Here is a 57408-nt window from a genome sequence, read left to right as displayed (position 1 = left end):
TTCATGCCCTGGAAGCCGAGGAGCCGACAGAAGCCGCGGCTCCCGACGCTGCCCAGGCGGCACTGGCTACGGAGCTCAAGGCGCGGCTGATGTCGGAATATCGCCACCAGTTGGAGGTTTTCAACGACTCAGCCGAAGCCCAGGCGTTGGCGCAGCAGATGGACTTGCTGGAGCGCAAGTTGCGGCTCAAGGCCTTGCGGGCGCAGCGGTTGGAGTTGTACAGCTTGAGCCGCCATCACCAGATAGGTGATGACGTATTGAGGGAGGTGTTGGCGGATCTGGATATGAGTGAGGCGAACCTGGGCCATGTGAAATGACCCAGAAAGCGCTTAGCGTCGACGCTGGATGAACGCGCGAATCCGCTCTGCCGCTTCCACACACTCTGCCAACGGCGCAACCAGCGCCATGCGCACACGGCCGGCGCCGGGGTTGAAGCCTTGCACTTCGCGTGACAGATAGGAGCCCGGCACTACGGTCACATGTTCTTCGACGAACAAGTCACGGCAGAATGCAGCATCGTCGCCGTTCACGTTCGGCCACAGGTAAAAACCGCCATCCGGGCTTTGCACGTCCAGCACCGGCTTGAGAATCGCCAGCACGGCATCGAATTTTTCACGATACAGGTCGCGGTTGGCCTGCACATGGGCTTCATCCTGCCAGGCGGCAATGCTCGCCAGCTGGGTTTGTACCGGCATTGCGCAGCCGTGGTAGGTGCGGTACAGCAGGAAGGCCTTGAGAATGTCGGCGTCGCCGGCCACGAAACCGGAGCGCAGGCCCGGCAGGTTGGAGCGCTTGGACAGGCTGTGGAACACCACGCAGCGTTTGAAGTCTTGGCGGCCCAGCTCGACGCAGGCGCTCAGCAGGCCCGGCGGCGGGGTTTGTTCATCGAAGTACAGTTCGCTGTAGCACTCGTCTGCGGCGATGACGAAGTCGTATTCGTCGGCCAGGGCGATGAGTTTTTTCAGGGTTTCGACGGGGATCAACGCGCCAGTCGGGTTGCCGGGCGAGCACAGGAACAGGATCTGGCAGCGCTTCCAGATGTCCGGCGTCACGGCATCGAAGTCCGGATTGAAACCGTTGGCGTCCAGGCACGGCAGGTAGTGCGGTTTGGCACCGGCCAGGAACGCAGCGCCTTCGTAGATCTGGTAGAACGGGTTCGGGCTGACCACCAGGGCGTCGTCACCGCGGTTGACCACGGTTTGGGTGAAGGCGAACAGCGCTTCACGGGTACCGTTTACCGGCAGGATATTGCGCGCCGGGTCCAGCCAGCCCTTGGGCACGTTGAAGCGCCGCTCGCACCACGCGCCGATGGCCTCGCGCAGGGCCGGGATGCCCAGGGTGGTCGGGTAGACCGCCATCTGGTCGAGGTTGTCAGCCAGGGCCTTGGCCACGAATTCCGGGGACTTGTGCTTGGGCTCGCCGATGGACAACGCAATCGGGCGCTTGTCCGGGTTCGGCGTGACGCTGCCCAGCAAGGCGCGCAGTTTCTCGAACGGGTAGGGCTGCAACTGGTTCAGGGCGTTGTTCATGTAAGCCTCAATCACCGTAAACACCGACCTGTGGGATCGTGTTCACAAAGTTAAAAATTCAAAAGGTCAGGCGTGTCAGTTCGACACCAGGTTCCTGGGTCACGCTCAGTTGCTGCACGATGGCCTCCTGCAAGCGCAGGCACAGCTCGGGGTCGGACAGCGGGTGGTTGTCGGCATCGGTGATGAAGAACACGTCTTCCACGCGTTCGCCCAGGGTCGCAATCTTGGCGTTCTGCAGCGACAGGTCGAACTCCAGGAAAATCCCGCCGATACGTGCCAGCAGACCGGGACGGTCCGGCGCGCTGAGCTCCAGTACGGTGACCGGGCGCTGGGCGTCGTTGGAGATGGTGACCTGGGGCGCAAAGGCAAAGTGCTTGAGCTGGCGCGGTACCCGGCGCTGGATGATCGTCGGGTAGTCGGCAGGGTTGCGCAGGGCTTCGGTCAGGCCTTCGCGGATCTTTTTCACCCGCACCGGGTTATCGCCAATCGAGTCGCCATCGGTATCGAGCACGATATAGGTGTCGAGGGTGAACTGGCTGCTGGAGGTGATGACCCGGGCGTCATGGATGTTCAGGTTGAGCTGGTCCATGGCGGCCACCGTCACGGCGAAGAAGTCGTGTTGGTCCGGCGCATAGATGAAGATCTGCGTGCCGCCTTCGAATTCGCGCTGGGTGGTTTCCTTGATCAGCACCAGCGGGCCGCCATCGGCCGGCTGCTGCAGGATGGCGTCGGTGTGCCAGGCCACATCACCGGCGGTGTGGCGCAGGAAATAATCATCGCCCAGTTGCGACCAGAGCTGCTCGACGTCGTCGGGGTCGTTGCCACCGCGCACCAGGATGTCCAGGGCCGCGCTTTGGGTGCGGCGGATCTGTTCTTCGCGGTCCACCGGGTTTTCCAGGCCACGGCGCAGGGCGCGCTTGGTCTCGGTGTACAACTGGCGCAGCAGGCTGGCGCGCCACGAGTTCCACAGTGTGGGGTTGGTGGCATTGATGTCGGAGACGGTCAGCACATAGAGGTAGTCGAGGCGAGTTTCATCACCCACGATGCCGGCGAAGTCGTGGATCACCTGCGGGTCGGACAAGTCCTTGCGTTGGGCCGTGGTCGACATGACCAGGTGGTTCTGCACCAGCCAGACGATCAGGCGGCTGTCCCACAGCGGCAATTGGTGGCGCTGGCAAAAAGCCTCGGCATCCACCGCACCGATTTCCGAGTGATCGCCATGCCGGCCCTTGCCGATGTCGTGGTACAGGCCCGCCAGGTAGATCAACTCGGGCTTGGGCAGCTTGGCCATGAGCTTGCTGGCTAGCGGGAATTTCTCCGACACCTGGGTGTACTGCAGCTTACGCAGGTGCTTGATCAGGTTAAGGGTGTGGGCGTCTACCGTATATATGTGGAACAGGTCATGCTGCATCTGCCCGACGATAAAACCGAACTCCGGCAGATAGCGCCCGAGAATGCCGTAACGGTTCATCCGGCGCAGGTTGCGGTGGATGCCGATCTTGCACTTGAACAGTTCGATAAACAGGCTGGTGTTGCGGATGTCGTTGCGAAACTCGTCGTCGATCAGGTGACGGTTTTCTCGCAGCAGGCGAATAGTGTCGGCGCGTACGCCTTTGATTTCCGGCTGCTGGGCCATCAGTACGAAAATTTCCAGCATCGCGAACGGGGTACGACGGAACACGTAATCGTTGCGTGCCTCGATATAGCCATCGTGCAGCTGGAAGCGTGCATTGATCGGTTGCGGCGGCGCTTCGTCATCGGGAGCCAGGATCACTTCTTCGAAGTGCTGGATGATCAGGTCGCTGAGCTGGGCAATGCTCATGACGACGCGGTAGTACTGCTGCATGAAGCTTTCAATGCTGGTCTTCGCGTCTTCGCCTTCAAAGCCCAGCAGGGCGGCGATGGAGCGTTGATGATCGAACAGCAGGCGGTCTTCGGCGCGTCCGGCGAGCATGTGCAGGGCGTAACGGACTTTCCACAGGAATTCCTGGGAGGACGCCAACAGCGCGTTCTCACTCTCGACGAGGAAGCCTTCACCCGCCAGTGCCCGCAGGTTCAGGGTGCCGTACTGGCGGCGGGCGACCCACAGAATGGTCTGGATATCCCGCAAGCCGCCCGGTGAGCCTTTGACGTTGGGCTCCAGGTTGTATTCGGTGTCGTTGTACTTGTGGTGCCGGGCTTTCTGCTCGGCGCGCTTGGCCAGGAAGAAGTCCTTGCTTGGCCACATATGTGCAGTGCTGGTGACTTCCAGCATGCGCTGGCGTAGACGTTCGGGGCCGGCGATGGTGCGGCTTTCCATCAGGTTGGTGATTACCGTCAGGTCGGCGCGGGCCTCTTCGGCGCATTCGTCAACCGAGCGTACGCTCTGACCAACCTCCAGGCCGATGTCCCACAGCAAGGTCAAAAAGCGCTCGATGGAGTCGCGAAAGATCTCGTGGTCGGCGCCGTCCATCAGGATCAACAGATCGATGTCGGAGTAGGGGTGCAATTCGCCGCGCCCGTAGCCGCCAACGGCCACCAGGGCGATATCGGCGTCTTCACTCCAGCTGAACTGTTCCCAGGCTTTCTGCAGGATATTGTCGACGAACCAGGCGCGGTCCTCGATCAGCCGGCGGATGTCCCGGCCTTTGCGAAAGCGCTCATCGAGCACCTCGCGGGCCTGGCGGATAGCCTTCTTGAAGGCGGCGATGGGGCTTGCCTTCAGTGCCAGCTCCGCCTGGAACTGGCCACGGTCGAAGAGTTCGGGGTCCACCTGGGGCATCGATTGGCTTTCCTTTCTATCTATCAGTCAGTCACAACAGTGTTTGGGAAAACCAAACCAGGCCTTACGCCGAAAGGCGCGGGATCGTGTCGTCCGAGCGCAGGGTGAAGATCTCGTAGCCGGTTTCAGTGACCAGCAAGGTGTGTTCCCACTGGGCGGAAAGCTTGCGGTCCTTGGTGATTGCGGTCCAGCCGTCGCCCAGCACCTTGGTATCGGCCTTGCCCTGGTTGATCATCGGCTCGATGGTGAAGGTCATGCCTGCCTTGAGCTCCATGCCGGTGCCGGCGCGGCCGTAGTGCAATATCTGCGGCTCTTCGTGGAACACCTTGCCGATGCCGTGGCCGCAGAACTCGCGAACTACCGAGAAGCCGTTCTTTTCGGCGTGCTTCTGGATCACTTCGCCGATGTCGCCCAGGCGGCAACCGGGCTTGACGATCTCGATGGCCTTGTACATGCATTCCTGGGTGACCTGGGACAGGCGTTCGGCCCAGACCGGCACATTGCCGACGTGGAACATGCGGCTGGTGTCGCCGTGGTAGCCGTCTTTGATCACGGTGACGTCGATGTTCAGGGTGTCGCCGTCTTTCAACGGCTTGTCGCCTGGAATGCCATGGCAGACCACGTGGTTGATCGAGGTGCAGATCGACTTGGGGAAGCCCTTGTAATTCAGTGGGGCCGGGATCGCCTTCTGGACGTTGACGATATAGTCGTGGCAGATGCGGTCCAGCGCCTCGGTGGTAACGCCGGGCTTGACGTGTTCGGCGATCATTTCCAGCACGTCGGCAGCCAGTTTGCCGGCAACGCGCATGCCTGCGATGTCTTCGGCGGTTTTCAAGGTAACGGTCATACAGGCTCTCTCTAGCGCGATGCGCTGAAATCAATACGGTTCACGGTGTGCGGCAATAAAGGTTACAAAAAACGCACAAACCCCAAGAAACGCGATTCTAACAGACGATGGCGTCAAATCATGAGCCTCTGATGATCGCTTCTCTCTATAAGGTTGGGCCTTGCCGGCGCGATTCAAAGGCTCAGGTATAGGCGATAGGCGGTAAATGTCATTGCGGGTTTCGTTTTTTGACTGCGTGTGGTATAAAATGCGCCGCTTTCCGGGGATGCCCCGTGAAGCTTAAATCCACACACGTGTCGACACGATGACCTGGGTGCCGGAGGCCTTGATGCCGCTGGTTGGTCATTGGGATACGTGGAGGCCAAACCCGACTTATTAAGGAACTATCATGTCCCAAGTCAACATGCGCGATATGCTGAAGGCCGGTGTGCACTTCGGTCACCAGACCCGTTACTGGAACCCGAAAATGGGTAAGTACATTTTCGGCGCGCGTAACAAGATCCACATCATCAACCTTGAAAAAACCCTGCCAATGTTCAACGAAGCTCTGACTTTCGTAGAGCGTCTGGCTCAGGGCAAAAACAAGATCCTGTTCGTCGGCACCAAGCGTTCCGCTGGCAAGATCGTTGCTGAAGAAGCAGCACGTTGCGGTTCGCCGTACGTCGATCACCGCTGGTTGGGCGGCATGCTGACCAACTTCAAGACCATCCGTGCTTCCATCAAGCGTCTGCGTGACCTTGAAGTACAAGCCGAAGACGGTACTTTCGCCAAGCTGACCAAGAAAGAAGCGCTGATGCGCTCCCGTGACCTGGAAAAGCTCGATCGTTCCTTGGGTGGTATCAAGGATATGGGCGGTCTGCCTGACGCACTGTTCGTAATCGACGTTGATCACGAGCGCATCGCGATCACCGAAGCCAACAAGCTGGGCATCCCGGTTATCGGCGTAGTCGATACCAACAGCAGCCCGGAAGGCGTTGACTACATCATCCCAGGCAACGATGACGCAATCCGCGCTATCCAGCTGTACATGGGTTCGATGGCTGACGCTGTAATCCGTGGTCGCAACCACGTTGCTGGCGGTACCGAGCAGTTCGCTGAAGAAGCTCCGGTAGCTGCCGCTGAGTAATTGACGCCCTGGCGTTGACTCAGTAAGCAAAAAGGGGGCTTGGCCCCCTTTTTGCCACCTCGAAAACCATTTGTCGGCGCCCACTTGTGGCAGTGCAACATAGCGACTGTAACGTGCAGCGGCCTACAAGGGAGATTCGGGAAGAATTGAACGCCCGTTTGATCGGGTGGAATGGTTGAAAACCTATCCAAGAGGATTTTGAAATGGCAGAGATTACTGCAGCGTTGGTTAAAGAACTGCGTGAGCGTACTGGCGAAGGCATGATGGATTGCAAAAAGGCCTTGACCAAGGCTGGCGGCGACATCGAAAAAGCCATCGACGACATGCGTGCTTCCGGCGCCATCAAGGCTGCCAAGAAAGCAGGCAACGTGGCTGCTGAAGGCGCAATCGCGCTGAAAGAAGACGGTAAATCCGCAGTGCTGCTGGAAGTGAACTCGCAGACCGACTTCCTGGCTCTGCAAGACGACTTCAAGGCATTCGTTGCTGAAAGCGTTGAAAAAGCGTTTGCCGACAAGCTGACTACCGTTGAGCCTCTGATCGAAGCTCAAGAAGCAGCTCGCCTGGTACTGGTCGGCAAGGTTGGCGAAAACGTCAACATCCGTCGCCTGACCCGCGTAGAAGGTGATGTGGTTGGTGGCTACCTGCACGGCAACAAGATCGGCGTAGCCGTTGTTCTGAAGGGCGGCGACGTTGAGCTGGCCAAAGATATCGCTATGCACGTAGCGGCAACCAACCCTGAGTTCCTGCTGCCATCGGAAGTTTCCGCTGAAGCGATCGAACGTGAGAAGGGCGTGTTCCTGACCCTGAACGCCGACAAGATCGCCGGCAAGCCGGAAAACATTGTTGAGAACATGGTCAAAGGCCGTATCAGCAAGTTCCTGGCTGAAGCGAGCCTGGTTGAGCAGGCGTTCGTCAAGAACCCTGAAATCAAGGTTGGCGAACTGGCTAAGAAAGCCGGTGCTGAAATCGTTTCCTTCACTTACTTCAAAGTAGGTGAAGGCATCGAGAAGCCGGTCGACAACTTCGCTGAAGAAGTTGCTGCCCAGCTGGCTGCCGCCAAGCAATAAGACAGTTTTCAACTGTCGCCGAAAGAGGCTGCCCGCTCACGCGCGCAGCCTCTTTTCAAATGGGAAGGCCAATTTTATTTGGTTTCCTTTCGGAACTGGCTTACAAAGCCGTGTTCCGATGGCGCTGTGATAGCGTCCAGCTAGAGTGAACGCAAGCCGTAAACGGCTCGCCAAGAATTTTTTAAAAAATACGCCGCAGGAGAGATTCGCAATGGCTCAGCAGGGCAGTGGTTATCAGGCTCGCTATAAACGCATTCTACTCAAACTTAGCGGCGAGGCCCTGATGGGCTCGGAAGAGTTCGGGATCGATCCCAAGGTGCTCGATCGCATGGCGCTTGAAGTCGGCCAGTTGGTCGGTATCGGTGTTCAGGTTGGCCTGGTGATCGGTGGTGGTAACCTGTTCCGTGGTGCGGCGTTGAGTGCCGCCGGTATGGATCGGGTCACTGGCGACCACATGGGCATGCTGGCCACTGTGATGAACGCCTTGGCCATGCGTGACGCCCTGGAGCGTGCCAATATCTCGGCTATCGTGATGTCGGCTATTTCCATGGTCGGCGTGACCGATCACTATGATCGTCGTAAAGCCATGCGTCACCTGAACTCCAAGGAAGTGGTGATCTTCGCTGCCGGCACGGGCAACCCGTTCTTCACGACCGATTCGGCTGCGTGCCTGCGCGCTATCGAGATCGATGCCGATGTCGTGCTCAAGGCGACCAAGGTGGACGGTGTGTATACCGCAGACCCATTCAAAGACCCGCATGCCGAGAAGTTCGATCATCTGACCTACGATGAAGTGCTGGATCGCAAGCTGGGCGTGATGGACCTGACCGCTATTTGCCTGTGCCGCGACCACCAGATGCCGCTGCGCGTATTTAACATGAACAAGCCCGGCGCCCTGCTGAATATCGTACACGGCGGCGCAGAAGGGACTTTGATCGAGGAAGGCCAACAATGATCAACGAAATCAAGAAAGACGCCCAAGCGCGTATGCAGAAATCCCTGGAGTCTCTGAGCCACGCATTTGGCCAGATTCGTACCGGCAAGGCGCACCCGAGCATTCTGGGCAGCGTCATGGTGCCTTACTACGGCACTGACACTCCGCTGAGCGGCGTGGCCAACGTGACGGTCAAGGACTCGCGCACCCTGCAAGTCGTGGCGTTCGAGCGCAACATGCTCGCCGCCGTCGACAAGGCCATCCAGAGCGCCGGCTTGAACCTCAACCCGACCAACCTGGGTGAGTTGCTGTTGATCTCTATGCCGGCCCTGACTGAAGAAACCCGCAAGGGCTTCACCAAGCAGGCTCGCAGCGCAGCCGAAGATGCGCGTGTTGCCGTGCGCAATATCCGTCGCGATGCGCTGGGTGACCTGAAGAAGCTGGTCAAGGACAAGGAAATCAGCGAAGACGAAGAGCGTCGTGCCGTCGCCGATATCGACAAGTTGACCAAGGACGCCGAGGCGCAGATCACCAAGGCTACCGAGGAAAAAGAAAAGGACCTGATGGCCGTATAAGGGGTCAGGACGCCTTCATGGAAAAGACCAAGCAGACTGTGCCCTCCGTGGTACCGCGCCATGTCGCGATCATCATGGATGGGAATAATCGCTGGGCGAAAAAACGCTTTATGCCGGGTGTTGCCGGGCATAAAGCGGGTGTCGATGCGGTGCGCGCCGTGATTGAGGTGTGTGCCGAAGCCAAGGTTGAAGTGTTGACGCTGTTTGCCTTCTCCAGCGAGAACTGGCAGCGGCCCGCCGACGAAGTCAGTGCCTTGATGGACCTGTTCTTCAAGGCGCTGCGGCGTGAGGCCAAGCGCCTCAACGATAACAACATCAGTCTGCGCATCATTGGTGATCGCTCGCGGTTCCATCCGGAACTGCAAGCGGCCATGCGCGAAGCCGAGGCAATGACTGCTGGCGCCAACCGTTTTGTGCTGCAGATTGCAGCCAACTACGGTGGCCAGTGGGATATCGCCCAGGCTGCGCAACGGCTGGCCCGCGAAGTGCAGGCCGGGCATCTGCGGCCGGAAGACATTACGCCCGAACTGTTGCAAACCTGCCTGGTAACCGGCGACCTGCCGTTGCCTGACTTGTGCATCCGTACCGGTGGCGAGCACCGCATCAGCAATTTCCTGTTGTGGCAGTTGGCCTACACCGAGTTGTACTTCTCCGACCTGTTCTGGCCGGACTTCAAACACGATGCCATGCGTAATGCGCTGGCCGATTTCGCTTCCCGTCAGCGTCGCTTTGGTAAAACGAGCGAGCAGATCGAAGCTGGAGCCCGGGTTTAAATGCTTAAACAACGAATCATCACGGCACTGATCCTGCTGCCGATTGCCTTGTGCGGTTTTTTCCTGCTCGACGGTTCCGGCTTTGCGCTGTTTATCGGCCTTGTCGTAACACTTGGGGCCTGGGAATGGGCGCGCCTGGCGGGTTTCAATGCCCAGGCGCCACGTGTGGCGTACGCGGCATTCGTGGCGCTGTCGCTGTTCCTGATGCATACCCTGTCGAGCATCATCGTGCCTTGGGTGTTGGGGGCGGCGGTGCTGTGGTGGGCGCTGGCGACCTACCTGGTGCTCACCTACCCACGGACTAGTGGCCAGTGGTCCAGCGTGGCATGCAAGCTGGTGATCGGCTTGTTGATCCTGCTGCCCGCCTGGCAAGGTCTGGTGGAGATCAAGAATGCGTCCATGGGCAACTGGTTGATCATGGCGGTGATGGTATTGGTCTGGGGCGCGGATATCGGCGCCTATTTCTCCGGTCGGGCTTTCGGCAAGCGCAAGCTGGCGCCGGCGGTCAGTCCGGGCAAGAGCTGGGAAGGCGTGTACGGCGGCCTCGCATTGACGCTGGCGATCACGCTGGTGGTCGGCGTTGTGCGCGACTGGTCGGTGAAGGAAATCTTCCTGGCACTGTTGGGTACGGCCATTGTCGTGTTCATTTCGGTGGTGGGTGACCTCACCGAAAGCATGTTCAAGCGCCAGGCCGGCATCAAAGACAGCAGCAACCTGCTCCCGGGGCATGGCGGTGTATTGGACCGTATCGACAGTCTCACCGCGGCGATTCCGATCTTTGCCGTGTTGTTGTGGATGACTGCCTCGTGAGCCGTCTGCAGCAAGTCACCGTACTGGGGGCGACTGGTTCGGTAGGGCTGAGTACCCTGGATGTGATTGCGCGTCATCCTGATCGCTATCAAATATTTGCCCTGACCGGTTTTAGCCGCCTGAGCGAGTTGCTGGCCCTTTGCGTTCTCCACTCGCCACGCTTTGCTGTGGTGCCCGAGGCGGCGCTGGCGCGTGGTTTGCAGGATGACCTGCGCGCTGCCGGCCTCGCCACTCAGGTATTGGTGGGGGAGGCGGGGTTGTGCCAGGTGGCGGCCGATGCCGAAGTGGACACCGTCGTGGCTGCCATTGTCGGCGCAGCGGGTTTGCGTCCGACGCTGGCGGCGGTCGATGCAGGCAAGAAGATTCTGCTGGCCAATAAAGAAGCGCTGGTTATGTCCGGCGCGCTCTTTATGCAGGCGGTGCGCAAGAGTGGCGCGGTGTTGCTGCCTCTCGACAGCGAACATAACGCGATTTTCCAGTGCATGCCGGGTGATTTCTCCCGTGGCTTGAGCCAGGTTGGCGTGCGTCGGATTCTGTTGACCGCTTCCGGTGGGCCGTTCCGGCAGACGCCTCTGGCTGAGTTGGAACATGTGTCTCCTGATCAGGCCTGTGCACACCCCAACTGGTCCATGGGGCGCAAGATCTCCGTGGATTCGGCGAGCATGATGAACAAGGGCCTGGAGCTGATCGAGGCTTGCTGGCTGTTTGATGCCCGGCCGGATCAGGTCGAGGTGGTGGTTCACCCGCAAAGTGTGATTCATTCCCTGGTCGATTACGTGGATGGCTCGGTGCTGGCGCAGTTGGGCAACCCTGACATGCGTACGCCCATCGCCAACGCCCTGGCTTGGCCGGAGCGCATTGATTCCGGTGTGGCGCCGTTGGACCTGTTTGCAATTGCGCGCCTGGACTTCGAGGCGCCGGACGAGCAGCGTTTTCCTTGTCTGCGCCTGGCGCGCGAGGCGGTGGAGGCGGGTAACAGCGCGCCGGCGATGCTTAATGCGGCCAATGAGGTGGCGGTCGCGGCCTTTCTTGAGCGGCGCATCCGTTTTCCGCAGATCGCGAGTATTATCGAGGATGTCCTGGCTCGGGAGCCGGTAGTGGCTGTCAACGACCTGGGCGCCGTGTTTGAAGCGGATAGGAAGGCCCGCGGCCTGGCCGAGCAATGGTTGGAACGCAATGCGCGTTAGCCTGTAGGTGCGGTTGAGCCCACAGGCACTGGATTGAAAGGCGGAGAAATTAGATGAGTGCGCTTTATATGATTGTCGGCACCCTGGTTGCTCTGGGTGTGTTGGTGACCTTCCACGAATTCGGCCACTTTTGGGTGGCGCGTCGTTGCGGCGTCAAAGTACTGCGCTTTTCAGTCGGTTTCGGCATGCCCTTGTTGCGTTGGCATGACCGTCGTGGCACCGAGTTCGTGATTGCCGCCATACCATTGGGTGGCTACGTCAAGATGCTCGACGAGCGCGAAGGTGAAGTGCCGGCCGACCAGTTGGATCAGTCTTTCAATCGCAAGACCGTTCGTCAGCGTATCGCGATCGTCGCCGCCGGTCCGATCGCCAACTTCCTGTTGGCGATGGTGTTTTTCTGGGTGTTGGCCATGCTGGGCAGTCAGCAGGTGCGTCCGGTTATCGGTGCGGTCGACGCAGACAGCATGGCGGCCAAGGCTGGCCTGGCCGCGGGGCAGGAAATTGTTTCCATTGATGGCGAACCAACCACCGGTTGGGGAGCGGTCAATTTGCAGCTGGTGCGGCGTCTGGGCGAGAGCGGTACCGTCAGGGTTGTGGTTCGCGACCAGGACTCCACGCTTGAGACTGCGCGCGAACTGGCCCTGGATCACTGGCTCAAGGGCGCGGATGAGCCTGATCCGATCAAGTCCCTGGGGATTCGCCCGTGGCGACCGGCTTTGCCGCCAGTGCTGGCGGAGCTGGATCCGAAAGGTCCGGCCCAGGCCGCAGGTCTGAAAACCGGTGATCGCCTGTTGGCCCTGGATGGCCAGGTGCTCGGTGACTGGCAGCAAGTGGTCGATCTGGTACGTGTACGGCCCGATACCAAAATTGTGCTGAAAGTTGAGCGTGATGGTGCTCAAATCGACGTCCCCGTAACCTTGTCGGTTCGTGGGGAGGCCAAGGCCGCCGGGGGTTACCTGGGGGCGGGGGTCAAGGGTGTCGAGTGGCCGCCATCGATGGTGCGAGAGGTCAGCTTCGGGCCGCTGGCCGCGATTGGCGAGGGCGCGAAACGCACCTGGACCATGAGCGTGCTGACCCTCGAATCCCTCAAAAAAATGTTGTTCGGCGAGCTCTCGGTAAAAAACTTGAGTGGGCCGATAACCATTGCTAAAGTGGCGGGCGCTTCTGCCCAGTCGGGTGTTGCGGATTTCCTGAATTTCCTGGCTTATCTGAGTATCAGCCTTGGGGTTCTGAATTTGCTGCCTATTCCAGTACTGGATGGGGGGCATCTGCTGTTTTATCTGGTCGAGTGGGTGCGTGGTCGCCCCTTGTCGGATCGGGTGCAGGGTTGGGGGATACAGATCGGTATCAGTTTGGTGGTTGGAGTGATGTTGTTAGCTCTGGTCAACGATCTGGGACGTCTGTAACGCTTCGCTGAATTGCGAATCTGCCGCATTTTGCGGCAGTTTGTTTATTGCCAGTTGGAATAAGAAAGGACTTCATGAAACGTCTGCTGCTAACTGCGGTTCTCACCGTATTGATGATCGCCGAAGTTCACGCCGAGTCCTTCACTATCTCCGATATTCGCGTCAACGGCCTCCAGCGGGTTTCCGCAGGTAGCGTCTTTGGTGCCTTGCCGTTGAACGTCGGGGAACAGGCTGATGATCGTCGCCTGGTGGAATCCACTCGTGCGCTGTTCAAAACCGGGTTCTTTCAAGATATCCAGCTGGGTCGCGAAGGCAACGTCCTGGTTATCACGGTCGTTGAGCGGCCTTCCATCTCCAGTATCACGATCGAGGGCAACAAGGCGATCTCCACTGAAGACCTGATGAAGGGCCTCAAGCAATCCGGCCTGGCCGAGGGCGAGATCTTCCAGCGCGCTACCCTTGAGGGTGTGCGTAACGAACTGCAGCGCCAGTACGTTGCCCAGGGCCGCTACTCCGCGACCGTGGAAACCGAAGTTGTCCCCCAGCCGCGTAACCGTGTCGGCCTGAAGGTCAACATCAATGAAGGTACGGTAGCGGCCATTCAGCACATCAACGTGGTGGGCAACACCAAGTTCGCTGATGAAGACCTGATCGACCTGTTTGAACTCAAGACCACCAACTGGCTGTCGTTCTTCAAGAACGACGACAAGTACGCTCGTGAAAAACTGTCCGGTGACCTGGAGCGTCTGCGCTCCTACTACCTGGACCGCGGCTATATCAACATGGATATCGCTTCGACCCAGGTGTCCATCACCCCGGACAAGAAACACGTCTACATCACCGTCAACGTCAACGAAGGCGAAAAGTACAAGGTTCGTGACGTCAAGCTCAGCGGCGACCTGAAAGTACCTGAAGACCAGGTGAAGTCGCTGTTGCTGGTGCAGAAGGACCAGGTGTTCTCGCGCAAGCTGATGACCACCACGTCCGAGCTGATCACCCGTCGCCTGGGTAACGAAGGCTATACCTTCGCCAACGTCAACGGCGTACCGACCCCGCATGATGATGACCACACCGTGGACATTACCTTCGTGGTCGACCCGGGCAAGCGTGCCTACGTGAACCGCATCAACTTCCGTGGCAACACCAAGTCTGCGGACGAAGTGCTGCGCCGTGAAATGCGCCAGATGGAAGGTGGCTGGGCGTCGACCTACTTGATCGACCAGTCCAAGACCCGTCTTGAGCGCCTGGGCTTCTTCAAGGAAGTCAACGTCGAAACCCCGGCCGTTCCAGGTGTGGATGACCAGGTTGACGTGAACTACGCCGTTGAAGAGCAAGCCTCGGGTTCGATCACCGCCAGCGTCGGCTTCGCACAGAGCGCGGGCCTGATTCTGGGTGGCTCGATCACACAGAACAACTTCCTCGGTACGGGTAACCGTGTGTCTGTCGGCCTGACCCGAAGCGAATACCAGAGCCGTTATAACTTCAGTTATACCGACCCCTACTGGACTGCCGACGGTGTGAGCCTGGGCTACAACGCCTTCTATCGCACCACCGACTACAAAGACCTCGACGTCGACGTTGCAAGCTATGCAATCGACAGCATGGGTGTGGGGGCCAACATTGGTTACCCGATCAGCGAGACCTCGCGCCTGACCTTTGGTTTGACCGCGCAGCAGGACAAGATCAAGACCGGTATTTACACCGTGGATGAGATCTTTGATTTTACCCGTAAGGAAGGCGATCAGTTCCTGAACTTCAAGGCGTCTGCCGGCTGGTCCGAGTCGACCCTGAACAAAGGCGTGCTGGCGACCCGTGGTCATTCCCAGAGCTTGACGCTGGAAGCCACTACGCCGGGCAGCGACCTGTCGTTCTTCAAGCTCGACTACCGTGGCCAGTTGTTCCAGCCGCTGAGCGATAACTACACCATGCGCCTGCACACTGAGCTGGGTTATGGTGATGGCTATGGTTCCACCAGTGGTCTACCGTTCTACGAGAACTACTATGCAGGTGGTTTCAACTCGGTTCGTGGCTTCAAGGACAGTACCCTGGGTCCACGTGGTACGCCGAGCCGTGGTGTCCTCGAAACGGGTAACGTAGGGACTCAGAAAGACACTGACGATAAGCCATTGCCATTCGGTGGTAACGTACTGATCCAGGGTGGTGCGGAGATTCTGTTCCCGCTGCCGTTCGTCAAGGACCAGCGTTCCCTGCGTACTTCGGTTTTCTGGGATGTGGGTAACGTGTTCGACTCCAAGTGCGAGCAGGTGACCAACCCGAATGGTTCGAAGTCCAACACGCAGTGTAACGATGTGAGCTTCAGCAACCTGGCGAGCTCCGTGGGTGTTGGCGTGACATGGGTGACTGCATTGGGCCCGTTGAGCTTTGCTCTGGCCATGCCGGTCAAGAAACCGGATAACGCTGAAACCCAGATTTTCCAATTCTCCCTCGGCCAGACGTTCTAAGCGTCTGACCCAAGATAACGACAACGGATTCTGTAGGAGTGCATCGTGCGTAAGTTGACTCAATTGGTTCTGCTGGCAACTGTGCTGGTAACCACCCCGGCCTTCGCCGAAATGAAAATCGCCGTCCTGAACTATCAAATGGCTCTGCTGGAATCCGATGCGGCCAAGAAATACGCCGTGGATGCCGAGAAAAAATTCGGTCCGCAGCTGACCAAGCTCAAGACCCTGGAAAGCAGCGCCAAGGGCATCCAGGATCGCCTGGTAGCCGGTGGCGACAAGATGCAGCAGCCCGAGCGCGAGCGTCTGGAACTTGAATTCAAGCAAAAGGCCCGTGACTACCAGTTCCAGTCCAAGGAACTGAACGAAGCCAAGGCCGTTGCTGACCGTGAAATGCTCAAGCAGCTCAAGCCGAAGCTCGACAGCGCTGTGGAAGAAGTCATCAAGAAAGGTGCCTTTGACCTGGTGTTCGAGCGTGGCGCCGTGATCGACGTCAAGCCTCAATACGACATCACCCGCCAGGTGATCGAGCGCATGAACCAGCTGAAGTAACCCATGACCGCGACTATCAAACTCGGCGAGTTGGCCGAGTTCCTGGGGGCCGTCTTGCACGGCTCCCCGGAGAAGGAAATCACTGGGCTAGCCACCTTGCAGGAGGCTGGCCCAGCTCAGTTGAGCTTCCTCGCAAATCCTCAATACCGTAAGTACCTCGTCGGTTGCCAAGCCGCAGCCGTGTTGCTGAAGGCTGCTGATGCCGAGGGTTACGCCGGGGATGCGCTGGTGGTGGCCGACCCGTACCTGTCGTACGCGAAAGCGTCGCACCTGTTCGATCCAAAGCCCAAGGCCGCCGGGGGTATTCATCCCAGCGCGGTGATTGCCGATGATGCCCAGGTTGACCCCGCTGCCAACATTGGTGCGTTTGCCGTGATCGAAAGTGGCGCACGTATTGCCGCTGGCGTCACCGTGGGTGCCCATTGCTTTATCGGGGCGCGCTGTGAAATCGGCGCCGATGGCTGGTTGGCTCCGCGGGTCACCCTTTACCACGATGTGCGTATCGGTGAGCGCGTGGTTATTCAGTCGGGCGCAGTGATCGGCGGTGAAGGTTTCGGCTTTGCCAATTCCAAAGGCGTTTGGCACAAGATTGCCCAGGTTGGCGGTGTCTTGATTGGGGATGACGTGGAAATCGGCGTTAACACCGCTGTGGACCGTGGTGCCCTGGCCGACACCGTAATCGGTAACGGCGTGAAGCTCGACAACCAGATCCAGATCGCCCACAACGTGCAGATCGGCGACCACACAGCCATGGCGGCGTGTGTCGGTATCTCCGGCAGCACCAAAATCGGCAAGCATTGCATGCTCGCCGGTGGCGTAGGGCTGGTGGGGCATATCGATATTTGCGACAACGTTTTCATCACCGGCATGACCATGGTCACCCACTCGATCACCGAGCCAGGGGCCTACTCTTCCGGTACCGCCATGCAGCCGGCGGCTGAGTGGCGTAAAAGTGCAGCGCGCTTGAGACAGCTTGACGACATGGCCCGACGCCTCAAACAGCTTGAAAAGCGTGTTGGAGACGTGACCCCTGGCGGTAATGCTTCATCAGAAGGCTGATACCATTTCCATATCAAGTGTGCACAGCCGCTGGGCGGCTTCCTTGATTTGCTAGCGGGGCGTGCTTTTAGTTCGCCCGCCCCCAATCTTTATTACAGGCTTCCCCCCGAAATGATGGACATCAACGAGATTCGCGAATACCTGCCTCACCGTTACCCGTTCCTGCTGGTGGATCGCGTAGTGGACCTCAATGTCGAGGAAAAGCGCATTCGTGCCTACAAGAATGTCAGCATCAACGAACCGTTCTTCAACGGCCACTTTCCCGCGCATCCCATCATGCCAGGTGTGCTGATCATTGAAGCAATGGCCCAGGCTGCCGGTATCCTTGGTTTCAAAATGCTCGACCTCAAGCCTGCCGACGGCACGCTCTACTATTTCGTGGGCTCCGACAAACTGCGTTTCCGCAATCCGGTCACGCCGGGCGACCAGTTGATCCTGGAAGCCAAGTTCATCAGTTGCAAACGCCAGATCTGGAAGTTCGAATGCCAGGCCTCGGTGGATGGCAAGCCGGTGTGCTCGGCTGAGATCATCTGTGCGGAACGCAAACTATGAGTTTGATTGACCCTCGCGCAATCATCGATCCGTCGGCCGTACTGGCCGCCGACGTTGAGGTCGGCCCTTGGTCGATCGTCGGCGCAGGTGTTGAAATCGGCGAGGGGACTGTCATCGGGCCGCATGTGATCCTCAAAGGCCCGACGCGCATTGGTAAGCATAATCGTATCTACCAGTTTTCCTCGGTAGGCGAAGACACCCCCGACATGAAGTACAAGGGTGAAGAAACACGCCTGGTTATCGGTGACCACAACATCATCCGTGAAGGTGTGACCATTCATCGTGGCACCGTGCAGGATCGTGCCGAGACCACCTTGGGTGATCACAACCTGATCATGGCCTATGCGCATATCGGCCATGACAGCGTGATCGGCAACCACTGCATTCTGGTCAACAACACTGCATTGGCAGGCCATGTGCACGTTGACGACTGGGCAATTCTGTCTGGCTTCACCCTGGTCCATCAGTACTGCCATATCGGTGCCCACGCCTTTTCCGGCATGGGGACCGCAATCGGCAAGGATGTTCCGGCATTCGTCACGGTATTCGGCAACCCGGCCGAAGCCCGCAGCATGAACTTCGAAGGCATGCGCCGTCGTGGTTTCAGCGAAGACCAGATCCATGCCCTGCGTCGTGCCTACAAGGTGGTCTACCGCCAGGGGCTGACGGTTGAGCAGGCATTGACCGAACTGGCCGAGTCGGCTGCACAGTTTCCGGAAGTGGCCGTGTTCCGGGACTCGATCCAGGCGTCGACTCGCGGCATCACCCGTTAATCATGGCCAATCTGCGTATAGCGTTGGTGGCCGGGGAAGCTTCCGGCGATATTCTGGGGGCAGGCCTGATGCGTGCACTCAAGGCCCAGCATCCTGCCGTCGAGTTTATCGGGGTGGGTGGGCCGTTGATGCAGGCCGAGGGCCTCACGTCCTACTTTCCCATGGAACGCCTGTCCGTCATGGGGTTGGTGGAAGTGCTGGGGCGACTGCGAGAGCTGCTGGCTCGCCGCAAACTGCTGATCCAGACACTGATTGAAGAAAAGCCCGACGTCTTTATCGGAATCGACGCGCCGGACTTCACTCTTAACATCGAACTCAAATTGCGCCAGGCCGGGATCAAGACCGTGCATTACGTCAGCCCGTCCGTGTGGGCATGGCGGCAAAAGCGCGTGCTGAAGATCCGCGAAGGCTGCGACCTGATGCTGACCTTGCTGCCCTTCGAAGCCCGATTCTATGAAGAGAAGGGTGTACCGGTGCGCTTTGTGGGGCACACGTTGGCCGACACCATCCCTCTGCAGGCTGATCGCGCAGCGGCACGTGCCGAGCTGGGCTTGGCCGATGGCCCGCTGGTTGCACTGATGCCGGGCAGCCGCGGTGGTGAAGTCGGGCGGTTGGGCGCGCTGTTTTTTGATGCCGCCGAGCGCTTGATGGTCTTGAAACCGGGTGTGCGCTTCGTGCTGCCGTGTGCCAGCCCGCAACGTCGTACGCAGATCGAGGCCTTGCTTGACGGTCGCAACTTACCGCTGACACTGCTGGATGGTCAGTCGCACCTCGCGCTCGCGGCCTGTGATGCGGTGCTGATCGCTTCAGGCACTGCCACTCTCGAGGCGTTGTTGTACAAGCGTCCGATGGTAGTGGCCTATCGTCTTGCACCACTGACGTTCTGGATTCTCAAGCGCATGGTCAAAAGTCCCTACATCTCCTTGCCCAATCTGCTGGCCCAACGCCTGTTGGTGCCGGAGTTGCTACAGGACGACGCGACCCCTGAAGCCCTGGCGCAGACTGTACTTCCCTTGATAGAGGGTGGCGAAGAGCAGACCCGTGGCTTTGATGATATTCACCGCACGTTGCGCCGTGATGCGTCGAACCAGGCGGCGGATGCCGTGCTCACCTTGATCGGCCATCGACAGGAAACCCTATGAAGACGCAAATGGGCCTGGATTTCAGCCTGGTTGCCCACGCCGATGAGCTGGTGGCCGGCGTTGATGAAGTAGGGCGCGGGCCGCTGTGCGGCGCCGTCGTTACGGCGGCCGTCATTCTTGACCCGAACCGTCCGATCCTGGGTCTTGACGATTCGAAGAAACTCACCGAAGCGCGCCGCGAAAAGCTCTACGACGAGATCTGTGAGAAAGCCCTGAGCTGGCATATCGCCCGGGCCGAGGTCGAGGAAATCGATGAGCTGAACATCCTGCACGCCACCATGCTTGCCATGCAGCGTGCGGTGGAGGGCCTGCACATCACGCCAAAGATGGCGATGATCGATGGTAATCGCTGCCCGAAACTGGCGATGCCGTCGGAAGCGGTGGTGAAGGGTGATAGCAAGGTGCCTGCTATTGCGGCGGCTTCAATCCTGGCCAAGGTCAGCCGAGACCGTGAAATGGCGGCTTTCGAATTGATCTACCCCGGCTATGGCATCGGTGGTCACAAGGGTTACCCAACGCCCGTTCATCTGGAAGCCTTGGCCCGTCTGGGGCCTACGCCGATCCATCGTCGCTCGTTCGCCCCGGTGCGCCTGGCTTACGAGGCGCGGGAGAGCCTCAGCGAGGTGTAGTCGCGAGGCTGATGTTTTGCTCAAGGCCCGGTACAATCCGGGCCTTGTTGTTTCCACGTATCTAGACAGGATCACTATGCCGGCTTCATTCGTTCACCTACGCCTGCACACTGAATACTCCCTGGTCGATGGCCTGGTACGGATCAAACCGCTGGTCAAAACCCTGGTGGGCATGAACATGCCTGCGGTGGCGGTGACCGACCAGAACAACATGTGTTCCCTGGTCAAGTTCTACAAGAACGCCATGGGCGCCGGCATCAAGCCGATCTGCGGCGCCGACCTGTGGCTGTCCAACAAAGACCCGGATAACCCCCTGAGCCGCATCAGCCTGCTGGCGATGAACGGCGTGGGTTATCGCAACCTCACCGAACTGATTTCCCGTGGTTTTATCGACGGCCAGCGCAATGGCTCGATCATCATCGAGCGCGAGTGGGTGGCCGAGGCCAGCGAAGGGCTGATCATGCTGTCGGCCGCCAAGGAAGGCGAGATCGGCATTGCGCTGCTCGGTGGCAACCCCCAGGAAGCCGAAGTACTGGCCCGCGAGTGGATGCAGGTCTTCCCCGACCGTTTTTACCTGGAAGTCCAGCGTACCAATCGGCCTAACGATGAAGAACACCTGCACGCCGCAGTGGCGCTGGCCGACAAGTTGGGCGCACCGCTGGTGGCGACCAACGATGTGCGCTTCATCAAGCGAGAAGACTTCGAGGCCCACGAAACCCGCGTGTGCATCGGTGAAGGCCGGGCCCTGGATGACCCGCGCCGCTCGAAAAACTACAGCGAAGAGCAATATCTCAAAAGTGCCGAGGAGATGGCCGAGCTGTTCAGCGACCTGCCCGAGGCCCTGGAAAACTCCGTCGAGATCGCCAAGCGCTGCAACATTGAAGTGAAACTGGGCAAGCACTTCCTGCCCAACTTCCCGATTCCCGATGGCATGACCATCGATGAGTACTTCCGCAAGGTGTCGTTCGATGGCCTGGAAGAGCGGTTGGCCGTTCTGCTGCCCAAGGACACCACCGAAGATTACGAGGCCAAGCGCCAGGTCTACGTGGATCGGCTGAATTTCGAGCTGGATATCATTATCCAGATGGGATTCCCCGGTTACTTCCTGATCGTGATGGACTTTATCCAGTGGGCCAAGAACAACGGCGTGCCGGTTGGCCCGGGTCGAGGCTCAGGTGCCGGCTCGCTGGTGGCTTATGTACAGAAGATCACCGACCTTGACCCGCTGGAGTATGACCTGCTGTTCGAGCGGTTCCTGAACCCGGAACGGGTGTCCATGCCCGACTTCGACGTCGACTTCTGCATGGATGGCCGTGACCGCGTGATCGAGTACGTGGCTGAGAAATACGGCCGCAACGCTGTAAGCCAGATCATCACTTTCGGTTCCATGGCGGCGAAGGCGGTAATCCGTGACGTGGCGCGCGTACAGGGCAAGTCGTACGGCCTGGCGGACCGCCTGTCGAAGATGATCCCGTTCGAAGTCGGCATGACGCTGGAAAAAGCCTACGAGCAGGAAGAAATCCTGCGCGACTTTATCAAGGTTGATGAAGAGGCCGCCGAAATCTGGGACATGGCCCGCAAGCTCGAAGGTGTGGTGCGTAACGTGGGTAAACATGCCGGTGGCGTGGTTATCGCACCGACCAAACTCACCGACTTTTCGCCGATCTACTGCGATGAAGAAGGCGACGGCCTGGTTACCCAGTTCGACAAGGACGACGTGGAAGCCGCCGGCCTGGTGAAGTTCGACTTCCTGGGCCTGCGGACCCTGACGATCATCGATTGGGCGCTCAAGACGATCAACCGCGACCGCGCCAAGGCCGGCGAGGAGCCGCTGGATATCGCGTTCATCCCGCTGGATGACAAGCCGACCTATTCGTTGCTGCAAAAAGCCGAAACCACGGCAGTATTCCAGCTTGAATCCCGAGGCATGAAGGAGCTGATCAAAAAGCTCAAGCCCGACTGCCTGGAAGACTTGATCGCACTGGTGGCCCTGTTCCGTCCGGGGCCGCTGCAATCGGGCATGGTGGATGACTTCATCAACCGTAAGCACGGGCGTGCCGAGCTGGCATATCCGCACTCCGATTATCAGTACGAGGGCCTCAAGCCAGTACTGGCACCGACCTACGGCATCATCCTGTATCAGGAACAGGTGATGCAGATTGCCCAGGTGATGGCGGGCTACACCCTGGGTGGTGCGGACATGCTGCGTCGCGCCATGGGTAAGAAAAAACCCGAGGAAATGGCCAAGCAGCGCGGTGGTTTCATTGAGGGGTGTGCCACCAATAATATTGACGCCGACCTGGCCGGTAACATTTTCGACCTGGTGGAAAAATTCGCCGGTTATGGCTTCAACAAATCCCACTCCGCCGCGTACGGCCTGGTGTCGTACCAGACCGCCTGGCTGAAAGCCCACTACCCGGCGCCCTTCATGGCTGCGGTACTTTCGGCGGACATGCACAACACCGACAAGGTCGTGACCTTGATCGAGGAAGTGCGCACCATGAAGCTGCGCCTCGACGCGCCGGACGTGAACGCCTCGGAGTTCAAGTTCACGGTGAACGACGAAGGCCGCATCATCTATGGCCTGGGCGCGATCAAGGGGGTCGGCGAAGGCCCGGTGGAAGCGATCACCGAAGCGCGGCAGGACGGGCCGTTCAAGGATCTGTTCGACTTCTGTGCGCGGGTTGACCTCAAGCGCATCAACAAACGTACCCTCGATGGCCTGATCCGCAGTGGCGCACTTGACCGTCTCGGCCCCTATTTCCATGATGAGCCGAAGGCTTACCAGGCCAATATCGACCGCAACCGGGCGGTACTGCTGGCCGCCATGGAAGAGGCGATCAAGGCCGCCGAACAGACTGCCCGCACCCACGACAGTGGCCATGCGGACCTGTTTGGGGGGCTGTTCGTCGAAGAAGATGCGGATGTGTACGCGAACCACCGCAAGGCCAAGGAGTTGACCCTCAAGGAACGTCTCAAGGGTGAGAAAGACACCTTGGGTCTGTACCTTACCGGTCACCCGATCGACGAATACGAAGGAGAGATCCGTCGTTTTGCCCGTCAGCGCATCATCGACCTGAAGCCGGCGCGCGACACCCAGACCGTCGCCGGCATGATCATCGCCCTGCGGGTGATGAAGAACAAGAAGGGCGACAAGATGGGCTTTATCACCCTCGACGACCGCTCGGGGCGAATCGAGGCGTCGCTGTTTGCCGATGCGTTCCACTCGGCACAATCGTTGCTGCAGACCGATGCCATGGTGGTGGTGGAAGGGGAGGTCAGTAACGATGACTTCTCCGGTGGCCTGCGTCTGCGGATCAAGCGGGTCATGAGTATGGAAGATGCCCGTACCAACCTGGCCGAAAGCCTGCGCTTGAAGGTCAAGACCGAGGCGCTCAAGGGCGATCAGCTACGCTGGTTGGGTGATTTGCTCAAGCGTCACCGTGGCGCTTGCCCTGTGACCATGGAATACACCGGCAACGACGCCAAGGCGATGTTGCAATTTGGCGAGACGTGGCGAATTGATCCGGCGGATGGCTTGATTCAAGCTTTGCGTGACCAGTTCGGGCGAGACAACGTCTTCCTCCAATACCGCTGATGGTCAGCACACCTGACCTCGGCTGAACATTTAATCTCGACCTAAACGCGCCTCTCCCTTAAGGTAGGGCGCGAATAGACAACCGGCTGGCCAGGCACTCCTTGGCCGTCGACCCAAGACGGACGCTTATGAACCCGAATTTTCTTGATTTCGAACAGCCGATCGCTGACCTGCAAGCCAAGATCGAAGAACTGCGCCTGGTCGGCAATGACAATTCGCTGAATATCGGCGATGAAATCTCCCGCCTGCAAGACAAGAGCAAGACGCTGACCGAAGACATCTTCGGCAAGCTGACCAGCTGGCAGATCGCACGCCTGGCTCGCCATCCGCGTCGCCCATACACCCTGGACTACATCCAGCACATCTTCACCGAATTCGACGAGCTGCATGGCGACCGCCACTTCTCGGATGACGCCGCCATCGTTGGTGGTATCGCCCGCCTGGATGACCAGCCGGTCATGGTGATCGGTCACCAGAAAGGCCGTGAAGTCCGCGAGAAGGTGCGCCGCAACTTCGGCATGCCGCGTCCGGAAGGCTATCGCAAGGCTTGCCGCCTGATGGAAATGGCCGAGCGCTTCAAAATGCCGATCCTGACCTTCATCGACACGCCGGGCGCCTACCCGGGTATCGACGCTGAAGAGCGCAACCAGAGCGAAGCGATTGCCTGGAACCTGCGCGTCATGGCTCGCCTGAAAACCCCGATCATCGCGACTGTGATTGGTGAAGGGGGCTCCGGCGGCGCATTGGCCATTGGCGTTTGCGATCAGTTGAACATGCTGCAGTATTCGACCTACGCGGTGATCTCGCCGGAAGGTTGCGCCTCGATCCTGTGGAAAACCGCAGAAAAAGCGCCGGACGCTGCCGAGGCCATGGGCATTACTGCCGATCGCCTCAAAGGCCTGGGTATCGTGGATAAAGTGATCGCCGAGCCATTGGGCGGCGCTCACCGCGACCCGGCTGCCGCTGCTGCGACCATCCGCGCCGAACTGGGTTCGCAACTGGCGATGCTCAAGAAGCTGGATAACGAAGCGCTGCTGACCCGTCGTTATGAGCGCCTGATGAGCTACGGCCTGTAAGAGCGTCGCAATACTCAATGTGGGAGGGGGCTTGCTCCCGATTGCGGAGTGTCAGTCAATGGATCCAGTGACTGACCCACTGCTATCGGGAGCAAGCCCCCTCCCACATTTGCTTTGTGTATGCTGGGTTGTCGCATTCCAGCTTGATGGCGGTATTTTCCGATGAAGCCAGCGTTAGCCGCCAAACTCCTTCAAGTCCTTGCCCCGTGGCGCAATGCCCCGGCCTGGCATGTCGCTTTCTCAGGTGGGCTGGATTCCACCGTGCTGCTGCACCTTCTGGTCTCTTTGGCAAAAACCGAAACGTTCCCGACGCTCAGTGCCGTGCATGTCCACCATGGCCTGCAAGCTGCCGCCGACGCGTGGCCCAGTCATTGCCAGTCGGTGTGCGACAGCCTTGGCGTGCCCTTGTGCGTCATGCGTGTGCAGGTCCGGCCTGGAGCGAGCCTTGAGCGCGCCGCCCGCGACGCACGTTATCAGGCGTTTGCCGAAGTCACGGGGGCAGGGGAGGTGTTGCTTACGGGCCAGCATCGCGAAGATCAGGCCGAAACCCTGTTGTTTCGCCTGCTGCGTGGGGCCGGTGTGCGTGGCTTGGCGGCGATGCCTGGTCATCGCCCTTTGGCTGGAGGCCATCTGCTGAGACCCTTGCTCGACGTCTCACGCGTTGATCTGGAAGCCTACGCCCATGAACATCAATTGCTATGGGTCGAAGACCCTTCCAATGCCGACCCGCATTTTTCGCGCAATTATTTGCGCCATCGCGTTTTTCCGGCACTGACGCAGCGCTGGCCGCAAGCCGCCAGCCGCCTGGCCCATACCGCCGAGCAGCTCGGCGAGGCCCAGGGGCTGCTGGACGACTTGGCGCGGATGGACTTGCAGGCCGCGGACCAACCTTCACCATTCCCCTGGCTGCCTTTACCGTCACTGGCCCTTGCACCATTGCGTGAGCTTTCCGACGCTCGCCAGCGCAACGCCTTGCGTCATTGGCTGACCCCGCTGACCCGTTTACCCGACAGTGATCACTGGGCCGGTTGGCATTCCCTGCGCGACGCCAAGCCGGATGCGCAACCTCTGTGGCGCATGGCCGATGGCGAGTTGCACCGTTGCAGCGAGCGCATCTGGTGGTTGCCGGGTGCCTGGGCGGAATTTTCCGACGCAACGTTGAGCTGGCCCGATCCGCAAAACCCACTAGAGTTACCCGACAATGGCCGGCTGGAGTTGGTCGGCAAGGCGCCCGAAGGTCCTCTGGAGGTTCGTTATCGCCGGGGCGGTGAAGTGCTCGAGGTGCCGGGGCGAGGTCGCCGTGATCTGAAGCGCCTGCTTAACGAAAGCGCGCTGCCGGGCTTCGTCCGTGGCAGATTGCCGCTCCTGTATCGGGGCGAGCAATTGCTGGGTGGCCCCAGCGTCGCTGGACGCTGGGCAGTACCGAGTGAAGATTGGCAATTGCATTGGTTGCCACAGACCTGCGATCAAGGTTTGAGCTGATAGAGCCTTTCCGGTAGACTACGCTCCCTTCTTGATACAACTTCTGTGGATTCTCCTGAATCGCAGCAGTTGCCGATTACCAAGCAGTCTTTGCTGGGCGATTCCAAAAAATGTGTAGCGATCAACGTACCGGTGTTTCATTGCTGGTCTGTCACCACGCGGCGGTTTTTTTGAAAGGTGCACTGTGATTAATGCAGGTGATCGGGGGCTTCGGCCTTCCTTCGCTTTCCCCGGCGGCTCGGACCGCTTTAACGCAGACTTCTAGGGTTTTTCATGACGCGCTACATATTCGTCACGGGCGGTGTTGTTTCTTCATTGGGGAAAGGCATTGCCTCCGCTTCATTGGCGGCCATCCTGGAGGCGCGGGGGCTTAAAGTCACCATGCTCAAGCTGGACCCGTACATCAACGTCGACCCGGGCACCATGAGCCCGTTCCAGCACGGTGAAGTGTTCGTCACCCATGACGGCGCCGAGACCGACCTGGACCTGGGCCACTACGAGCGGTTCATCCGCACGACCATGACCCAGAACAACAACTTCACCACCGGCCGTGTCTACGAGCACGTGCTGCGCAAGGAGCGCCGTGGTGACTACCTGGGTGCAACCATCCAGGTGATCCCGCACATTACCGACGAAATCAAGCGCCGCATCATCAAGGGTGCAGGCGATGCCGACGTGGCGATGGTCGAGATCGGTGGCACCGTGGGTGACATCGAATCCCAACCGTTCCTCGAGGCGATCCGCCAGCTGCGTTTCGAAGTCGGCGCCAAGCGCGCGATGCTGATGCACCTGACCCTGGTGCCGTACATTGCCACCGCCGGCGAAACCAAAACCAAGCCTACCCAGCATTCGGTCAAGGAACTGCGTTCCATCGGCCTGCAGCCGGACGTGCTGGTATGCCGCTCCGATCACCCGATCGATATTTCCTCGCGCCGCAAGATCGCGCAATTCACCAACGTTGAAGAGCGTGCGGTGATTGGCCTGGAAGACGCCGACACCATCTACAAGATCCCGGGCATCCTGCATTCGCAAGGCCTGGATGATTTTGTGGTCGAGCGTTTCGGCTTGCAGTGTGGCGGCGCGGACCTGTCCGAGTGGGACGCCGTGGTCGACGCCAAGCTCAACCCCGAGCACGAAGTCACCATCGCGATGGTCGGCAAGTACATGGAACTGCTGGACGCGTACAAGTCGCTGATCGAAGCGATGAGCCACGCCGGTATCAGCAACCGTACCAAGGTCAACCTGCGCTACATCGATTCCGAAGACATCGAGAACCAGGGCACTGCGCTGCTCGAAGGTGTCGATGCGATCCTCGTTCCTGGCGGTTTCGGCCTGCGTGGCGTGGAAGGCAAGATCACTGCCGTACAGTACGCCCGTGAGAACAAGGTCCCGTACCTGGGGATCTGCCTGGGCATGCAAGTGGCCGTTATCGAGTTCGCCCGTAACGTGCTGGGCTGGAAAGACGCCAACTCCACCGAGTTCGATCACAGCAGCGGCCATCCGGTCGTGGGCCTGATCACCGAGTGGGAAGATGCCACCGGCGCCGTTGAAACCCGTACCGAAACCTCCGACCTGGGCGGCACCATGCGCCTTGGCGCGCAGGATTGCCTGCTGGAGCCGGGCTCGCTGGTGCACGACTGCTATGGCAAGGACGTGATCGTCGAGCGTCACCGTCACCGCTACGAGGTGAACAACAACCTGCTGCCGCAGATCAAGGAAGCCGGCCTGAAAATCTCCGGTCGCTCCGGTGACGGCGCGCTGGTTGAAGTGGTCGAAGCACCGGATCACCCATGGTTCGTCGCTTGCCAGTTCCACCCTGAGTTCACCTCGACTCCGCGTGACGGTCACCCGTTGTTCAGCGGTTTCGTCAAGGCAGCACTGACGCAACATCAGAAGAAGGCGTAACCCTGATGGCCCAGAAGATCATTCGCGTAGGCGACATCGAAATTGCCAACGACAAGCCCATGGTGTTGTTTGGCGGCATGAACGTGCTGGAAAGCCGCGACATGGCGATGCAGGTCTGTGAAGAGTACGTGCGGGTCACCCAGAAGCTGGGCATCCCCTACGTGTTCAAGGCCAGCTTCGACAAGGCCAACCGTTCGTCCGTGACCTCCTATCGCGGCCCGGGCCTTGAAGAAGGCATGCGGATCTTCCAGGACATCAAGCAAGCCTTCGGCGTGCCCATCATCACCGACGTCCACGAGCCTGAACAGGCTGCCGTGGTCGCCGAGGTGTGCGACATCATCCAGTTGCCGGCCTTCCTGTCGCGCCAGACCGACCTGGTCGTGGCGATGGCCAAGACCGGCGCGGTGATCAACATCAAGAAAGCCCAGTTCCTTGCGCCCCAGGAGATGAAACACATCCTGAACAAGTGCGTGGAAGCGGGTAACGACCAGTTGATCCTCTGCGAGCGTGGCTCGAGCTTCGGCTACAACAACCTCGTGGTGGACATGCTCGGTTTCGGCATCATGAAACAGTTCGAATACCCGGTGTTCTTCGACGTGACCCACGCGCTGCAAATGCCCGGTGGTCGCTCGGACTCCGCCGGTGGGCGTCGTGCCCAGGTCACCGACCTGGCCAAGGCGGGCATGAGCCAGTCCCTGGCCGGCCTGTTCCTGGAAGCCCACCCGGACCCGGACAACGCCAAGTGCGATGGTCCTTGCGCCCTGCGCCTGGACAAGCTGGAGCCGTTCCTGGCCCAGCTCAAGCAGTTGGACGAACTGGTCAAGAGTTTTCCGACGGTAGAAACCGCGTAAGCACCGTTTCTCCGGTAGACTTTCCCTCGTTTTATGCTCAGGCCCGCGGGCCTGAGCCTTGTCGCCTGCAAGCCTGCCCCGTTGTTCCACCCTTGCGGTCGGTCAAAAGTTTTCCTTCAGCTGCGTCGTTTTCGTCAACTTTGGAGTGTTTACAACAATGGCAAAAATCGTCGACATCAAAGGTCGTGAAGTTCTCGACTCCCGTGGCAACCCCACCGTCGAAGCCGACGTGCTTCTCGATAACGGCATCATCGGTAGCGCCTGCGCGCCGTCCGGTGCTTCCACCGGTTCGCGCGAAGCGCTGGAACTGCGTGATGGCGACAAGAGCCGTTACCTGGGCAAAGGTGTACTGAAGGCCGTAGCCAACATCAACGGCCCGATCCGTGACCTGTTGCTGGGCAAGGATCCGGTGGACCAGAAAGCCCTGGATCACGCGATGATCAAGCTCGACGGCACCGAAAACAAAGGCAACCTGGGCGCCAACGCCATCCTCGCCGTGTCCCTGGCCGCTGCCAAGGCTGCTGCCCAGGACCAGGACCTGCCGCTGTACGCTCACATTGCCAACCTGAATGGCACGCCGGGTGTGTACTCGATGCCGGTGCCGATGATGAACATCATCAACGGTGGCGAGCATGCCGATAACAACGTCGACATCCAGGAATTCATGGTGCAGCCGGTTGGCGCCAAGACTTTCTCCGATGGCCTGCGCATGGGCACCGAGATTTTCCATCACCTGAAGGCTGTACTGAAGGCTCGTGGCCTGAGCACTGCCGTGGGCGACGAAGGTGGTTTCGCGCCGAACCTGGCGTCCAACGAAGATGCACTGAAAGTGATCTCCGAAGCCGTGGCCAACGCCGGCTACAAGCTGGGCACCGACGTGACCCTGGCCCTGGACTGCGCAGCCAGCGAGTTCTATGAAGACGGCAAATACAACCTGTCGGGTGAAGGCCACGTATTCACTTCCGAAGGTTTTGCCGACTACCTCAAAGGTCTGACCGAGCGTTATCCGATCATCTCGATCGAAGACGGCCTGGATGAGTCCGACTGGGCCGGCTGGAAAGTCCTCACCGACAAGATCGGCGAAAAAATCCAACTGGTGGGCGACGACCTGTTCGTGACCAACACCAAGATCCTGAAAGAAGGCATCGACAAAAAGATCGCCAACTCGATCCTGATCAAGTTCAACCAGATCGGCACCCTGACCGAAACCCTGGAAGCCATCCAGATGGCCAAGGCAGCAGGTTATACCGCCGTGATCTCCCACCGCTCCGGCGAAACCGAAGACTCGACCATTGCCGACCTGGCTGTGGGCACCTCGGCGGGCCAGATCAAGACCGGTTCCCTGTGCCGTTCCGACCGCGTTTCCAAGTACAACCAATTGCTGCGTATCGAAGAGCAACTGGCGGGTAAAGCCAAGTACAACGGTCGCGGTGAGTTTCGCGGCTGATCGCTACTTGATGGTAAAGCATGGTAAAAAGTCGTTGGATTGCGTCGGAAAAACCACGATAGGGTGTTTTTCGACGCTAACCTGATGGCTATCTAGCACAAGCCTGGTCCTTCCAGGCTTCGTGCTATCAGTTGCTGCAAAAGTTTTACATGGCTGGCTTTTTTCACTGGATACCCGGATTTCGATGCGCAGTCCCAATTGGTTATTCCTCGTCTTGCTCTTGTTGCTGGCTGGCCTGCAGTACCGCCTATGGGTCGGTAATGGCAGCTTTGCGCAGGTAGAAGAACTGACCCAGCAGATTGCCGACCAGCACGCCGAAAACGAACGCCTGCTGGAGCGTAATCGCGTCCTTGACGCCGAAGTACTTGAGCTGAAAAAAGGTACGGAGACCGTTGAAGAGCGGGCTCGTCATGAATTGGGCATGGTCAAGGAGGGTGAAACCCTCTACCAGTTGGCCCAATGAGTTACCGTCTACCGGCCTTCTGGGCCGTGATTCCTGCCGCGGGCGTCGGTGCCCGTATGGCCGCTGACCGTCCCAAGCAGTATCTGCAACTGGGCGGGCGCACCATTCTCGAACACAGCCTTGGCTGTTTTCTCGACCATCCATCGCTCAAGGGCCTGGTGGTCAGTCTTGCTTCTGATGATCCTTATTGGCCTGAACTGGCGTGTGCCGGCGACGCGCGTATCCATCGTGCGGACGGTGGCTCGCAGCGCTCGGGGTCGGTGCTCAATGCACTCTTGCAACTCAACGCCCTGGGCGCCAGCGACGACGATTGGGTGTTGGTGCACGATGCCGCGCGGCCAAACCTGAGCCGCGACGATCTCGACAAACTCTTGAGCGAACTGGCGGATGACCCGGTCGGGGGGCTGCTGGCCGTGCCGGCTCGCGATACCCTCAAGCGTGTCGACAAGCATGGGCGGGTGATGGAAACCGTCGACCGCAGCCTGATCTGGCAGGCCTATACCCCGCAGATGTTCCGCCTGGGGGCATTGCACCGTGCGTTGGCCGACAGCCTGGTGGCCGACGCCGTGATCACTGACGAAGCCTCGGCCATGGAATGGTCCGGCCAGGCGCCGCGCTTGATTGAAGGGCGTTCGGACAATATCAAGGTGACCCGGCCAGAGGATCTGGAGTGGTTGCGCTTGCGCTGGGCTAATCGCAGGTAGGCCGCTGGCCTGCAGCGGCCCCATCGGGAGCAAGCCCCCTCCCACATTTGAAATGCATTCCAAATGTGGGAGGGGGCGTGTTTCCGATAGCGATAGGTTCAATCACTGATTGATCAACTGATGTACTCCGGCCTTTCAGCCAGCCCCGCCTTCAAGAAATCGACCAACTTGCGCACCTTCGGCGATAAGTGCCGCTGCTGTGGATACAGAGCCCACACCGCCGTATTCGGCGGCTGATGCGCCTCCAGCAATGACACCAGCGCGCCGCTGTGCAAATGCTCAAGCACGTAATAGTCCGGCAATTGGCACAACCCAACCCCTTGCAGCGTTGCATCCAGTACCGCCTGACCACTGTTGCAACGCCAGTTACCCTGCACCCGTTGAGAAAATTCGCGCCCGTCCTGAGCCAATTGCCAAATATCCGAGCTGCCGATCAGGCAGTTATGCCGACTCAATTCCGACAAGCTATGTGGCCGACCATACCTTGCAAGGTAGGAGGGCGACGCGCACAGGTACATGCGTCGCGGGGCCAGCCGGCTGGCGACCATGCGCGAGTCTTGCAGGCGCCCCAGGCGAATCGCCAGGTCGAGGCCTTCGTGCACCAGGTCCAGTTGGCGGTTGGTCAGTTCAATATCCACGCGCAATTGCGGGTACAGCGCCATGAATCGCGTTACCAGCGGCACGATAAACCGTTCGCCGTAAGCCACCGCGCAGGTCATGCGCAACATGCCCTTGGGTTCACTGGTGAGGTCACCCACGGCGCGCAGGGCCTCTTCGCGACCGTCTTGTAGGCGCTGGCAATGCTGCAGGAAGGTCTGGCCGGCTTCGGTCAGGGTGACCTTGCGTGTACTGCGATAGAGCAACCGCGTTTGCAGTCGTTCTTCCAGGCGTGCCACCTGCCGGCTGATATGGGACGACGACACGCCCAGGCGCTCGGCCGCTGCCGTGAACTGGCTGCATTCGGCGACGGCGACAAACTCATCGATGCCTTCCCAGCGGTTTTCCAGCATGTTGATTATCCCTGTACAGCAATAAAGTTTTGCTTTTGCCTGGATTATTCATCACCTGGCCATGTTTTACACTCACTGCCTCAGTTTTTAACCCATGGAGAAACCCGGATGATCAAGTCCCGCGCCGCCGTAGCCTTTGAAGCCAAGAAGCCCCTTGAGATCGTTGAAGTGGATGTGGCCATGCCCAAGGCGGGCGAGGTGCTGCTGCGCGTGGTCGCGTCCGGCGTGTGCCATACCGACGCCTACACCCTGTCGGGCGCTGACCCGGAAGGTATCTTCCCGTCGATCCTCGGCCATGAGGGCGGTGCGGTGGTTGAAGCCATCGGCGAGGGCGTGACCTCGGTGGCCGTGGGTGACCATGTGATCCCGCTGTACACGCCGGAGTGCGGCAAGTGCAAATTCTGCCTGTCGGGCAAGACCAACCTGTGCCAGGCGATCCGCTCCACCCAGGGCAAAGGCTTGATGCCTGACGGCACCACGCGGTTTTCCTACAAGGGCCAGCCGATTTTCCATTACATGGGCACCTCGACGTTCTCCGAGTACACCGTGTTGCCGGAAATCTCCGTAGCCAAGATCCCAAAAGAAGCGCCGCTGGAAAAAGTCTGCCTGCTGGGCTGCGGCGTCACCACCGGTATTGGTGCGGTGATCAACACCGCCAAGGTCAAGCCGGGTGACACCGTGGCGATCTTCGGCCTGGGTGGCATCGGCCTGTCGGCGGTGATTGGCGCGGTCAAGGCCAAGGCGGGTCGTATCATTGCGATCGACATCAACCCGGCCAAATTCGAAATCGCCAAGCAACTGGGCGCCACCGACTGCATCAACCCGAAAGACTATGATCGCCCGATCCAGGACGTCATCGTCGACTTGACCGACGGCGGTGTGGACTTTTCCTTCGAGTGCATCGGCAACGTGCAACTGATGCGCGCCGCCCTTGAGTGCTGCCACAAAGGCTGGGGTGAGTCGGTGATCATCGGCGTGGCCGGTGCCGGCCAGGAAATCGCCACCCGCCCATTCCAACTGGTCACCGGACGCGTCTGGCGCGGTTCGGCTTTCGGCGGCGTGCTCGGCCGTAGCGAGCTGCCAAGCTACGTGGAGATGGCTCAGACCGGCGAGATCCCGCTGGATACCTTCATCACTCACACCATGGGTCTGGAAGACATCAACAAAGCGTTTGACCTGATGCATGAAGGCAAGAGCATTCGTACCGTCATCCACTTTTGAGGTCGGCCATGAGTCTGGAGAACCTGTCATGCCAGAAGAGCTTCGGCGGCTGGCATAAACGCTACAAGCATCATTCCGATGTCCTCGGCTGCGACATGACGTTCGCGGTCTACCTGCCGCCGCAAGCGGAGCAGGGCGGCAAGCTGCCGGTGTTGTACTGGTTGTCCGGGCTGACCTGTACCGACGAGAACTTCATGCAGAAGGCCGGCGCCCAGCGCATGGCCGCCGAGCTGGGGTTGATCATCGTCGCGCCGGACACCAGCCCCCGTGGGCCGGGTGTGCCCGGTGACCCGGACAACGCCTGGGATTTCGGCCTGGGCGCAGGCTTCTACCTCAATGCCACCCAGGAACCGTGGGCCAAGCACTATCGGATGCATGACTACGTGGTGCAGGAATTGCCGGCGTTGGTTGAAGCACATTTCCCTGCATCGGATAAACGTGGCATCAGCGGTCACTCCATGGGCGGGCATGGCGCGTTGGTCTGCGCGTTGCGCAACCCAGGGCGTTACCTGTCGGTGTCAGCGTTTTCGCCGATCAGCAATCCGATGGATTGTCCTTGGGGGCAGAAGGCATTCTCGCGCTATCTGGGCGAGGAGCGCTCGAAATGGCGTGAATGGGATGCCAGCGTACTGATCAGTGAAGCGGCGCAAAAGCTGCCATTGCTGGTGGATCAGGGCGACCGCGACGATTTTCTCGCGGTGCAACTCAAGCCTGAGGCCCTGATACAGGCGGCGAAGGTGGCCAACCACCCACTGGAGTTGCGCCTGCAGCCCGGCTACGACCATAGCTACTTTTTCATCGCCAGCTTCATCGAAGACCATTTGCGACATCATGGTCGTGCTTTGCTCGGTTAATGTGAGGCAAAAGTAGGTAGAATCACGCCCTGAATTAAATCGGGGCGTTTTTTTATGCGTATTGGCCACGGCTACGATGTGCACCGTTTCGCCGAAGGCGATTTCATCACCCTGGGTGGCGTGCGGATCGCGCACCACCATGGGTTGCTGGCTCATTCCGACGGCGATGTCTTGCTGCATGCCTTGAGCGATGCGTTGCTGGGGGCTGCGGCGCTGGGTGACATCGGCAAGCATTTCCCGGACACCGACCCGACTTTCAAGGGCGCGGACAGCCGTGTCTTGTTGCGCCATGTGGTCGGCCTGATCCACGCCAAGGGCTGGAAGGTCGGCAATGTCGACAACACCATCGTGGCCCAGGCGCCGAAAATGGCCCCGCATATCGAATCGATGCGAGCGTTGATCGCCGCTGACCTGAACATTGAACTGGATCAAGTGAACGTGAAAGCCACCACCACCGAAAAACTCGGGTTTACCGGTCGTGAAGAAGGCATTGCGGTGCACTCCGTTGCGTTGTTGCTGCGCGCATGAACGACCTGCAATTGCTGGGCCCACGGGCCTATGGCGAGGCGTTGGGCCGCGCTGTACTGAAGGCGACGGCTGAAGACTTCCAGGTCGACGAAGTGCTGGATATCCCGCTGACGGGTGACGGCGAGCACCTGTGGTTATGGGTGGAAAAACGCGGCCTGAACACTGAGGAGGCGGCCCGACGCATTGCCAGGGCGGCTGGCGTGCCATTGCGCACCGTCAGTTATGCTGGCCTCAAGGACCGTCAGGCGTTGACTCGCCAGTGGTTCAGCGTGCAATTGCCGGGTAAGGCCGACCCGGATATGAGCGGTGCTGAAAACGACACCCTCAAGATTCTCAAGATGACCCGCCACAAGCGCAAGCTGCAGCGCGGCGCGCATTCGGCCAACGGCTTCACATTGCGCCTGACCCAACTGGAGGGCGATACCGCCGCCATCGATGCGCGCTTGCAGATGATCGCGTCGCATGGCATTCCCAACTACTTCGGTGCCCAGCGTTTCGGCCATAACGGCGGCAACGTGGTGGACGCCCGTGAGTGGGCGGCGCGCAAGGCCCTGCCGGAGCAGCGCAATGTGCGCTCGCGGCTGCTGTCCACGGCGCGCAGCTTCCTGTTCAACAAGGTGTTGGCTGCGCGTGTTGCGGACGGTTCCTGGCAGCGTGCCCAAGTGGGTGACCTGCTGGCGTTTACCGACAGTCGCAGTTTTTTTCCGGCGGGGGAGGCTGAATGCAGCGATCCGCGCCTGGCCATTCTGGACCTGCACCCGACCGGGCCGCAGTGGGGCGAGGGTGACTCGCCCGCCACGGGAGCGACCTTTGCCTTGGAGCAGGCGGTCGCCGCCGAGGAAGCCGATCTGCGTGACTGGCTGGTGAATGCCGGCATGAGCCAGGAACGTCGCATTCTGCGACTGCCCATTGGCGGGTTGACGTGGCATTATCCCGCACCTGACATTCTGCAATTGGAATTCGTCCTGCCGGCCGGATGCTTCGCCACTGTCTTGGTGCGCGAGCTTGTTGATCTGGTGCCGGTGGGGCCGACGGACAACCCATGCGTATTCTGATATCAAACGATGACGGTGCCACCGCACCCGGTCTTGCCGCGCTCTATGGTGCGCTGCAGGATTACGCCGAGTGCGTGGTGGTCGCCCCGGATCAGGACAAGAGCGGCGCCAGCAGTTCGCTGACGCTCGACCGTCCGCTGCACCCGCAGGTTCTGGCCAATGGCTTTATCAGCGTAAACGGTACTCCCACCGACTGCGTGCACCTGGCGATCAACAGTTTGTTGGATCAAGAGCCGGATCTCGTGGTATCGGGCATCAACCTCGGTGCAAACCTGGGGGATGACGTGCTGTATTCCGGCACCGTGGCGGCGGCCCTTGAGGGGCGTTTCCTCGGTCGGACTTCGTTCGCTTTTTCCTTTGCCTCGCGGCAACTGGATAACCTGTCGACCGCCGCCTACTTCGCACGCAAGCTGGTGGAGGCTCATGGGTCGCTGGAGTTGCCGCCGCGTACTGTGCTCAACGTCAACGTGCCCAATTTACCGCTCGATCATATTCGTGGCATCCAGCTCACCCGCCTGGGCCATCGCGCCCGTGCGGCGGCGCCCTTGAAGGTGGTCGATCCGCGTGGCAAGGAAGGGTACTGGATCGCTGCAGCCGGCGACGCCGAAGACGGTGGCCCCGGCACGGACTTTCATGCGGTGATGCAAGGTTATGTTTCGATTACCCCGTTGCAACTTGATCGCACCTTCAGTGATGCCTTCAGTAGCCTCGATGGCTGGCTTGAGGGGCTGCGTTGATGGCGCGTGAACAAGACGACCTGTTGCGCCGTGGCATCGGGATGACTTCCCAGCGTACCCGTGAGCGCTTGATCCAGCGCCTGTACGAAGAGGGCTTGTCCAATGCCCAGGTGCTGGAGGTGATCCGGCGTACGCCTCGGCATCTGTTTGTCGATGAAGCCCTGGCGCACCGTGCCTATGAAGATACCGCGTTGCCCATCGGCCACAACCAGACTATCTCCCAGCCCTATATGGTTGCGCGCATGAGCGAACTGTTGCTGGCGGCGGGGCCGTTGGACAAGGTGCTGGAGATCGGCACCGGTTCCGGCTACCAGACGGCGGTGCTGTCGCAGCTGGTGGAGCGGGTGTTCTCGGTGGAGCGCATCAAGGTGCTGCAGGACCGCGCGAAGGAACGCCTGGTGGAGTTGAACCTGCGCAATGTGGTGTTTCGCTGGGGCGATGGTTGGGAGGGCTGGCCGGCCCTGGCTCCGTATAACGGCATTATTGTCACGGCGGTGGCCACCGATGTGCCGCAAGCCTTGCTGGATCAACTGGCGCCGGGCGGGCGCCTGGTCATCCCCGTGGGTTCCGGCGAAGTGCAACAATTGATGCTCATTATCCGGGAAGACGAAGGCTTTTCTCGGCATGTCTTGGGTGCAGTGCGTTTTGTACCCTTGCTCAATGGCCCGCTGGCTTGATCATTTATTCGCGGGCAGTGAATTCTGTTGGCGGCGATGTGTCTTACGGCGGGGTCTATCGTGTCAACATGATCGGAAGCCGGAATTAAACAGGGTGGATTTTTCGTTTCATCCCCGTGCCGGTATCAATCCAATGCCCAGTTATACTTGCGTCATATTTCAGGCCTGGTACAGGCGTTAACGTTCAGCCACCACAAAGGGAGCGGCGGGTGAGTCTCACAGGTCTTGCGCAGCGTATGAGTAAAACAAGTTTTCAGCGACTGGTGCTTGGCCTTGTCTTGAGTTCCTTATTGGCGGGCTGTTCAAGCTCACCCTCAAGTGGCGCGCGGGTTGTCGATCGCAACGCCAGTTCAGTCCCGCAAAAGCCCATGGTTACCACCGGCCAGTATGTCGTGCGAAAGGGCGACACGCTGTTCTCGATCGCCTTTCGTTACGGTTGGGACTACAAAGCGCTCGCTGCGCGCAACAGTATTCCTGTGCCCTATACGATCCATCCGGGGCAGACCATTCGTTTCGATGGTCGCACCGGTTCCACGCCTACGACAGTTGTGACAAACACTGGATCTTCGCCATCGTCTTCGAGCAAAACCACCATCATCACGCGGCCTGCCGGTACCGCCGCGCCTTCGACGGCGAGCAAGCCGGCACCCGCGCCGTTGCCACCTGCGGGCCCTGCGCCAACGGGTTGGGGATGGCCCTCGAACGGTGTGTTGATTGGAAAATTCTCTTCAAACGGTAGTTTGAATAAAGGCATTGATATCGCCGGGGATTTGGGACAGCCTGTTTTAGCTGCGTCTGATGGGACAGTGGTGTACGCCGGGAGTGGTTTACGGGGCTACGGCGAGCTGGTCATCATCAAACACAGCGACACCTACGTCAGTGCCTACGGTCATAACCGCAGGTTGTTGGTTCGGGAGGGGCAGCAAGTCAAAGTCGGACAGACAATTGCCGAAATGGGATCAACTGGCACAGACCGGGTGAAACTGCACTTTGAGATTCGCCGTCAAGGGAAGCCTGTAGATCCGCTGCAATTCCTGCCCCGTCGTTGATGTGTTGCACAGCCTGTTCCCTCACGTAGAAGGAACAGGCTCCAGCGTTGCCAAGGATAAAGGCGTCGCTTGAGCTTGAGGTCGAACTCACCAAAGGACTATAACAATGGCTCTCAGTAAAGAAGCGCCGGAGTTTGACATCGACGATGAGGTTCTCCTTGAAATGGAGATTCTCACCGAGAAGGAATCATCGATGTCGAATCATGAAGGAAACGCACCACCTTCAGTTCGCACCAAATCCAAGAACTCCACAGCGTTAAAGCAACACAAGTACATTGACTACACGCGGGCGCTCGATGCGACCCAGCTGTACCTCAATGAAATCGGCTTTTCCCCTCTGTTGACTCCCGATGAAGAAGTCCATTTTGCGCGCTTGTCGCAAAAGGGTGATCCGGCTGGGCGTAAGCGCATGATTGAAAGCAACCTGCGCCTGGTGGTGAAAATCGCCCGACGCTACGTCAATCGTGGCCTTTCCCTGCTGGATCTGATCGAGGAAGGCAACCTGGGCTTGATCCGGGCAGTGGAGAAGTTCGACCCGGAGCGGGGTTTCCGCTTCTCCACCTACGCCACCTGGTGGATTCGCCAGACCATCGAACGGGCGATCATGAATCAGACCCGCACGATCCGTTTGCCGATCCATGTGGTCAAGGAGCTCAACGTCTACCTGCGGGCGGCGCGTGAGCTGACACAAAAACTCGATCATGAACCTTCGCCTGAAGAAATCGCCAACCTGCTGGAAAAACCGGTAGGGGAGGTCAAGCGTATGCTCGGCCTGAACGAGCGCGTGTCTTCGGTCGATGTCTCGCTGGGTCCGGATTCGGATAAAACCCTGCTGGACACCCTGACGGATGATCGTCCGACGGATCCTTGTGAGCTGTTGCAGGACGATGATCTTTCCCAAAGCATTGACCAGTGGCTGTCGGAGCTTACGGACAAGCAGCGTGAGGTGGTGATTCGCCGCTTCGGCCTGCGTGGCCACGAGAGCAGCACCCTGGAGGATGTAGGCCTGGAAATTGGCCTGACCCGTGAGCGGGTGCGGCAGATCCAGGTGGAGGGGCTCAAGCGCTTGCGTGAGATCCTTGAGAAGAATGGCTTGTCGAGTGAGTCGTTGTTTCAATAACGCCGTAGCTTGCATGTGAGAGGGGGCTTGCTCCCGATAACGGTAGATCGGTCACTGGATGCATTGACTGAGGCGCCGCTATCGGGAGCAAGCCCCCTTGCGCATTTTTGTGCCTGGCATAAAGGGTGGTAAGACCAAATCCCAGGCATAAAAAAACCCCGCTATTAAAAGCGGGGTTTTTTCGACTAAGTCAGTACAAGTTAGATAACTTGAACTTCTTCAGCTTGCATGCCTTTCTGACCGCGGGTAGCGATGAAAGAAACCTGTTGGCCTTCTTTCAGGCTTTTGAAGCCGTCGGACTGGATAGCTTTGAAGTGTACGAACAGGTCGTCACCGGATTGTGGAGTGATGAAGCCGAAGCCTTTTTCATCGTTGAACCACTTAACGGTACCAGTTTGGCGATTAGACATGGTGTATCTCCTTGGACAAAGTTAACTGCGACTCAGGAAAAGCCCTGGCCGAGACTGAGTGCAAAGAGCAGGAAAAATTCTTGGAGATGGTTGGATCGAAATTCAACATATCGTGTAGAGATTCTCAGTGACACAAGCAACACAGTGGCGCCACCTTAACCCTTTTTCCGGAACGTGCCAATGATATTTCCGTAGGTTTCTCTATTTTCGTGACTGGCGGTGGTATTTACCGTCACCAACGGCGCCAACCCGAGGCCCGGCCCCGCTGGCGGCGGCTTTATACAGGCTTGCAGGTAAGCGCAGGCATCATCAAGAAAAGCCCCACGCCCTTTGAACCCTAAGGCTGGCCCCGGTAAGATGCCCCACAGAATTTCTCCACCTCGTTATTTCAGGACACCCGCCATGAGCATCAAATCGGACAAGTGGATTCGCCGCATGGCGCAAGAGCACGGCATGATCGAGCCCTTCGTAGAGCGCCAGATGCGTGGCGAAGGCGCCGAACGCCTGATCTCGTACGGGGTTTCCAGCTACGGCTACGACGTGCGTTGCGCTGACGAATTCAAGGTGTTCACCAACATCAATTCGGCGACCGTCGATCCGAAAAACTTCGACGAGAAAAGCTTCGTCGACATCAAGAGCGACGTGTGCATCATCCCGCCGAACTCCTTCGCCCTGGCGCGCACCGTGGAGTTCTTCCGCATCCCACGCGACGTGTTGACCATCTGCCTGGGCAAAAGCACCTACGCCCGCTGCGGCATCATCGTCAACGTGACGCCGCTTGAGCCTGAGTGGGAAGGGCACGTCACCCTGGAGTTCTCCAACACCACCACCTTGCCGGCGAAGATCTACGCCAACGAAGGCGTGGCGCAGATGCTGTTCCTGCAATCCGACGAGGCCTGCGAAGTGTCTTACAAGGACCGTGGGGGCAAGTATCAGGGCCAGCGTGGCGTTACTCTCCCACGCGCTTGATCGAAAGCTCTTACACGTAAAGGGAATTAGTCCGCGGGAAGTGACTCTATTAGGTGTACAGCCTCGGCGTGTGTAAAACGCGCCGGGCCATGCTTGAGGAGTGCTTTATGAAGATCGACCCGCGAATCAGCGCCGAACTTGCCCGGCTGGAACCCAACCAGATTGGCGTTCTGGCCTGGTCCCTGATGGCCGACCCTGCTTATGCGGGCGGTATCCCTGGCCAACCTGATCCAGACTCTCCGCAGCCTGATGAGCCGAATGAGCCGGCTGGCGTTCCACCTCACGATGAGCCGCCACCTGTGCCGGTGGCATGAGCCGGGTGGCCAGTTCTCAGCGAACTGGCCATACGCCCTGATCCGCTACGACAAAGATCTGCTCATCGTCACTCGGCGAAACCGGATAGCCGCCGGTAAAAGCGCCAAACGCCGGCAGCAGGCTGATCCGCCTGCCAATCTGGAAGCACGCCAGGCGCAGACTTTGCCGGCCCTTGCCGCGCAAGCGATACACCGGGTGCACGTGCCCCGCCAATACATGGTGGCTGGCATGGGCGTCCGGTTCGTGCTGCAGGGCAAACGGACCCATCAGCAGCGGCTCCCCTACCACCTCTATGCGCAGGTCGGCCGGCGGGTCGCCCGCGCGCTTATCGTGATTGCCGCGAATCAAGGTCAGGCTCAGCTCGCGATGGCGTTCACGCCAGGCCCTGAGTACGCCCAGCGTGCTGCTGGCGTGTGAACCGGGCCCATGCAGGAAATCTCCCAGAAAGATCACCTGTTCACAGGCAAAGGCTGCCAGCAGTTGGTCCAGCTTCTTCAGGTTTTCTTGGGTGGTGCCTTGTGGCACCGGCTGGCCGAGGCTGCGATAAGCCGACGCCTTGCCGAAATGCGCATCGGCAATCAACAGGCAGCGGCGCGCAGGCCAGTAGATCGCTTTGTCAGCTAGCAGCCACAATTCTTGTTTCTCAAGGGTTATCGAGCAAACCATCAGCGCTTCCCGTTATCGGCGACCTTTTCCAGATCCTTGACCATCCGCGCAATACGCTCCGAGAGTTTTTCCGAACTCATGCTTTCGCGCATGCGTTCAACCAGCAGGGGAAAGGCCAGTGGTGTCGGCCGTTCTATACGGTGCAGCTCCAGTTGCAGTGCGGACAAATGCAGCAACGTGTCCTCCAGCCGGCGAATATCCAACTCATCACGCAGGACTTCTTCGCCGGCCTGGCTTAGCAGCAGGTTCTGCGGGTCATATTGCTTGAACACTTCGAAGAACAAGCCACTGGAGGCCTGCACCTGGCGCGTGCTTTTTGGCGCACCAGGATAGCCGGCGAATACCAGTCCGGCGATGCGTGCGATCTCGCGAAAGCGGCGCAGGGCCAGTTCCCCGGCGTTCAGGCTGGCCGCCACATCCGCCAGCAGGTTTTGCGGGCTCAGCAATGCGGGGCAGAGCAAACCTGGCCAGTCCAGAGGCGTGGCACTCAACAGTTCCAGCCCATAATCATTGACCGCAATCGAGAACGTCACCGGTTGCTGTTGGCTGACCCGCCACGCCAGCAGGCTCGCCAAGCCCAAATGCACTTGGCGCCCGGCAAAGGGATAGAGAAACAGGTGCCAGCCTTCCCGCGACTTCAACGCCTCTGCCAGCAGGTGATTGCGTGTGGGCAGGCCCGACCAGCGCAGCTGGGTTTGCAACAAGGGTTGTACCGCTTGCATTTCCGGCCCGTCGAAATGCCCGTGCGCCGCCGCATCAAAACGCTCGATCACCGCCTGGGCCAGTTCATTGGAAAGCGGCATGCGCCCGCCATTCCAGCGCGGTACCGCAGCTTTTTTGGCGGTGCTGCGCTTGACATAGGCGGTCATGTTTTCCACGCGCACCAACTCCAACAGCCGCCCGGCAAACAGGAAGCCATCCCCCGGTTTGAGCCGAGCAATAAAACCCTCTTCCACGCTGCCCAGGTGCTTGCCGCCGCCGCCTTTGCTCCAGAACTTCAACTGGATGCTCGCGTCACTGACGATGGTGCCTACGCTCATGCGATGCCTCCGCGCCAGGCGCGCGTCGGGAACGCGCCAGATGCCGTGCTCATCCGGCTCCACCCGGCGGTAATCCGGATACGCCGTCAGCGACAGCCCGCCATGGCGCACAAAGCCCAAGGCCCAGGCCCAATCCTCATCGGTGAGGTTGCGGTAAGCCCAGGCTCCCTGTACTTCGGCCAACAAGGCCTGCGGGGTAAAGCCGCCGCCCAGGGCCATGCTCACCAAATGTTGTACTAGCACGTCCAAAGGCTTTTCAGGCGATTGGCGCGCTTCGATGCGTCGCTGGGCGATTGCGTCCTGGGCGGCGGCGGCTTCCACCAGCTCCAGGCTATGGGTGGGCACCAGCGTCACCCGCGATGGGCGGCCGGGCGCGTGGCCGGAACGTCCGGCGCGCTGCATCAGGCGCGCCACGCCTTTGGCCGAACCGATTTGCAGCACACGCTCCACCGGCAGGAAGTCCACGCCCAGATCCAGGCTGGAGGTGCAGACCACTGCCTTGAGCTGGCCGTCTTTCAAGGCTCGCTCGACCCAGTCGCGGGTCTCCCGGGACAGTGAGCCGTGATGCAGGGCAATCACACCGGCCCAGTCCGGGCGGGCGTCCAGCAGCGCCTGATACCAGATCTCCGACTGTGCCCGCGTATTGGTAAACACCAGGCAACTGCTGCTGGCGTCGACTTCGGCGACCACTTGCGGGAGCATTTTCAGGCCGATATGCCCGGCCCAGGGAAAGCGCTCGGCGATGGGGGGCAACAGGGTGTCGATTTTCAGTAGCTTGGCCGTTTGCCCCTGCACATTGATCCCGTCGCCGTGTGGGACCAACACCTCAAGCGCGTGGGCCTGGTTCCCCAAGGTGGCGGAGATGCCCCACACCATTAATTCCGGATGCCAGCGGCGCAACCGCGCCAGCGCCAGTTGCAACTGCACGCCGCGCTTGTTGCCGATCAGTTCATGCCATTCATCCACCACCACCATGCGCAAGTGCGCCAGGCTCGTTTCGCTGTCGGCGCGGGCGAGCATCAGGGTCAGGCTTTCCGGGGTGGTCACCAGCGCGGTGGGCTGACGTCGGGTCTGGCGAGCGCGCTCGCTGCTGCTGGTATCGCCGGTACGCAGGCCGACACTCCAGGGAATCTGCAAGGCCGCAAGCGGCGCTTCCAGGGCGCGTGCCGTATCGGCGGCCAATGCGCGCATCGGCGTGATCCAGAGGACGGTCAGCGGCGGTGCCGGCACTTTGCGTTTACCCGTCGCGGGCGGGCGCGTGCCGGCGAAGCGATTGAGCGCGGCAAACCACAACGCATAGGTTTTACCGGCGCCGGTGCTGGCGTGCAGCAAACCCGATTGGCCGGCCTTGACGGCAGCCCATACGTCTTTCTGGAAGGTGAACGGCTTCCAGCCCTGGGTGGCAAACCATGTCTTGGCGAAGTCGAGGGGTTTTGCCATGGGGCAGGTGCTCTGGAGGCTCTAAGTCAAAGACCCTCCAGGCGCCCCAAAGGTTTACTTCAAGTTGCCACTCAAGAACTGCTGCAGGCGTTCGCTCTTCGGGTTGCCCAACACGTCTTCCGGCGCACCTTGCTCTTCCACCAGGCCCTTGTGCAGAAACAACACCTGGCTCGACACCTTGCGCGCAAAACTCATCTCGTGGGTCACCATGATCATGGTGCGACCTTCTTCGGCCAGGCCCTGAATCACCTTCAACACCTCACCGACCAGTTCCGGGTCGAGGGCCGAAGTCGGTTCGTCGAACAACATCACCTCAGGCTCCATGGCCAGGGCGCGGGCGATGGCCACTCGTTGCTGCTGGCCGCCGGACAGGAACGCCGGGTACTGGTCGGCCACACGTGCCGGCAAGCCCACCTTGTCCAGGTAGCGACGGGCGCGGTCTTCGGCGTCCTTCTTGCTGCAGCCCAGCACCCGGCGCGGGGCCATGGTGATGTTTTCCAGCACGCTCATGTGACTCCACAGATTGAAGTGTTGGAACACCATCGCCAGGCGCGTGCGCAAGCGTTGCAGTTCGGCGTCATCGGCCACGCGCATGCCGTGGCGGTCGCTGACCATGCGGATCTGTTGACCATCCAGGGTCATGGCCCCGTCATTGGGCGTCTCCAGGAAGTTGATGCAGCGTAAAAAGGTACTTTTGCCGGAGCCGCTGGCGCCGATCAGGCTGATCACGTCGCCGGTCTTGGCCTTGAGCGAAACACCTTTGAGCACTTCATTGTCGCCATAGCTTTTATGCAGGCCTTCAACAGTCAATTTGTACATGGAGCGTGCATCCTCAAGGCGAAAGTAGGTAGCCACTGCGGTAGGCCTCAATGCCGGCGACATGGCTGATCACCATCCCGGCAGTGGCCATCCGCCGTAGCGAACGGGCGTAAAGCAGGCCGGCGTTTTTACAATGCACGGGTGTTACGCGGTCGGTAATGGGGTCGATGATTTCGGCGATCAGTTGCCCGGCTTCCAGGTACTCACCGGGCAGGGCGCTGAACACCAGCAGGCCGCCGACCGGCGTGGCCACAGGCTCTACACCTGCCAGCGGAGTGGCCGGGTAGGGCAGTTCGGGCAGTGGCGCGATGTCACCTTCAATCGCACCGAAGTGAATCAAGTAGTCGATGATCGCCTGGCAGTCGAGGGCCGCGAGGCCGTGATTGACGTCGCCCTGGCCACGCAACTCGACGGTCACCGAGAAGCTGCCCATGGGAATCGGGAAGCGCTCGCCAAAACGTTGCTGCAACTGCCACCAGACCAGGGTGAAACACTCATCGAACGACTGCCCACCGGAATCGGTGGCGAGCAGGTTGGCCTCCGAGCCGAGATAGCGCGCCAACGGCTCCACCTGCGGCCAGGCTTGCGGGGTGGTGTACAGGTGCGCCACGGCTTCGAAATCGCAATGCAGGTCGAGCACCATGTCGGCATCGCAGGCCAGGCGTTGCAGCACCAGGCGTTGGCAGTGCAATTGGGTGTCGGCTGTTTGCGCGGCGAGGGCGCCGCGCAGCGCGGTGCGGATCAGCTCGAGGTTGTGCTGTGGGTCATCCCCGAGCCGCTCCTCGATCTGGTTGCCCACTTCGTCACTGAGGTCGACAAACCGGCGGTTGAAGTTCTGCCCGCTTTCCAGTTCGTAGCGACCCAGGGGCGTGTCCATCAGCACCTGTTCCAGGCCCGCCGGGTTGGCAATGGGTACCAGCACGATCTCACTGCGCAGGCGGCCGGCCGCTTCCAGTTGCCCCAGGCGCGCCTTGAGGTGCCAGGCCACCAGCATGCCCGGCAGCTCATCGGCGTGCAGCGATGACTGGATGTAGATCTTGCCTTCAGCCTGTTCCGGGCCGAAGTGAAAACTGTGAATCTGCCGCGCCGTGCCTGGCACCGGTGCGATCAGATCATGTACCTGATGTCGCATGACTGCTCCTACACATGAAAAGCGGCTTAATGGCTGGGGCCCAGGAAGGCCAGCCAACGGCGCTCCGCCAGACGAAACAGACCCACCAGGGCAAAGGTCACAGTCAAGTAGATCAGTGCAGCGATACCGAATGATTGAAAGGTCATGTAGGTGGCCGAGTTGGCATCCCGGGCCACCTTGAGAATGTCGGGCACCGTTGCAGTGAAGGCCACCGTGGTCGAGTGCAGCATCAGGATCACTTCATTGCTGTAATACGGCAACGAACGACGCAGGGCCGAGGGCATGATCACGTAGGCATATAGCTTCCAGCCGGTAAGGCCGTAGGCTTTGGCGGCTTCGACTTCGCCATGGGCCATGCTGCGGATCGCTCCGGCGAAAATCTCGGTGGTGTAGGCGCACGTGTTGAGGGCGAAGGCGAGGATGGTGCAGTTCATCGCATCGCGAAAAAATGCATCCAGTACCGGCTGCGCGCGCACGGCCGCGATGCTGTAGATGCCGGTGTAGCAAATCAGCAACTGGATATACAGCGGCGTGCCGCGGAACAGGTAGGTGTAGAACTGCACCGGCCAGCGCACCCAGCGCTTGGATGATACGCGGGCGATGGACAGCGGGATCGACACCAGAAAACCGAAGACCAGCGACAGGCTCAGCAACCACATCGTCATCGCGAGCCCGGTGATGTGCTGGCCGTCGCTGTACAGGAAGGGCCGCCAGTATTGCTGCAGAAGTTCGATCATCGCACGGCCTCCCGGGACCCAGCGGAGTAGCGACGTTCAAGCCGACGCAGGACGAAGTTGGAAGCGCTGGTGATCAGCAGGTAGATCAACGCGGCAAGCACCAGGAAATAGAACAGTTGATAGGTACTCTTGCCGGCATCCTGGGCCGCCTTGACCAGGTCCGCCAGGCCAATGATGGAGACCAGCGCGGTGGCCTTGAGCATCACCATCCAGTTATTGCCGATGCCCGGCAGGGCAAAGCGCATCATCTGCGGGAAGGTCACGTAGCGAAACCGTTGCCCGCGCTTGAGGCCATAAGCGGTAGCCGCTTCCAACTGCCCACGGGGCACGGCGAGGATGGCGCCGCGAAAGGTCTCGGTAAAATAGGCACCGTAGATGAAGCCCAGGGTAATGACCCCGGCGCTGAATGGGTCGATCTCGATGTAGTCCCATTCCATGAAGTCGGTAAAGCCGGTCAGCCAGATTTGCAGGCTGTAGAAAATCAGCAGCATCAGCACCAGGTCGGGCACGCCGCGAATCAGGGTGGTGTAGAGCTGGGCGGGAATGCGCAACAGGCGCACGCTGGACAATTTGGCGCTGGCGCCGAGCAGGCCCAGCAGGACACTGACGGCCAGGGAGGCGACCGACAGTTTCACGGTCATCCACGTACCTTGCAGCAACAGCGGGCCGAACCCCTTCAAACTGAAGGCACTGAGCCCCAGGGTTTGTAAAAGATCTTCAAACATGAATTCAGGACCTATGGCGATAAAAAAGCGCCCACCTGAAAACGGTGGGCGCCAGGGTGTTATTTACCGCTGTACAGGTTCAGATCGCCGAAGTGTTTCTTCTGGATGGTGGCGTAGGTGCCATCATCGTGTAACGCTTTGATACCTTTATCGAGAAGCGCCTTCAGCTCTTTGTTACCTTTTTTGATACCGACCGCAGTTTTAGACGGCAGCAATGGGTCGTCGATAGGCTTGCTGACTTCGTAGCCAGCGCCCGCCGGCGACTTCAGGAAGCCCAGTTCGGCTTGCAGCATGTCTTGCACCGAAGCGTCGAGACGCCCGGAGGTCAGGTCGGCGTAGACCTGGTCCTGGTTGGCGTAGGCTTTGGTGGTCACACCGGCTTTATCCAGTACGGCCTTGGCGTAGGCTTCCTGGATGGTGCCTTGCTCGTAGCCTACGGATTTGCCCTTGAGGGATTCAGGCGTGGAGAAGTTCGCGCCTTTCTTGAACACCAGCGAGGTCGGGCCGGAGAACAGTTCGCTGGAGAAATCGATCGCCTTTTCACGGGCTTCAGTCACGGTCATGGAGGAAATCACGCCATCGAACTTGTTGGCGTTGAGGCCTGGAATCATGCCGTCGAAGTCACTTTCCACCCACTTGCACTTCACTTTCAGCTCGGCGCAGATCGCATTGCCCAGGTCGATATCGAAGCCCACCAGGCTGCCGTCGGCGGCCTTGGACTCGAATGGTGCGTAGGACGGATCGACACCAAAACGCAATTCCTTGTATTCCTTGGCCAGCGCGGTACCAGCAGCCATGCACAGAGCCAGTGCAGAAAGGGTCAGCAATGCTTTTTTCATTATGTATTCCCTGGAAACCAAGATAAGCGCTTGTGGCGCGTTTAGGACTGTTACTGAACGGTGTCAGACGGATCACAAGTAGCAATTTCTGCACCATAGTTCCGGATGATCGGTTTAAAAGGTGGGATAAGGGAGTTGTGAGTGTAGGATATGCCCGAAAATGGGCATTGAATTTTCAATGCACCATCTTGGAACGCATGCGGTTGGAAATACCTGTCAGCTCAGCAAGTCTTGCAGGATGACCAGGGTGTCAGCCTCGTCCACCGACTTATCCTGCCGCCACCGCAACATCCGTGGAAAACGCACCGCGATGCCACTCTTGTGCCGTTTGGACAAGGCGATCCCCTCAAACCCCAGCTCAAACACCATGCTCGGCGTCACGCTGCTGACGGGACCGAATTTTTCCACCGTAGTTTTGCGCACGATCGCATCGACTTTGCGCATTTCTTCGTCGGTCAGCCCCGAATAAGCCTTGGCGAATGGCACCAATGTGCGTTCCGTGCCCGGCGGGCCGTCCCACACCGCAAAGGTGTAGTCGCTGTACAGGCTGGCGCGCCGTCCGTGGCCGCGCTGGGCATAGATCAACACCGCGTCGACGCTGAAGGGGTCGACTTTCCATTTCCACCACACGCCCATGTCCTTGGTGCGACCCACGCCGTACAGGCCATCACGCGCCTTGAGCATCATGCCCTCCACGCCGAGGCGGCGAGAATCTTCGCGTTGCTCGGCCAACTGCGCCCAATCAGTGGCCGTCAGCAAGGGCGAGGGCAACAGCACGGGGCTGTTGCACTGAGCAATGACCTGCTCAAGCTGGCTGCGCCGCTCGGCCTGGATGTGGTTGCGCCAGTCGTGGCCCTGGTATTCCAGCAGGTCGTAAGCCAGCACGGCGACGGGCGCGTCCTCAAGGACTTTTTTGCTCAGGGTTTTGCGGCCGATACGCTGTTGCAGCAGGGCGAAGGGTTGCACCGTGTCCTTCCACACCACGATTTCGCCGTCGATCACCGTGCCATCCGGCAGGCTACCGGCCAGGCTGTGTAGCTCGGGAAAGCGCTCGGTGACCAGTTCTTCGCCGCGTGACCAGATCCATAACCGACCCTCGCGCTTGACCAACTGCGCGCGGATACCGTCCCACTTCCACTCCACCTGCCAGTCGCTGGGTGCGCCAAGCATTGCGTCGAATTGCTCGAGCGGTTGCGTCAACCCGTGGGCGAGAAAGAATGGATAAGGCTGCCCGCCGCGTTGCGCATGTTCGTCGGATGATTCGGCGGCGATCAGCTTGAGGTAGCCTTCGGCGGTCGGTCGGTTGGACAAGTCGGTGTAGCCCACCAGGCGCTGGGCCACGCGTTTACTGTCCAGGCCGGCCATGGCGGCGAGGGCCCGGGTGACCAGCAACTTGGAGACGCCGACACGAAAGCTGCCGGTGATCAACTTGATGCAGACCATCAAGCTCGGTTGATCCAGTTGCGCCCACAACGCGGGCAGGCGCTCGGTCAGTTCCTGCGGCGACAGGCCGCGCAGAGGCAGGAGCTTGTCTTCAAGCCACGTCGCCAGGCCATCCTCCGAGGTGTAGGCGGATTCCGGTAATAGCAAGGACACCGTCTCGGCCAGATCGCCCACCGACTGGTAGCTTTCTTCGAATAACCAGGGCTCGATCCCCGATGCTTGCGTGGCCATGTCCCGTAGCAGGCGTGTGGGTACCAGTTGCCGTGGCCGGCCGCCGGATAAAAAGTACACGGCCCAGGCGGCGTCTGCCGGCGATGCCTGTACAAAATAGGCTTGCAGCGCCGCGAGCTTGGCGTTGCTGGAGGTCGTGGCGTCGAGGTTGGCGTACAGCTCGGCAAAGGCTTTCATGCCGTGGCCTCTTCTTCGTCATCGCCATATTCGGTAGTGAAACCCTGGGCATCCAGGCCTTTTTCCCTCAGGTGGCGCACCAATACGTCGACGGAGCCGTGGGTGACCATCACCCGTTCGGCACCGGTTTGCTCGATGGCCCACAGCAGGCCCGGCCAGTCGGCGTGGTCCGACAATACAAAACCCCGATCGACGCCGCGCCGCCGCCGGGTACCGCGCAGGCGCATCCAGCCGCTGGCGAATGCATCGCTGTAGTCGCCGAAGCGGCGTATCCAACTGCTGCCACCTGCGGAGGGCGGAGCGATAATCAGGGCCTGACGCAACAGCGGGTCGGTCTTGTTGAAATCACCGGCATACAGGGTTTCAGGAATATAAATGCCGGCCTCGCGATACACCCGGTTCAACGGCTCGACCGCGCCGTGGCTGAGGATGGGGCCGATACTGGCGTCGATGCCATGCAGAATGCGCTGGGCCTTGCCGAAGGAGTAACAGAACAGCACGCTGGCCTTGCCTTGCGCGATATTCCCCTGCCACCAGTGGTTGATCCCGGTAAAAATCTGCGCCTGTGGCTGCCAGCGGTAGATCGGCAATCCAAAGGTCGATTCGGTGATGAAGGTATGGCAACGCACTGGCTCGAACGGCGCACAGGTGCCATCGGGCTCGACCTTGTAGTCGCCGGACGCCACCCAGACTTCGCCCTGGTATTCCAGGCGCACCTGGGCAGAGCCGAGCACATGACCGGCCGGGTGGAAACTCAAGGTTACGCCGTGGTGCACCAGTGGCTCGCCGTAGGCCAGGGTTTGCAGGTTGATGTCCTGGCCCAGCCGCGAACGCAGGATGCCTTCGCCGGGTGCGGCCGCCAGATAATGCTGGTTACCGGTGCGGGCGTGGTCGCCGTGGGCGTGGGTGATCACGCAGCGCTCCACCGGGCGCCAAGGGTCGATGTAGAAGTCTCCGGCGGGGCAGTAAAGACCCTCGGGGCGAGCGATGACAAGGTCCATGGGCGTGCCGGGGGAGATGGGCTTATCAGGTAGGAGGCGGCCGGGACGTGAGAAGTTCGATTATTGTAGTGAGCGGGCTTGCCCCGCGCTGGGGGGCGTAGCCGCCCTAAACTCAGACACCACGGTCTTTCTGAAACACCGCAGCGTCCTTGTTGGGGCGGCTGCGCCGCCCAGCGCGGGGCGAGCCCGCTCACTACCTATTTGGCGGGGGTGAGGGTCAGGCGGGTCTTGCCGTAGGCCTTGTCAAAGTTCTGCGGTTGCATCGGGAAGCTCAGGTATTGCGCCTTGAGCGACGCGTCGATGCCATTGGCATAGTTCGGGCTGGCCGGGTTGCCGGACTGGCCGATGCCGCCTTGACCCATCATCGGTTCCGCCTGGCCGAAGTCGACGATCATGCGCAGCGCCGGCACCTGGGTGGTGTTGAAGTCCTGCCCCCAGCTGTACGGCGCCGGGTTCAAGGTGTTGTGGTCGCCACCACTGGCCAGCGGGCCGCGAATCACTTGGCCTTGGGTGTTTTTCCAGGTGGTGCTGTGCAACTTGCCCCATTGCCAGGCTTTGTGATCGCCACCCAGCAGGCTGTCGCCGGCGCTGATCGCAGCGGCGAGGCTGCGGGCGAGAATGGCCGGTTTATCTTCTTTTTGCGACGTGCGCGTGTCATCCCAGAACGGGCTGTCTTCGCGGCCCAGCAAGTGGTCGGCCGTGGCGGAGTAAGACAGGCCGGCGTTGCTGACGAAGGCTTTCCAGGTGGCGCTGTTTTCCGGGCCGAGCTTGTCGAGGAAGATCTGCTTGGCGCTTTCCTGCAGGAACAGTTCATAGATCGCCGCGTCGGCGGAGCTGGACGTGAGGTGCCCATCGAAGGCCATCAGGCGATCCAGCGCTTCGCGTGCCTTGGCCCGCTCGGCGACGGGTAGCGCGTCAATGGCCTGCTTCAGCGGCTGGGCCACGCCCGGTGCCTGGAACAGGGTCTTGAGCTTGGCGGCAAAGGTGGTGGTCTGGTCGTACTGCATGGCGATCATGCTGCGGCTGTCATGCTTGCCGGCGTTGGCCAGTTGCGCCAGGCGCTCGCTGCGTTCCGGTGCATCCCACGAATTGGACAATTGCATGCCGTAGCCGCGCGGCGCGGTGCGCTGGTTGGCCGTGCCGATCCAGCCTTGAGGCGGGTCCTGGTCATAGGGGTGCAGCATCGCATCGGCGTAGCCGTCCCAGTCAAAACGCGCATCCCAGCCCGGTGAAGGCAGCAAGCCTTCGCCTTCGCGACGGTTGGGGAAGCGGCCGGTCACTTGCCAGCCGATGTTGCTGGCGTCGGCGAAGATCATGTTCAGCGCAATGGCGCGGATTTCCCGGGTGGCGTCCGAGGCCTTGCCGGCGTTCTGCGCGCGGGACAGGTCGAAGAATGCGTCCAGGCTCTTGTCGTCCTTGAGGTCGGCGGTTTGCAGGGCCAGCCCGAAACCGCTGGTCAGCGCCTGGCTGCTGTTGAGCAGGGCACCGTGACGCGTTTCATACACCACTTCGCGAATCGGCCGCTGACCCTTGGCGAAGAAGGTTTCGTTGCGCACGCCTGCCGGCAGCCATTTGCCGTTGCTCTCGTAGTACAACGCGCTGCCTTGGCGTTTGACCTTTTCCAGGAACAGGTCCTGGGTGTCGCCTTTCACCGCGCTCATGCTCCATGCGACTTTGCCGTTGAAGCCGGACAGCAGCGTCGGCAGGCCGGCAATCGAGGCGCCGACGGCCTGGTATTTCGGCGCACGGATCTGCACGTAGCTCCACGCCGAGGGAGCTTGCGGCTGGGCCGCCAGGTCGCCGGCCAGCAGACTTTTACCGCTGCGGCTGCGCTGGGGGCCAATCGCCCAGTTATTGGAGGTGGTGACGCCCAGTGCATTGAGGCTGCCCAACTGCTGGCTGACCGCATCCAGGCCGGCGAGGCCGGTGATCTGGCTCAGGTTCAGCCCCTTGAGTTTCTCGGCTTCTGCCGTCGGGATCGCCTCATCCGGCGCGCTTGGAATGAGCCAGGCGAGTTTGTCGACGCCGACTTTTTGCGCCAGCACCAGGGACGACAGTTCTTCCTGCAGGTTGCTCGACTCGCTGAAATTCAGCAGGCAGAACAACAGCGCCGAGTCCTCCGGCTTCCAGTACTCGGGCTTGTAACCCGTCTGGGCCAGGTCCGGCGGCAGCTTGTCGCGGTAGCGGAACAGGTAGGCGTTGACGCCGCGGGCATACACTTCGAAGAAGCGCTTCAGGCGCGGCGATGAGGCGTTGTACAGCTCACCGGCGCTTTTTTTCAGGTTGACCGCACGCATGAAGCGGTCGACATCCAGCACTTCAGGGCCGGACATTTCCGCCAGTCGGCCCTGGGCCAGCAGGCGCAACGTGACCATTTGCGTGATGCGGTCGCCGGCGTGCACGTAGCCCAGGCTGAACAGCGCGTCATGAAAGGTGTTGCTCTCGATCAGCGGCATGCCTTGGGCATTGCGGCGTACCGACACATTCTGCGCGAGCCCCTTGATCGGCTGCACACCGGCGACCGGCGGCAGCGTGTCCTGGGTGCTCTGGAGTTGGCAACCGGCCAGGCTTAATGCACTGGCCACTGCCGCGGCAACGCCGAACCGGGGAAGAAAATGTGAGAAGGCTGGCGAGGCCATGGCAAAGCTCCTGCGGGGGGTAGCGTCAGTAAAGGCGCTACGTTAGTGAGCGCGGCGAAACGACGCAAGCGGGAGTTTTGGTAAAGCATGAGATCTTGAAACTGTTGGAGGGGGCAAGCCCGCTCACTACAGATGATGTGTTCTACATCCCACCATTAGGGCAGGCCCCCTCCCGCATGAAATCAGGGCTGGGGCGGGTTGACCTTTTGCACCAGTTCATAGGCCCGAACCGTCGCCGGCCGCGCCTTGATGGTGTTGAACCAGCGCTGCACGTGGGGGAAGTCTTCCAGGCGCTGGCTCTGCCGCTGGTAGGAAGCGATCCACGGATAGATCGCCATGTCGGCAATGCTGTAGTCCTCGCCGGCCACAAAAGCTCGGTCGGCCAGGCGCCGGTCCAGCACGCCATAGAGGCGGGCGGTTTCATCGACATAACGCTTGATCGCATAGGGAATCTTCTCGGCTGCGAACTGGCTGAAATGATGATTCTGCCCTGCCATCGGCCCGAGTCCGCCCATTTGCCAGAACAACCACTGCAAGGTTTCCTGACGGCCACGTAGCTCACGGGGAATGAACTGGCCGGTTTTTTCCGCGAGGTACAGCAGGATGGCGCCCGATTCAAACAGCGAAAGCGGCGCGCCACCGTCGGTCGGGGTGTGATCGACGATGGCGGGGATACGGTTGTTGGGAGCGATCTTCAGGAAGTCCGGCTTGAACTGCTCGCCCTGGCCGATGTTGATCGGGTGCACCGTGTAGGGCAGGCCGGCTTCTTCCAGGAACAACGAGACTTTGTGGCCGTTGGGGGTAGTCCAGTAATACAGGTCGATCATGAAGCTCTCCAAAAAGTGGTGATGCTTGAGCGAATGCCTGTAGGTATAGGTAACGTTCGGTGTACGAAAACTCAATGAAACATTTGCGCATATCCTTAGAGACTTTTCACACTGCGCTGTCCACCAACACTTGCAACGACCGCTGCGAACAGCGCTCGATGCGCGCCTGCACGCCATACACCTCGGCGAACATCAGTGGGTCCAACACCTGATCCGCTGCGCCGCTGGCGTATAACCGACCCTGGCGGAGCACGGCGATATGGTCGGCGAAGCGTGCGGCAAGGTTGACGTCGTGCAGCACCACCACCGCGATCAACTGGTGTTCGCGCACCAGCCCACGCACGCAGTCCATGACTTTCAATTGGTAGTTGAGGTCGAGGGCGCTGGTGGGTTCGTCGAGCAACATGACCTGGGGGCGACGGGCGATGAGCTGGGCGAGGCTGACCAATTGGCGCTGGCCGCCGGACAACGTGCTCAACCACTGATCGGCCAAATGCGCGATACCGATGCGCCGTAGCGCCTCGAAAGCCTCGCGCAGGCAGGCTTCGCTGGACAGGGGAATGCCGTCCACACGCGCCACGCGCAGGGCTGCGATCACGCTTTCCATCACGCTGAGGCTCAGGCCCGGTGGCAGGTTTTGCGGCATGTAGGTCACCCGGCGGGCGCGCTCGCCCACGGACATGGCCGACAGGTCGAGGTCGCCCAGGCGTACGACACCGTGCATCTTTTCCAGCCCGGCCACGGCCCGCAGCAATGTCGATTTGCCCGCACCGTTGGGGCCGATCAAGGCGGTCAGGCTGCCGTGGGGCAAGGTGGGCAAACTGAGGTCATGCACAATCTGCCGACGCCCGTAGCTGACATTGGCGTGCTGTACGGTTAAACCTTCACTCATAGCTGCCTCCCGCGCTTGAACACCAACACCACGAAAATCGGCACACCCACCAGGGCGGTGACGATGCCCACCGGCACGATCACGCCGGGCATGAGCCATTTGCTGGCGATCGACGACAGCGACAGCAGCAAGGCGCCGGTCAGGGCGCTGGCGGGCAGCAGGAAGCGCTGGTCTTCGCCGACCAGAATCCGTGCGATATGCGGGCCGACCAGGCCGATAAAGCCGATGGTGCCGACAAACGCCACGGCGGTGGCCGACAGCAGGCTGATGCGCAGCAGCGAGAAAAATCGCAGGCGTTTCACGTCCACGCCGAAGCTTTGTGCACGGTCTTCGCCCATGCGCAGCAGGGTCAGACGCGCAGCGGCGGCGAAGGAGAACGGCAACATCAGCGCCACCACCAGTGCCAGGATGCCGAGTTTGTCCCAGTTGGCCCGGGTCACGCTGCCCAGGGTCCAGAACACCAGTTGTTGCAGCACGTCTTCGGTGGCGACAAGCTGCAGCAAGGCCACCACGGCGTTACAACTGAACACCAGCGCGATGCCGAACAACACCAGGCTTTCAACACCGGCCCCGCGCAGGCGTGACATGGCTTGCAGCAGAAAAACCGAGGCGGCGGCGAAGATAAAGGCCGAGATGGAAATCGCCGTATTGGCCGACACCCACACCGTGGTCACCGGAAACACGATGACCAACGATGCTCCCAGCGCCGCCGCCGAGGACACGCCCAGGGTAAATGGGCTGGCCAGCGGGTTGTTCAGGATGGCCTGCATCTCGGCTCCGGCCAGGGACAACGCGCAACCGACCAGTACCGCCATCAGTGCGTAGGGCAGGCGCACGTTCCAGATGATCACTTGGTCGGTGGCGCTCAAGTGGGACGGGTGCAGGATGCCATCCAGCAGGGCCAGCAGGCCCATACCCGACGGACCGCTCGCCAAGTCCACCAGAATCGCGCAGGCCAGCGCCGTACCGAGCAGCGCCAACAGCCAGGCGCGCCGTGCCAGCAGACGGCGATAGCCATGAGTGGCGCTGGCGAGGTCAAGGGTTTGAGTGGTCATGGGGCTCACACACTATTGAACATGATGAAAGTCCAACGGTGGGAGGGGGCTTGCGCCCGATGGCGGTGTGTCAGTGAACGAGTCTTTGGCTGA

General features: G+C 60.1%; 52 protein-coding genes (1 of these 52 only partly in view). 34 read left to right on the top strand and 18 right to left on the bottom strand.

Features of this window, described 5'->3' with window-relative positions; translation table 11 throughout:
* Positions 1–317, top strand: partial view of a Na+/H+ antiporter gene (locus tag ACQRBV_RS02790; RefSeq protein WP_104995702.1) — the final stretch only. Its footprint begins 1327 nt before the window's first position; the window shows 317 of its 1644 coding nt (coding positions 1328–1644); its start codon lies beyond the left edge, outside the window; its stop codon occupies positions 315–317.
* A gap of 12 nt (positions 318–329) precedes the next feature.
* On the opposite strand, the gene dapC is transcribed toward ACQRBV_RS02790, so the two are convergent.
* From dapC to map, 3 genes are all read right to left on the bottom strand, one after another.
* A complete protein-coding gene (gene dapC, locus ACQRBV_RS02785; RefSeq protein ID WP_198762318.1) occupies positions 330–1529 on the bottom strand; it encodes a succinyldiaminopimelate transaminase in 1200 nt (399 codons plus the stop codon).
* A gap of 58 nt (positions 1530–1587) precedes the next feature.
* Positions 1588–4290, bottom strand: a complete 2703-nt coding sequence (locus ACQRBV_RS02780; protein WP_060754034.1) for a [protein-PII] uridylyltransferase — start codon at positions 4288–4290, stop codon at positions 1588–1590.
* A gap of 64 nt (positions 4291–4354) precedes the next feature.
* Complete coding sequence (gene map, locus ACQRBV_RS02775) at positions 4355–5137, bottom strand: type I methionyl aminopeptidase (protein ID WP_060754035.1); 783 nt, start codon at positions 5135–5137, stop codon at positions 4355–4357.
* A gap of 388 nt (positions 5138–5525) precedes the next feature.
* Between map and rpsB the strand changes: the two genes are divergently transcribed.
* The 23 genes from rpsB (at position 5526) to ispD (ending at position 31707) form a co-directional block, all read left to right on the top strand.
* Entirely contained in the window at positions 5526–6263 is a 738-nt protein-coding gene (gene rpsB / locus ACQRBV_RS02770) for a 30S ribosomal protein S2 (RefSeq protein WP_003172263.1), read from the top strand.
* Between the two features lie 203 nt (positions 6264–6466).
* Positions 6467–7330, top strand: coding sequence for a translation elongation factor Ts (tsf, locus tag ACQRBV_RS02765; protein ID WP_060754036.1), 864 nt, complete (start codon positions 6467–6469; stop codon positions 7328–7330).
* Between the two features lie 211 nt (positions 7331–7541).
* The gene (pyrH, locus tag ACQRBV_RS02760; RefSeq protein WP_060754037.1) at positions 7542–8285 is read left to right on the top strand and encodes a UMP kinase; all 744 of its coding nucleotides are present in this window, start codon (positions 7542–7544) and stop codon (positions 8283–8285) included.
* Complete coding sequence (gene frr, locus ACQRBV_RS02755; RefSeq protein ID WP_017529696.1) at positions 8282–8839, top strand: ribosome recycling factor; 558 nt, start codon at positions 8282–8284, stop codon at positions 8837–8839. Before pyrH ends, frr begins: the two co-directional genes overlap by 4 nt.
* Positions 8840–8856: 17 nt before the next feature.
* On the top strand, positions 8857–9612 hold the full coding sequence (gene uppS, locus ACQRBV_RS02750; RefSeq protein WP_060754038.1) for a polyprenyl diphosphate synthase: 756 nt from the start codon (positions 8857–8859) through the stop codon (positions 9610–9612).
* The gene (locus tag ACQRBV_RS02745; RefSeq protein ID WP_090366395.1) at positions 9613–10422 is read left to right on the top strand and encodes a phosphatidate cytidylyltransferase; all 810 of its coding nucleotides are present in this window, start codon (positions 9613–9615) and stop codon (positions 10420–10422) included.
* Positions 10419–11609, top strand: a complete 1191-nt coding sequence (gene ispC, locus ACQRBV_RS02740) for a 1-deoxy-D-xylulose-5-phosphate reductoisomerase (RefSeq protein ID WP_090366394.1) — start codon at positions 10419–10421, stop codon at positions 11607–11609. The genes ACQRBV_RS02745 and ispC overlap by 4 nt, the downstream gene beginning before the upstream one ends.
* A gap of 53 nt (positions 11610–11662) precedes the next feature.
* A complete protein-coding gene (gene rseP, locus ACQRBV_RS02735; RefSeq protein ID WP_411984430.1) occupies positions 11663–13015 on the top strand; it encodes a sigma E protease regulator RseP in 1353 nt (450 codons plus the stop codon).
* Positions 13016–13089: 74 nt separating this feature from the next.
* Entirely contained in the window at positions 13090–15477 is a 2388-nt protein-coding gene (bamA, locus tag ACQRBV_RS02730) for an outer membrane protein assembly factor BamA (protein WP_411984431.1), read from the top strand.
* 45 nt (positions 15478–15522) lie between these two features.
* On the top strand, positions 15523–16026 hold the full coding sequence (locus ACQRBV_RS02725; protein WP_060754043.1) for an OmpH family outer membrane protein: 504 nt from the start codon (positions 15523–15525) through the stop codon (positions 16024–16026).
* A 3-nt stretch (positions 16027–16029) separates the two neighbouring features.
* Entirely contained in the window at positions 16030–17085 is a 1056-nt protein-coding gene (lpxD, locus tag ACQRBV_RS02720) for a UDP-3-O-(3-hydroxymyristoyl)glucosamine N-acyltransferase (RefSeq protein WP_060754044.1), read from the top strand.
* Positions 17086–17196: 111 nt separating this feature from the next.
* Positions 17197–17637 (top strand): 3-hydroxyacyl-ACP dehydratase FabZ, encoded by a 441-nt coding sequence (gene fabZ, locus ACQRBV_RS02715; protein ID WP_003172281.1) that lies wholly within the window; start codon positions 17197–17199, stop codon positions 17635–17637.
* Positions 17634–18410: an acyl-ACP--UDP-N-acetylglucosamine O-acyltransferase gene (gene lpxA / locus ACQRBV_RS02710; protein ID WP_060754045.1), complete on the top strand. Its 777-nt coding sequence runs from the start codon at positions 17634–17636 to the stop codon at positions 18408–18410. The genes fabZ and lpxA overlap by 4 nt, the downstream gene beginning before the upstream one ends.
* Positions 18411–18412: 2 nt before the next feature.
* Entirely contained in the window at positions 18413–19552 is a 1140-nt protein-coding gene (gene lpxB, locus ACQRBV_RS02705; RefSeq protein ID WP_060754046.1) for a lipid-A-disaccharide synthase, read from the top strand.
* Positions 19549–20181 carry a ribonuclease HII gene (gene rnhB, locus ACQRBV_RS02700; RefSeq protein ID WP_060754047.1) on the top strand — a complete coding sequence of 211 codons (633 nt, stop codon included), beginning with the start codon at positions 19549–19551 and terminating at the stop codon, positions 20179–20181. The genes lpxB and rnhB overlap by 4 nt, the downstream gene beginning before the upstream one ends.
* Before the next feature lie 76 nt (positions 20182–20257).
* Positions 20258–23779, top strand: a complete 3522-nt coding sequence (gene dnaE / locus ACQRBV_RS02695; RefSeq protein ID WP_060754048.1) for a DNA polymerase III subunit alpha — start codon at positions 20258–20260, stop codon at positions 23777–23779.
* Between the two features lie 128 nt (positions 23780–23907).
* Positions 23908–24855, top strand: coding sequence for an acetyl-CoA carboxylase carboxyltransferase subunit alpha (locus ACQRBV_RS02690; protein ID WP_060754049.1), 948 nt, complete (start codon positions 23908–23910; stop codon positions 24853–24855).
* Positions 24856–25017: 162 nt separating this feature from the next.
* On the top strand, positions 25018–26337 hold the full coding sequence (gene tilS / locus ACQRBV_RS02685; RefSeq protein ID WP_411984432.1) for a tRNA lysidine(34) synthetase TilS: 1320 nt from the start codon (positions 25018–25020) through the stop codon (positions 26335–26337).
* Between the two features lie 273 nt (positions 26338–26610).
* Positions 26611–28242, top strand: a complete 1632-nt coding sequence (locus tag ACQRBV_RS02680; RefSeq protein WP_060754051.1) for a CTP synthase — start codon at positions 26611–26613, stop codon at positions 28240–28242.
* Between the two features lie 5 nt (positions 28243–28247).
* Positions 28248–29093 (top strand): 3-deoxy-8-phosphooctulonate synthase, encoded by an 846-nt coding sequence (kdsA, locus tag ACQRBV_RS02675; RefSeq protein WP_060754052.1) that lies wholly within the window; start codon positions 28248–28250, stop codon positions 29091–29093.
* A 157-nt stretch (positions 29094–29250) separates the two neighbouring features.
* Positions 29251–30540 carry a phosphopyruvate hydratase gene (eno, locus tag ACQRBV_RS02670; protein WP_060754053.1) on the top strand — a complete coding sequence of 430 codons (1290 nt, stop codon included), beginning with the start codon at positions 29251–29253 and terminating at the stop codon, positions 30538–30540.
* Between the two features lie 184 nt (positions 30541–30724).
* Positions 30725–31003 (top strand): cell division protein FtsB, encoded by a 279-nt coding sequence (ftsB, locus tag ACQRBV_RS02665; protein ID WP_057723188.1) that lies wholly within the window; start codon positions 30725–30727, stop codon positions 31001–31003.
* Positions 31000–31707 carry a 2-C-methyl-D-erythritol 4-phosphate cytidylyltransferase gene (ispD, locus tag ACQRBV_RS02660; RefSeq protein ID WP_205344419.1) on the top strand — a complete coding sequence of 236 codons (708 nt, stop codon included), beginning with the start codon at positions 31000–31002 and terminating at the stop codon, positions 31705–31707. The genes ftsB and ispD overlap by 4 nt, the downstream gene beginning before the upstream one ends.
* Before the next feature lie 113 nt (positions 31708–31820).
* Here the strand turns inward: ispD and ACQRBV_RS02655 are convergent, their stop codons facing one another.
* On the bottom strand, positions 31821–32717 hold the full coding sequence (locus ACQRBV_RS02655) for a LysR substrate-binding domain-containing protein (protein WP_411984433.1): 897 nt from the start codon (positions 32715–32717) through the stop codon (positions 31821–31823).
* Positions 32718–32825: 108 nt separating this feature from the next.
* Here ACQRBV_RS02655 and ACQRBV_RS02650 point away from each other — a divergent pair, with 108 nt between their 5' ends.
* The 8 genes from ACQRBV_RS02650 (at position 32826) to rpoS (ending at position 39958) form a co-directional block, all read left to right on the top strand.
* Positions 32826–33938: an S-(hydroxymethyl)glutathione dehydrogenase/class III alcohol dehydrogenase gene (locus ACQRBV_RS02650; RefSeq protein ID WP_411984434.1), complete on the top strand. Its 1113-nt coding sequence runs from the start codon at positions 32826–32828 to the stop codon at positions 33936–33938.
* Between the two features lie 8 nt (positions 33939–33946).
* A complete protein-coding gene (gene fghA, locus ACQRBV_RS02645) occupies positions 33947–34792 on the top strand; it encodes an S-formylglutathione hydrolase (protein WP_060754056.1) in 846 nt (281 codons plus the stop codon).
* Positions 34793–34846: 54 nt separating this feature from the next.
* Positions 34847–35320: a 2-C-methyl-D-erythritol 2,4-cyclodiphosphate synthase gene (gene ispF, locus ACQRBV_RS02640; protein ID WP_060754057.1), complete on the top strand. Its 474-nt coding sequence runs from the start codon at positions 34847–34849 to the stop codon at positions 35318–35320.
* Entirely contained in the window at positions 35317–36375 is a 1059-nt protein-coding gene (gene truD / locus ACQRBV_RS02635; RefSeq protein ID WP_104995714.1) for a tRNA pseudouridine(13) synthase TruD, read from the top strand. Before ispF ends, truD begins: the two co-directional genes overlap by 4 nt.
* Complete coding sequence (gene surE / locus ACQRBV_RS02630; RefSeq protein ID WP_060754059.1) at positions 36363–37112, top strand: 5'/3'-nucleotidase SurE; 750 nt, start codon at positions 36363–36365, stop codon at positions 37110–37112. The genes truD and surE overlap by 13 nt, the downstream gene beginning before the upstream one ends.
* 41 nt (positions 37113–37153) lie before the next feature.
* Positions 37154–37789: a protein-L-isoaspartate(D-aspartate) O-methyltransferase gene (locus tag ACQRBV_RS02625; protein ID WP_169850588.1), complete on the top strand. Its 636-nt coding sequence runs from the start codon at positions 37154–37156 to the stop codon at positions 37787–37789.
* 209 nt (positions 37790–37998) lie between these two features.
* Entirely contained in the window at positions 37999–38838 is an 840-nt protein-coding gene (locus ACQRBV_RS02620) for a peptidoglycan DD-metalloendopeptidase family protein (RefSeq protein WP_060754060.1), read from the top strand.
* Between the two features lie 106 nt (positions 38839–38944).
* Positions 38945–39958 carry an RNA polymerase sigma factor RpoS gene (rpoS, locus tag ACQRBV_RS02615; protein ID WP_060754061.1) on the top strand — a complete coding sequence of 338 codons (1014 nt, stop codon included), beginning with the start codon at positions 38945–38947 and terminating at the stop codon, positions 39956–39958.
* A 200-nt stretch (positions 39959–40158) separates the two neighbouring features.
* On the opposite strand, the gene ACQRBV_RS02610 is transcribed toward rpoS, so the two are convergent.
* Positions 40159–40368, bottom strand: coding sequence for a cold-shock protein (locus ACQRBV_RS02610; RefSeq protein ID WP_002554837.1), 210 nt, complete (start codon positions 40366–40368; stop codon positions 40159–40161).
* A gap of 402 nt (positions 40369–40770) precedes the next feature.
* Between ACQRBV_RS02610 and dcd the strand changes: the two genes are divergently transcribed.
* Together dcd and ACQRBV_RS02600 are read left to right on the top strand one after the other, a co-directional pair.
* Positions 40771–41337, top strand: coding sequence for a dCTP deaminase (dcd, locus tag ACQRBV_RS02605; protein WP_016973172.1), 567 nt, complete (start codon positions 40771–40773; stop codon positions 41335–41337).
* A gap of 107 nt (positions 41338–41444) precedes the next feature.
* Complete coding sequence (locus ACQRBV_RS02600) at positions 41445–41651, top strand: hypothetical protein (RefSeq protein ID WP_060754062.1); 207 nt, start codon at positions 41445–41447, stop codon at positions 41649–41651.
* 16 nt (positions 41652–41667) lie between these two features.
* On the opposite strand, the gene pdeM is transcribed toward ACQRBV_RS02600, so the two are convergent.
* The 13 genes from pdeM to ACQRBV_RS02535 form a co-directional block, all read right to left on the bottom strand.
* On the bottom strand, positions 41668–42318 hold the full coding sequence (gene pdeM / locus ACQRBV_RS02595) for a ligase-associated DNA damage response endonuclease PdeM (protein ID WP_411984435.1): 651 nt from the start codon (positions 42316–42318) through the stop codon (positions 41668–41670).
* Complete coding sequence (locus ACQRBV_RS02590) at positions 42318–44798, bottom strand: ligase-associated DNA damage response DEXH box helicase (protein ID WP_244384106.1); 2481 nt, start codon at positions 44796–44798, stop codon at positions 42318–42320. The genes pdeM and ACQRBV_RS02590 overlap by 1 nt, the downstream gene beginning before the upstream one ends.
* Before the next feature lie 54 nt (positions 44799–44852).
* Positions 44853–45617, bottom strand: a complete 765-nt coding sequence (locus tag ACQRBV_RS02585) for an ABC transporter ATP-binding protein (RefSeq protein WP_060754065.1) — start codon at positions 45615–45617, stop codon at positions 44853–44855.
* A 13-nt stretch (positions 45618–45630) separates the two neighbouring features.
* Complete coding sequence (locus ACQRBV_RS02580) at positions 45631–46749, bottom strand: succinylglutamate desuccinylase/aspartoacylase family protein (protein WP_161549842.1); 1119 nt, start codon at positions 46747–46749, stop codon at positions 45631–45633.
* 26 nt (positions 46750–46775) lie between these two features.
* Positions 46776–47486 (bottom strand): ABC transporter permease, encoded by a 711-nt coding sequence (locus tag ACQRBV_RS02575; RefSeq protein ID WP_060754067.1) that lies wholly within the window; start codon positions 47484–47486, stop codon positions 46776–46778.
* A complete protein-coding gene (locus tag ACQRBV_RS02570; RefSeq protein ID WP_060754068.1) occupies positions 47483–48211 on the bottom strand; it encodes an ABC transporter permease in 729 nt (242 codons plus the stop codon). Before ACQRBV_RS02570 ends, ACQRBV_RS02575 begins: the two co-directional genes overlap by 4 nt.
* A gap of 59 nt (positions 48212–48270) precedes the next feature.
* A complete protein-coding gene (locus ACQRBV_RS02565) occupies positions 48271–49050 on the bottom strand; it encodes a transporter substrate-binding domain-containing protein (protein ID WP_060754069.1) in 780 nt (259 codons plus the stop codon).
* A gap of 216 nt (positions 49051–49266) precedes the next feature.
* Entirely contained in the window at positions 49267–50901 is a 1635-nt protein-coding gene (locus tag ACQRBV_RS02560; RefSeq protein WP_411984436.1) for an ATP-dependent DNA ligase, read from the bottom strand.
* Positions 50898–51902: a ligase-associated DNA damage response exonuclease gene (locus ACQRBV_RS02555; protein ID WP_411984437.1), complete on the bottom strand. Its 1005-nt coding sequence runs from the start codon at positions 51900–51902 to the stop codon at positions 50898–50900. The genes ACQRBV_RS02560 and ACQRBV_RS02555 overlap by 4 nt, the downstream gene beginning before the upstream one ends.
* A gap of 197 nt (positions 51903–52099) precedes the next feature.
* Positions 52100–54541: a penicillin acylase family protein gene (locus tag ACQRBV_RS02550; RefSeq protein ID WP_411984438.1), complete on the bottom strand. Its 2442-nt coding sequence runs from the start codon at positions 54539–54541 to the stop codon at positions 52100–52102.
* Positions 54542–54723: 182 nt separating this feature from the next.
* Complete coding sequence (locus tag ACQRBV_RS02545) at positions 54724–55368, bottom strand: glutathione binding-like protein (RefSeq protein WP_411984439.1); 645 nt, start codon at positions 55366–55368, stop codon at positions 54724–54726.
* A gap of 106 nt (positions 55369–55474) precedes the next feature.
* Positions 55475–56260, bottom strand: a complete 786-nt coding sequence (locus ACQRBV_RS02540) for an ABC transporter ATP-binding protein (RefSeq protein ID WP_411984440.1) — start codon at positions 56258–56260, stop codon at positions 55475–55477.
* On the bottom strand, positions 56257–57315 hold the full coding sequence (locus tag ACQRBV_RS02535; RefSeq protein WP_411984441.1) for a FecCD family ABC transporter permease: 1059 nt from the start codon (positions 57313–57315) through the stop codon (positions 56257–56259). Before ACQRBV_RS02535 ends, ACQRBV_RS02540 begins: the two co-directional genes overlap by 4 nt.
* Positions 57316–57408 lie beyond the last annotated feature (93 nt).

The sequence above is a fragment of the Pseudomonas sp. R11F genome, from assembly GCF_050312575.1.
Classification (GTDB): Bacteria; Pseudomonadota; Gammaproteobacteria; order Pseudomonadales; family Pseudomonadaceae; genus Aquipseudomonas; species Aquipseudomonas palleroniana.
This window is presented reverse-complemented; position numbering and strand designations above follow the sequence as displayed.

Coding starts and splice junctions, on each gene's coding strand:
- ACQRBV_RS02655 (WP_411984433.1), bottom strand. CDS start 32,717: ATGCTGGAAAACCGCTGGGAAGGCATCGATGAGTTTGTCGCCGTCGCC.
- lpxA (WP_060754045.1), top strand. CDS start 17,634: ATGAGTTTGATTGACCCTCGCGCAATCATCGATCCGTCGGCCGTACTG.
- frr (WP_017529696.1), top strand. CDS start 8,282: ATGATCAACGAAATCAAGAAAGACGCCCAAGCGCGTATGCAGAAATCC.
- eno (WP_060754053.1), top strand. CDS start 29,251: ATGGCAAAAATCGTCGACATCAAAGGTCGTGAAGTTCTCGACTCCCGT.
- ACQRBV_RS02590 (WP_244384106.1), bottom strand. CDS start 44,798: ATGGCAAAACCCCTCGACTTCGCCAAGACATGGTTTGCCACCCAGGGC.
- ispD (WP_205344419.1), top strand. CDS start 31,000: ATGAGTTACCGTCTACCGGCCTTCTGGGCCGTGATTCCTGCCGCGGGC.
- ACQRBV_RS02650 (WP_411984434.1), top strand. CDS start 32,826: ATGATCAAGTCCCGCGCCGCCGTAGCCTTTGAAGCCAAGAAGCCCCTT.
- ACQRBV_RS02555 (WP_411984437.1), bottom strand. CDS start 51,902: ATGGACCTTGTCATCGCTCGCCCCGAGGGTCTTTACTGCCCCGCCGGA.
- map (WP_060754035.1), bottom strand. CDS start 5,137: ATGACCGTTACCTTGAAAACCGCCGAAGACATCGCAGGCATGCGCGTT.
- dcd (WP_016973172.1), top strand. CDS start 40,771: ATGAGCATCAAATCGGACAAGTGGATTCGCCGCATGGCGCAAGAGCAC.
- uppS (WP_060754038.1), top strand. CDS start 8,857: ATGGAAAAGACCAAGCAGACTGTGCCCTCCGTGGTACCGCGCCATGTC.
- lpxB (WP_060754046.1), top strand. CDS start 18,413: ATGGCCAATCTGCGTATAGCGTTGGTGGCCGGGGAAGCTTCCGGCGAT.
- ftsB (WP_057723188.1), top strand. CDS start 30,725: ATGCGCAGTCCCAATTGGTTATTCCTCGTCTTGCTCTTGTTGCTGGCT.
- ACQRBV_RS02780 (WP_060754034.1), bottom strand. CDS start 4,290: ATGCCCCAGGTGGACCCCGAACTCTTCGACCGTGGCCAGTTCCAGGCG.
- surE (WP_060754059.1), top strand. CDS start 36,363: ATGCGTATTCTGATATCAAACGATGACGGTGCCACCGCACCCGGTCTT.
- pyrH (WP_060754037.1), top strand. CDS start 7,542: ATGGCTCAGCAGGGCAGTGGTTATCAGGCTCGCTATAAACGCATTCTA.
- ACQRBV_RS02565 (WP_060754069.1), bottom strand. CDS start 49,050: ATGAAAAAAGCATTGCTGACCCTTTCTGCACTGGCTCTGTGCATGGCT.
- ACQRBV_RS02535 (WP_411984441.1), bottom strand. CDS start 57,315: ATGACCACTCAAACCCTTGACCTCGCCAGCGCCACTCATGGCTATCGC.
- ACQRBV_RS02625 (WP_169850588.1), top strand. CDS start 37,154: ATGACTTCCCAGCGTACCCGTGAGCGCTTGATCCAGCGCCTGTACGAA.
- rpsB (WP_003172263.1), top strand. CDS start 5,526: ATGTCCCAAGTCAACATGCGCGATATGCTGAAGGCCGGTGTGCACTTC.
- ACQRBV_RS02540 (WP_411984440.1), bottom strand. CDS start 56,260: ATGAGTGAAGGTTTAACCGTACAGCACGCCAATGTCAGCTACGGGCGT.
- ACQRBV_RS02680 (WP_060754051.1), top strand. CDS start 26,611: ATGACGCGCTACATATTCGTCACGGGCGGTGTTGTTTCTTCATTGGGG.
- ACQRBV_RS02610 (WP_002554837.1), bottom strand. CDS start 40,368: ATGTCTAATCGCCAAACTGGTACCGTTAAGTGGTTCAACGATGAAAAA.
- fghA (WP_060754056.1), top strand. CDS start 33,947: ATGAGTCTGGAGAACCTGTCATGCCAGAAGAGCTTCGGCGGCTGGCAT.
- rnhB (WP_060754047.1), top strand. CDS start 19,549: ATGAAGACGCAAATGGGCCTGGATTTCAGCCTGGTTGCCCACGCCGAT.
- fabZ (WP_003172281.1), top strand. CDS start 17,197: ATGATGGACATCAACGAGATTCGCGAATACCTGCCTCACCGTTACCCG.
- lpxD (WP_060754044.1), top strand. CDS start 16,030: ATGACCGCGACTATCAAACTCGGCGAGTTGGCCGAGTTCCTGGGGGCC.
- rpoS (WP_060754061.1), top strand. CDS start 38,945: ATGGCTCTCAGTAAAGAAGCGCCGGAGTTTGACATCGACGATGAGGTT.
- tilS (WP_411984432.1), top strand. CDS start 25,018: ATGAAGCCAGCGTTAGCCGCCAAACTCCTTCAAGTCCTTGCCCCGTGG.
- rseP (WP_411984430.1), top strand. CDS start 11,663: ATGAGTGCGCTTTATATGATTGTCGGCACCCTGGTTGCTCTGGGTGTG.
- bamA (WP_411984431.1), top strand. CDS start 13,090: ATGAAACGTCTGCTGCTAACTGCGGTTCTCACCGTATTGATGATCGCC.
- ACQRBV_RS02585 (WP_060754065.1), bottom strand. CDS start 45,617: ATGTACAAATTGACTGTTGAAGGCCTGCATAAAAGCTATGGCGACAAT.
- ACQRBV_RS02575 (WP_060754067.1), bottom strand. CDS start 47,486: ATGATCGAACTTCTGCAGCAATACTGGCGGCCCTTCCTGTACAGCGAC.
- tsf (WP_060754036.1), top strand. CDS start 6,467: ATGGCAGAGATTACTGCAGCGTTGGTTAAAGAACTGCGTGAGCGTACT.
- ACQRBV_RS02745 (WP_090366395.1), top strand. CDS start 9,613: ATGCTTAAACAACGAATCATCACGGCACTGATCCTGCTGCCGATTGCC.
- ACQRBV_RS02600 (WP_060754062.1), top strand. CDS start 41,445: ATGAAGATCGACCCGCGAATCAGCGCCGAACTTGCCCGGCTGGAACCC.
- ACQRBV_RS02550 (WP_411984438.1), bottom strand. CDS start 54,541: ATGGCCTCGCCAGCCTTCTCACATTTTCTTCCCCGGTTCGGCGTTGCC.
- ACQRBV_RS02560 (WP_411984436.1), bottom strand. CDS start 50,901: ATGAAAGCCTTTGCCGAGCTGTACGCCAACCTCGACGCCACGACCTCC.
- truD (WP_104995714.1), top strand. CDS start 35,317: ATGAACGACCTGCAATTGCTGGGCCCACGGGCCTATGGCGAGGCGTTG.
- dapC (WP_198762318.1), bottom strand. CDS start 1,529: ATGAACAACGCCCTGAACCAGTTGCAGCCCTACCCGTTCGAGAAACTG.
- dnaE (WP_060754048.1), top strand. CDS start 20,258: ATGCCGGCTTCATTCGTTCACCTACGCCTGCACACTGAATACTCCCTG.
- ACQRBV_RS02580 (WP_161549842.1), bottom strand. CDS start 46,749: ATGCGACATCAGGTACATGATCTGATCGCACCGGTGCCAGGCACGGCG.
- pdeM (WP_411984435.1), bottom strand. CDS start 42,318: ATGGTTTGCTCGATAACCCTTGAGAAACAAGAATTGTGGCTGCTAGCT.
- ACQRBV_RS02690 (WP_060754049.1), top strand. CDS start 23,908: ATGAACCCGAATTTTCTTGATTTCGAACAGCCGATCGCTGACCTGCAA.
- ACQRBV_RS02545 (WP_411984439.1), bottom strand. CDS start 55,368: ATGATCGACCTGTATTACTGGACTACCCCCAACGGCCACAAAGTCTCG.
- kdsA (WP_060754052.1), top strand. CDS start 28,248: ATGGCCCAGAAGATCATTCGCGTAGGCGACATCGAAATTGCCAACGAC.
- ispF (WP_060754057.1), top strand. CDS start 34,847: ATGCGTATTGGCCACGGCTACGATGTGCACCGTTTCGCCGAAGGCGAT.
- ACQRBV_RS02570 (WP_060754068.1), bottom strand. CDS start 48,211: ATGTTTGAAGATCTTTTACAAACCCTGGGGCTCAGTGCCTTCAGTTTG.